Origin of the sequence: Ferruginibacter sp. (genome assembly GCF_028288465.1) — a bacterium.
Classification (GTDB): domain Bacteria; phylum Bacteroidota; class Bacteroidia; order Chitinophagales; family Chitinophagaceae; genus Ferruginibacter.
Map to the genome: position 1 here is coordinate 1 of NZ_JAQBNR010000028.1, position 51,705 is coordinate 51,705.

Genomic DNA, 51,705 nt, shown 5'->3' on the forward strand with positions numbered 1-51,705 from the left:
GAAGTAAGCATCGCTAACACCTCATCTGTAAAACTTTCATTGAAAGAAAGAACGAGTGCCCTGAATGAGGTAGTTGTAACCGGCTATAGTGCCCAAAGAAAAAAGGACATTACAGGATCTGTAACTGTGGTAAATGCTAAAGAACTGGTTGCTAATCCAGGATCAAACGTTGAAAGTTTGCTTCAGGGTAAAGCATCTGGTGTAACTGTTGGTACATCCGGTGTTCCGGGCGCTGGTGCGTCTATCAGGATCAGGGGGTTTACTACCTTTAATCAGAATGAACCATTGTATGTGGTGGATGGTGCCAGGGTAGGTTCTATCAGTGATCTTAACCCCAATGACATCGAATCTTTGCAGGTGTTAAAAGACGGTTCTTCGGCTGCTGCCTATGGTGCAGCTGCCGCCAATGGTGTAATTATTGTTACCACAAAAAAAGGTAAAGGAAAATCTAAAGTTACCTATGATGCCTATTATGGATCACAGTCTCTGATTAAGAAATTTGATCTTTTAAATACGCAGGAATATGGTCAGTATCTGTTGAAATTGCAACAGGGAATCCCAGGTCAAACTGCTACTACATTTAATCTTGGCCAATATAACGGCGGGCAAACAACAACATCCACTCCAGTAATTCCCGAATATATTTTAGCAGGAACAGCAAGTGGTGTACAGGCTGGGGATCCTGCTGCCGATCCATCTAAATACAAATTAGATTTGAATGATGTAAATGGAGACGGTACTTATTTAATTGTAGCAGCTAATAAAACAGGTACGGACTGGTTGGGTGCCGTTACGCAGGCCGCTCCCATGCAAAGTCACAACGTGTCTGTTTCCGGCGGTAGTGAAACGGGTAATTACCTTTTAGGCCTAAACTATTACAATCAGGATGGTATTGTTGATTTCACAGGGTACAAAAGATATTCGGTTAGGGCTAATACCAATTTTATTATAAAAAATAAAGTTCGTGTAGGGGAAAATCTCCAGGTTAGTTACATAGATAAGCATGGCTTTAATAATCAGGATGAAGGCAATGCGATCTCAATGGCCTATCGTATGCAACCAATTGTACCTGTATTCGATATCAAGGGAAATTTTGCAGGTACACGGGGATCAAACCTCGGGAATGCTGAAAATCCCTACGCAAGTCTTTACCGCGGTCAAAATAATAAGGATAGAAAAGTCGGTATTATAGGATCTGCTTATGCTGAGTTCGATTTCTTAAAATATTTTACCGCGAGATCAGTAATTGGTATGGATTACGGAACAAGTTACTATTATAATTTTGGTGTTCCTTCCTACGAAAACGCTGAAGGTCGCGGTGGTGTTGGTACGTTTAACGAAGGTCAAAACTTCGGCTACCAGATGACCTGGTTTAATACAGTAAGTTTTAAAAAGTCGTTTGGTAAACACGATATCAAGGCCCTGGTAGGTACTGAAATGGTTGAAGGCGCAGGTCGTGTGCTGGATAATTCCAATAACACCTATTTTTCTTTTGACAGAAATTTCTGGCAGATCAATTCAGGGTTAAGTACGACTCCTGCGGGACATAGTTACGAATATCGTTACAGGAAGTCCTCCCCTGTAATTGCTAAACTGGATTATAACTACCAGGATAAATATCTTTTGAGCGGAAGTTTCAGAAGAGATGGATCTTCAAACGTTTTTGGTCCAAACAATAAGTATGGTAACTTTAGTTCGTTGAGTGCGGGCTGGCGTATTTCTGAAGAAGCATTTCTTCACAATAAATTCAACTGGTTGAATGATCTTAAGTTACGGGTTGGTTATGGTATTCTTGGAAACGATAATACCAAGGATTTCGGTTTTATCACGGCTTATAAATTTGACAATAATGCAGGTTACCCTATAGACGGAAGCAATACTGGTTTTACGCAGGGCTTAAGGTTATTTGCGATAGGAAATCCGAGCATTAAATGGGAGCAGTCTGCTACTACCAACGTTGGTATAGATGCAACGATGTTTAACAACAAACTGAATATTGTTCTCGATTTATATACCCGCAAAACAACTGATTTATTGTATGAGAAGCAACTTGATCCGATTTTATTTGGTAGCGTTGATCGTCAACCAACCAATATTGGTGAAATGACCAATAAAGGAATTGATCTTGCTGTTAACTATCGCACAACGTTAGGAAGAGAATTTAAGATTGATGCGGGATTGAGTTTTTCTTTGTATAGAAACAAAGTAGGATCCATAGGTGATCCATTCCTGGAAGGTAACAGATCCCGTATTGATCCCTTCAACCGATCTGTTACAGGCAGACCAATGTCTAGCTTCTTTGGCTATATCATTGATGGATTCTTCCAAAACCAGGCAGAGGTGGATGCATCTCAACAATCAGATAAAGGTATTGGCAAATGGAGATACAAGGACCTCAGCGGTCCGGGTGGTAAACCAGACGGGTTGATTACTCCAGATGACAGAACTTTTATGGGTAGTCCGCATCCAAATTTTACAGCAGGAATTAACCTGAATGCTGCTTATAAAAACTTTGATATCGCTACATTCCTTTACTGGAAAAATGGTGGACAGTTAATAAATTATGTTCGCTACTGGACTGATTTTAATACTTTCCAGGGTAACAGAGATAGGAGAGTATTATACGACAGCTGGACACCGGAGCACAGAGATGCCAAACTACCAGTGTTGGACGGTGCTGACGGAAGTAGTGGACAGGTTCCGGTGAGTTATTATGTTGAACCAGGAGGCTATTTAAGACTTAAGAATTTATCAATAGGGTATACATTACCTGCAGAATTATTGCGGAAAATTGGCGTCGACAAATTGCGTTTTTATCTACAGGCTCAAAATCTCTTTACAGTTACAAAGTACACTGGCTTGGACCCTGAACTTACAACTCAGCAGGTGGGAAAGGCTGATTATAGACAAGCCAAGTCTGACGCCAACAGTTTAGGTGTTGATTATGGTAACTTTCCAACCCCAAGAATTGTATCTCTTGGCTTAAACCTGACATTTTAATTAAAAGATTTAAATCATTAAGTATATGAAAAGAAGTAAAATGCGTGTGCTGGTGTTAGGCTGTACCGTAATAGCGGGCACACTAATACTACAGGCATGTAAAAAAAGTTTTTTGGATGCCCAACCGTACGGACAGTATAGCTCCGACCTGGTAAATAACAAAAAGGGATTGGAAGCTAAACTGGTGGGTGTATATGGCGTTTTAGATGGCCAGGGGGTAACCAGTACGTGGGCGCCATCTGCAAGTAACTGGGCGACAGCCGGAGTATGCGCAGATGATGCGTATAAAGGTACAGATGCCAATGACCAACCGCAGATGACGGAAGTTGAGCAATATAAATCTCAGCCGGCAAACCCATATTTTTATGATAAATGGATTGCAGTATATGAGGGTATTGCAAGGGCAAACGTTGTTATCAAAGATGCGAATGACCCCAACCTGGTTTTGGCTGATGCTGATAAAAAGAACATCGTTGCGCAGGCTCGTTTTTTAAGAGGGCACTACCATTTTGAAGCCAAAAAGATGTGGAATAAGGTTCCGTATATTGACGAAACCACTACCAGTTATACCAATGCCGACCAAATATGGTCAAAAATTGAAGACGATTTTAAGTCGGCATACGATAATCTTCCTGAAGTACAGGATGCAGCTGCAAAAGCTAACAAATGGGCAGCAGCATGTTATCTCGCCAAAACTTACATGTACGAAAAGAAATTTACTGAAGCAAAGGCTTTGTACGATGTGATTACTGTAAGTGGCAAAACATCAAATGGCAAAACTTATGGTTTACAGGATGCATACTGGAAATGTTTTGATGCCAATTATGATAACAATGAAGAAGAAGTATTTGGAGTAGCCATGGCAGCTTCCGGTTCAGTAGATCAGAGTGGTGAAAGCTCCTTAGGGCTTGCATTTCCCTATGGCGGCGACTTTGGATGTTGCGGTTTTTTTCAGCCGTCTCAAAATTTAGTAAATGCTTATAAAACAAGCCCTGCTGGTTTACCTTTATTTACAACATTTAACGACGCTGATCTTAAAAATGATCAAGGCCTTAAAGATGCAGATCCATATACAAACGACATTACAACTCCGCTCGATCCAAGGTTAGACTGGTCAGTGGGTAGAAGAGGTGTTCCTTATTGGGATTGGGGTCCTCACCCCGGTTATTCCTGGATAAGGGATCAGAACTATGCAGGTCCTTTCAGCCCTAAAAAGCACGTTTTTTCTAAAAAAGATGAAAATACACTTACATCTTCCGGCTGGAAAAACATTACAGCAAAAGACATATACCTCATTCGTTATGCAGACGTATTACTAATGGCTGCAGAGGCTGAAATTGAAGTAGGTTCTTTGGCAAAAGCGCAGACTTATATCAACCAGGTACGTGCAAGGGCTAAAAACCCTGCAAGCTGGGTACAAGGAGCGCCTGCTAACTATGTAATTAATGAATATAGTACTCCGTTTGCTTCACAGGCTGAAGCGAGAACAGCTGTGCGTTTTGAAAGAAGATTGGAATTGGCTGAGGAAGGCCATCGTTTCTTTGACCTGGTGCGCTGGGGTATTGCAGCGGAAACATTGAACGCTTATTTAGCAAAGGAAAAACTGAAAAGAACTTACAAGTCAACAGCCAGTTTCACTGCTGGAAAAAATGAATATTTCCCAATTCCGGCAAGTATCATTGATGTAGCTGCCAAGTATGGTAATACGCTTACACAGAATCCCGGCTATTAACCGATCGTGATCTGGAATTATTAAAGAATATTTAGACTAAAAAGGCAGAGTTAATTCTCTGCCTTTTTTATATACCAGAATTTACTACATTTCCATAAAATTGCCATATGCGATCGCTTACTTTTTTACTTGTCATTTGCGGTATTTGTATGCTTCTTTCATGCCATAACAGGACTCTTTTCGTGGAAGTATCCCCGGGGCATTCGAATATTCACTTCAATAATTTAATACAAGAAAATGATTCTATTAATCCGATAGATGTTACTAACATTTACAACGGCGGCGGTGTGGCGATAGGCGACTTTAATAACGATGGTTTGCAGGACATTTACTTTAGTGGCAATCTTGTTTCAAATAAACTCTACGTTAACCACGGAAATTTAAAGTTTGAGGACGTTACAGAAAAGGCGAATGTTACCGGTGAAGGTCGCTGGTGCCGGGGCGTTGCGACGATTGACATAAATAATGACGGGCTGCTTGACATGTATGTCTGTGTGTCTATGGAAAAAGATCCGTCTAAAAGACAAAACATATTGTATATAAATAAAGGTATTGATAAAGACGGGGTTCCTCACTTTACTGACATGGCTGAAGCATATGGCCTCAATGATACTACGCATTCCACTATGGCCAGTTTTTTTGACTACGATAACGATGGCGACCTCGACATGTACCTGGTGGTGAATGAAATTTTAAAAAATGATAACCCGGGTTCCTTCCGCCCAATCATTACCGATGGGTCCCATCCAAGCACAGGTAGATTATATCGAAATGACTGGGATCCAAACCTGAAACATCCGGTGTTTACAAATGTGTCAAAACAGGCAGGAATAACCATTGAAGGCTATGGCCACAGCGTAAATATTGCTGATTTTAACAAAGACGGATGGAAGGATATTTTCGTCACAAACGATTTTAATTCCAGTGATATTTTATACATCAATAACCATGATGGAACGTTCAGCGATAAAGCCAGTGTTTATTTTAAACATACATCTGCCAATGGAATGGGACAGGATGTGATTGATATCAATAACGACGGACTTTCAGATGTGGTAGAGTTGGATATGAATCCCCAGGACAATCTCCGGAAGAAAATGATGATGTCTGCCAACAGTTATCAAAACTATCAAAACAGTGATCGTTACGGTTACGAATATCAATATGTACGCAATACGTTACAACTTAACCAGGGGCCAAGGATTAATCAACAAGATTCAATAGGGGACCCTGTTTTTAGCGATATTGGTTTTTTTGCGGGCATAGCCGAAACAGACTGGAGCTGGACGCCGCTGGTGCAGGATTTTGACAATGATGGCCTCCGGGATATTGTTATTACAAATGGTTTTCCAAGGGATGTTACCGATCATGATTTCATTGCCTTCCGGCAACGATCATTTAAAATTGCCAGTACCGAGTACACATTATCCCAGGTGCCAATGGTTAAAATTCACAATTATGCCTATCACAATAATGGCAACACCAACTTTACCGATGAAACCAGTAACTGGGGTCTTGAAAAGCCAACTTTTTCCAACGGAGCCGCCTGTGCAGATCTTGATAATGATGGTGACATGGATATGATTATAAACAATATCGATGATGAGGCACTTGTGTATGAAAATACATCAATGAACAGGAAGGAAAACAACAATCATTACCTGGCTGTAAAGCTTGTGGGAGATTCACTTAACCGCAATGGAATAGGCGCCTGGATTGAGTTGCACTACGTTGGTAAACAACAGGTTGTTGAGCAAACTCCTTACAGAGGGTATTTATCGTCTCACCAGTTAGAGGCTCACTTTGGCTTAGGCAATATTGCCAAGATTGATTCAGTGATTGTTAAATGGCAGAATGGTACAATGCAGGTTTTAAAAAATGTAGCGGTCGACAAAACCATCACCATTAATAAAAAAGATGCCATTGAAAAATTTGATTGGGCCCGGCCTGTTATTGCCCAACATACTTTTTTTACGGAAATTTCAGATGCTGTCAATGTACATTACCAGCATAAGCAAAATGATTTTATCGATTTTAATGTGCAAAAATTATTACCTCATAAGTTCAGTGAATATGGACCTGCACTTGCATGTGGCGATGTGAACGGGGACGGATTGGACGATATTGTAATCGGAGGTACTGACCAACAAGCGACCACGCTGTTACTGCAACAGCGGAACGGCTCCTTTTTGCAAAATAAATTATCTGATAAAGCCGACAGTACCGGTACACGATCAATGGATATGGGGATTGTTTTATTTGATGCAGATGGTGATGGTGATCTGGATTTATTTGCAGGCAGCGGCGGTTACGCAGACCAGGCCGAAACCTATCCTTACCAGGATAAATTTTTCATTAATAATGGCAAAGGCAAATTCACTGCCGACTCAATGGCTATTCCCAGGAACTTTACAAGCAAGTCGTGTGTAAGGGTTGCTGATTATGACAACGACGGCGACCTTGATTTATTTATTGCCGGCAGGGTTGAACCCTGGAAGTACCCAATGCCGGTATCCAGTTTTATTTACCGCAATGACTCTGAAAAAGGTGTTGTGAAATTTACTGATGTAACCTCCACTGTTGCGAAATCTTTAATTAAAGCGGGACTTATTTGCGATGCAGTTTGGACCGATTTTGATAATGATGGCTGGCAGGATCTGATATTGACCGGAGAGTGGATGCCGGTGACATTTTTAAAAAATACCAGGGGGATATTCACAGATGTTACTTCCTTCTCCGGGGTTCAAAATAAAAAAGGCTGGTGGACGAGTATCGTGCCGGGGGATTTTGATAATGACGGCAAGATGGATTATATAGTAGGTAACCTGGGATTAAATTCCTTTTATCGTGCCAGTGAAAATTATCCCGTAAAAATTTATGCAAAAGACTTTGATAACAATGGAAGTTTTGATGCAGTACCGACCTTGTTTTTACCATCTTCCCAACTGGATACTACTAAACGGGAATTTCCGGCACACACCAGGGACGATATGGTAAAGCAAATGATTATGTTCAGATCGAAATTTCAAAATTATAAATCATATGCAACAGCAACTATTGATTCGATGTTTTCAAAAGCTGAGCTCAAAGACGCATTAATATTAACTGCTGATTATTTTGCCAGCAGCTATTTAAAAAATATGGGTAATGGCAGGTTTCAATTAATTCCATTGCCAGCCCAGGCCCAGTATTCGTGCATTAATGGAATGCTTGTGGATGATTTTAACGGAGATGGTAATCTGGACGTGCTGATGAATCAAAATGATTACAGTACCGAAGTTTCGGTTGGCAGGTACGATGCCGGTAACGGACTTTTATTAACGGGTGATGGTAAAGGAGATTTTTTGCCGGTATCCATTTTAAAAAGTGGCTGGTTCATTCCCGGTAATGGTAAAGCTCTTGTAAAATTAAAAACCGCTTCAGGTAAAACTATCATAGCTGCCAGCCAGAATAAGGGTAAGCTGAAAGTTTTTGAGTGGAAGTCAAACCAAAAAGTGATCGCCCTGAAACCGCTGGATGTCAGTGCTGTTATCACGTATAAAAATGGAAAAAAGCAAAAGATGGAAACCAATTATGGTGCTTCCTTTTTGTCTCAGTCCGCAAGGTTTTTGAACATCAGTGATAATGTATTGTCTGTTCAAATTACCGATTCCAGGGGGAAAGTTTATACTCCTTAATTTGTAATCCTTATAAATTTATTAACAAGAGATCAATACTATGCTTACATAAAGTTATTGGGATTTATTAGGCATTCATTACTGAAGCTGCCCTGATTCGAATCAATAACATGATGCCTACTATGGGTGTTTAATTTTATATTAACATACGGCAGTAGTCAATAGCCCGATGCTCCAGCCCCAGGTAAACTCATCACCACGTCTGGAGAAGTCTGTATAGGTTGATGGTAAAATAGTGTTAGTAGGAACGGCTACATATAAATGAAAATATGGCTGGCCTCGTTAGTAAGCATACTGCTTATAACTTTTAAAATTTCAGGACGTCAGGTCTGCTATTTAGAATCAGCGGCGTTTTACTACCGACGACCATCAAGAAATTTTATAACAATAGTTAATCATGCTATTGGGCTTACTATAATTCGCATTATTGACAGTTAATAGGATTTCTATAATTATCGGATAAAATAATACCAGTAATGTGCATTTTTATTTTTGAAATTGTTAAAAAAAACACCCACATTTGCCTCATCATTAACCAAATATGCTGCTATATGTTAAAAAGACTTCTCCCGGGAATATATGCGCTGATGTGCCTTATATTTCTCTCCTCACAAATTAGTGCACAGCAAAAAACAATTACAGGGACGGTCACCAATTCAAAGGATAATACTCCTGTTGCGCTGGCTACTGTAAGTGTAAAAGGATCTAAAGTTGCCGTGAGTTCTGACGCCAACGGGCAATTTTCTATCAGTGTGCCAGACGGTAAATCAACCCTGGTTATTTCTTCAGTAGGTTATGGCACCGAGGAAGTGAGTATTTCCGGTAAATCTAATGTGCTTGTCACATTGAAGGAAAATACATCATCCCTCAATGAAATAGTAGTAACAGGTTATACTGCTCAAAAAAAGAAAGAAATTACAGGAGCCGTATCAGTAGTTAATATTAAAGACCTGAAACAAACGCCTGTGGGTACTGGCGAAGAAGCGTTGCAGGGAAGAGCTTCTGGTGTTACAATCATTTCCTCTGGCCAGCCTGGTGCAGCAAGTGATATCCGGATCAGGGGTATTACCGCTTTCGGTAATAACTCTCCATTGGTTATTGTAGATGGCGTACGCGGTGATTTGCATAATATTAATATACCTGACATTGAGTCAATGCAGGTACTAAAAGATGCCTCTGCAGCGATTTATGGTGTTGCCGGTTCAAATGGTGTTATTATTATTACTACAAAGCGTGGTAAATCAGGAAAGGCAAAAGTTAGTTACGATGCATACTACGGTCGTACAACGCAAGGTAAAGGATACCAGATGGCAAACAGCCAGGAAGAAGCAAATGCCATCTGGCTGCAGCAGCGTAATTCAGGTATTGCCAATCCCAGTAGTAACCAATTCGGTAAGGGCCCCAACCCAGTTATTCCGGATTACATAACGCCTACTGCTGGAATGACTGGTGATCCCAAAACTGATCCGGCGACCTACGATATCAATTCCAATCAAATTACAAAGGCAAATAAAATAGGGACAAACTGGTATAATGAAATAACCAGGAATGCTCCTGTTCAAAACCACAATATCTCTGTCAGTTCTGGTTCAGAAAGGAGTTCTTACTTCTTTTCACTGGGGTATCTTGACCAACAAGGTATTGCCAAGTTTCAATACAATAAACGATATTCTTTAAGAGCGAATACACAATTTAATATAAAGGATAAGGTTCGCATTGGTGAAAACGCGTATATTTTTTATAAACAAAATCCCACTTACGGCAACCAGGGAGAAGGAAGTCCGTTTACTACGGTCTATCGTGAGTCTGCTGTTATCCCGGTGTATGACATCATGGGTAATTTCGCCGGCACCAAATCCAATGATTTCGGTAACGCCCGTAACCCATACGCAGATATCTATAGAACGAAAGACAATAAAGGTTCAGAGGTATCCATACAAGGAAATGTTTATGCAGAAGCCGACATCTTAAAACATTTTACAGCACGTAGCAGCTTTGGAGGCACGCTATCTAACGGGTACAACTATAGCTTTGGTTATGTAGGGTATGAAAATGCCGAAGGAAATACCGGATCTAATTCTTTTAGTGAAGGAGCTAACTACGATAACCAATGGACTTTTACCAATACGTTGGCGTATAACAACACCTTCGGGGATCATAGTGTTAAAGTGCTGTTGGGCACTGAAGCGGTAAGTTATTTTGGACGCGGGGTAGGTGCAGGAAGAAGTAATTATTTTTCTGAAAATCCTAACTATTGGACAATCGGAACAGGAACAGGAGCTCAGTCAAACTCTGGTTATGCCTATCAAAGTTCTCTTTGGTCGCAGTTTGCACGTCTTGAGTATGGTTATAAAGGAAAATACCTCATCAACGGAAGTCTTAGAAGAGACGCATCGTCAGTATTTGTAGACAGTGTTAGAACAGGATATTTCCCTGCAGTATCAGCAGCCTGGAGAATTTCCGAAGAGAATTTTTTCAAAGGCATTACATTTATTAATGATCTTAAAATCAGGTATAGCTGGGGTAAACTCGGGTCTATCAGTAACGTAAATGGTACCAATCCGTTTAATTTGTATGGAACAAGGTTTGGCCGTTCTTTCTATTCTGTAAATGGTAGCAGTACTTCACCAAATGGTGGTTTTTACAGAAGTAATATTGGTAACCCCGCAACAACCTGGGAAGGTGATATCATCTCTAACATTGGATTTGATGCGGTATTCCTGAATAATAAATTCGATTTAACCATCGACTATTATAAAAAGAAAGTAAGTGGCTTGCTGTTTACAGCATCAGGTATTCCTTACGACAGGGTATTTGTGGGTGATGCAGATCTTCCAAAAGTAAATATCGGCGATATGCAAAATACCGGTATCGACGGTAGTTTAACTTACCATGGTGCGGTGGCCAAAGATTTCCATTTTGATATCACAGCTACATTTACATCTTATAACAATAAGATTGTAGACATACCGGGTTTACCTTACTTTAACGGCCCTGGCATTAGAAATATAACACCAACACGTAACCAGGAAGGTCATCCTGTAGGTGCATTTTATGGATACCAGGTACTGGGATTATTCCAGAGCGCAGATGAGGTTGCAAAGGCACCAACACAAATTGATGCAGCGCCGGGTTTGTTTAGATACAAGGACGTTGATGGAAACGGCAAAATAGATGATAACGACCGCACTTTCATAGGTAATCCAAATCCTGATTTTACCTATGGTTTAAATATTGGCTTCAATTATAAGAATTTTGATTTTTCTACCTTCTTTTTCGGAATGAAAGGAAATGATATTTTTGACAATACAAAAACTTTTACGGATTTTCCTGATTTCTTTAAAGGCGGTATGAGAAGAGAAGCAGCTGTCAATTCCTGGACACCTACCAACCCCGGTGCCACTGTGCCTAAATTGCGTACTACGGGTGGATTCAGCTCTGACGCAGTTGCAAACAGCTATTTTATCAGTAAGGGGTCTTACCTGCGTAATAAGCAAATGCAGATAGGCTATGTATTGCCTGGCAGGTTGCTGTCAAAATTTGGAGTTGAGCGTCTGAGGATTTATATCCAATCTGCTAATATGTTCACCATTACCAAGTACAAAGGACTGGATCCGGAATTACAAAGTACTTCTTCAAATAATGGAAAAACAATCGATAATACAACTCAGTTTGGTATCGATCAGGGGAACTATCCACATACGCCATCTTACCTGATTGGTATAAATCTTAATTTCTAAAATTGATTCAATTATTTTTTTATGAAAAGTATCAAATATAAATTTTTAATTTCCACGGCTATCGTTGTAATAGTACTGGTGGCGTGTAGTAAGGAGTTTTTAAATAAGCCTCCGTTAGGAACGCTCAACCCTTCGATTGTAGCCACAGAAGCTGGTGTTCAAGGCCTGCTGATCGGTGCGTATTCGCTGGTGGATGGAAATGGATCCTCTGGTGATGGTAACTATGGGTCGGCTGCATCTAACTGGGGGTATGGTGGCGTAGCAAGTGACGATGCATACAAAGGTTCTGATCCGACGGATGTAAACGACTTTGCACCCTTCGAAAAATTCATCTCATTAACACCAACCAATGGAGCTGTTCCACAAAAATGGAACCTGTGTTACAATGGTGCACAGCGTTGCAATGATGTGATTAATACATTGGCAATTGCCCCGGGTATATCAGCAGCTACCCAAACCACTATCACAGCACAGGCCCGTTTTTTAAGAGCCTTCTTTCACATGGAGTTAAAGAAGGTGTTCAACAACATTATCTATGCTGATGAAACGGTGTCTCCCGCCAACACTGACGTTACCAATGAAACTGATGTTTGGCCAAGGATTGAAGAGGATTTAAAATATGCGATAACAAATTTGCCTGAAACATGGAGTGAGGTTGGAAGAGTTAATAAATCTGCGGCGAAGGCGTTTTTAGCGAAAGCATACATGTTCCAGAAGAAATTTACAGATGCTTATCCTATTTTGCAGGATCTTATAGCTAATGGAAAAACTTCTGGCGGAACGAAATATGCTTTACTTCCACATTTCTATTCGAACTTTAACCCTGCCCAGAAGAATAGTTCTGAATCAGTGTTTGCTGCGCAAACCTCTGTTCAGGATGGCTCTTCAGTTGATTGGGGCGGTTCTCCTAATGGTAACTACGGTGATATCTTAAACTTTCCTTACAATGGTGGTCCGGGTGCATGCTGCGGTTTTTATAACCCTTCACAGGATCTTGCTAATGCATTCAAGACAGATGCTAACGGACTTCCACTACTTGATGAGTCATACGCAACTGGTGCAAAAGTAGGAGACCCTACTGCTCCTTACACAGGTACATTAGATCCCCGTATTGACTGGACAATCGGCAGGAAAGGTATTCCTTACCTGGATTGGGGCAACCATCCGGGAGATGCATGGATAAGAAACGTTTTGAATGACGGGCATTTTAGTCCTATGAAAAATGTTTATGCGGCCTCTCAGAAAGGTGCATTCACAGACGTGGGAAGTTCTTATTGGGGACCAACCGAATTGGTAGCCAATAATGTTAACCTGATACGATATGCAGACATATTGTTGTGGGCTGCCGAATGTGCCGTGACTGCCGGCGATATTCCTACTGCGATGGGATATGTAAACCAGGTTAGATCAAGGGCAGCAAACCCAACCGGATGGGTGTATAAATATCCTGTAGTGAATGGCGTTGCTGACGTTACTTCTTATGATGCTCCTACAGCTACTTTTAAAGATCAGACTACTCCGGCTTCTAATTACAAAATTGGTTTATACACTGCAGCAACTTTCACTCCGGCGAATGCAATCAAAGCGATCCAGTTTGAAAGACGCCTGGAGCTGGCTATGGAAGGTCATCGTTTCTTTGACCTGGTAAGATGGGGAATTGCAGCGCCAACAATTAATACTTATATCGCAAGAGAAAAAGATGCCAGACCGTTAAAACAGGACGCGAATTTTGTTGCAGGTAAAAATGAATACTTCCCAATACCATTGGGCACGATTGACAACTTAAATTCAGACGGCAAAATCAGGGTTAAACAAAATCCTGGTTATTAATACTTATTGTGCATTTTAAATAATAGAAAAGAGACAGGCCAACCCCTGTCTCTTTTTTTGTAATTTTAACAACTTATATTAACCTTGCTGAAAAGTAATTGTATGAAACCGAACTGTGGAATTGCTTTTTTATTATCTGTCGCCTCTTTCTGTTTTTCCTGCAAACAAAAAACTACCCTTTTTCATTTAGTTTCAGCGGATAAATCGGGGATATACTTTAATAACAAAATAGTTGAAAACGATTCCATAAATCCAATTGACATAACCAATATTTATAACGGTGGTGGCGTGGGAATAGGCGACTTTAATAATGATGGTTTGCAGGATATTTATTTCACAGGAAACCTGGTATCAAATAAATTGTACCTGAACAAAGGCAAAATGCATTTTGAAGATGTTACAGATGCGGCTGGCGTAAATGGAAAGGGTAAATGGTGCAGGGGAGTGTCCGTAATAGATATTAATAATGATGGGCTGCAAGACATGTATATATGTGCCTCCATGGATAAAGATCCGGAAAAACGAAAAAATCTGCTTTACATAAACCAGGGACCGGATAAAAATGGGATTCCGGCATTTAAAGAAATGGCTGCAGCATATGGCTTAGATGATACTACCCATTCTACCATGGCAGCTTTTTTTGATTATGATAACGACGGCGACCTGGATATGTACCTGGCAGTTAACCAGATTTTAAAAACAGTCAATCCTGCTATTTACAGGCCTAAGATAACAGATGGTACATTCGCCAGTACCGGCAGGCTGTATAGAAATGACATGAATGCTACCTTAAAACATCCTGTATTTACAAATGTGACCAAAGAAGCCGGGCTTACAATTGAAGGATACGGGCATGGGGTTTCCATCGCTGATATCAATAAGGATGGGTGGAAAGATATTTTTGTAACAAATGATTTTAATTCTAATGACCTGTTATATATAAACAATCATGACGGAACTTTTACAGATAAAGCATCATCCTATTTTAAACACACCTCGGCAAATGGTATGGGGCAGGATATTATCGACATCAATAATGATGGTTTACCTGATCTGGTAGAACTGGACATGAATCCTGAAGATAATTATCGGAAAAAAATGATGTTGAGCGCCGGCGGTTATCAAAATTACCAGAATAGCGATTATTTTAATTATCAGTATCAATACGTAAGAAATACCCTGCAGGTGAACCAGGGCCCAAGGATAAACAGAAACGATTCAATTGGCGACCCTGTTTTTAGTGACGTTGGCTATTTTGCCGGCATAGCAGAAACAGATTGGAGCTGGTGCCCTTTGGTGGCCGATTTTAACAATGATGGCTATCGTGACCTGGTAGTTACCAATGGATATCCCAAAGACATTACAGATCATGATTTCATCGCTTTTCGTCAACAGTCATCTGCAATAGCTTCCAAGGAATTTACCCTGCAGCAAATTCCCCAGGTTAAACTGCATAAATATGCATTTCAAAATAGCGGAAATCTCACTTTCAGTAATGTGTCATCCAGCTGGGGTCTTACTAACGTATCTTTTTCAAATGGGGCTGCATACGCAGACCTGGATAATGATGGCGATTTAGATATGGTTATTAACAATATCAATGATGAGGCTTCTGTTTATGAGAATACACTCAGGGATTCAAAACCAGCAGAAAGCCACTATTTAGGTGTACAACTCACAGGTGATTCGTTGAACAAAAACGGATTAGGGGCGTGGATAGAAGTTTATTATGGAGGTGGTATGCAGCAGGTTTATGAAGAAACACCGTACCGTGGATATTTATCATCTGTACAAACAAATGCTCATTTCGGCCTGGGTAATTACATGGCCATTGATTCAATTGTTATTAAATGGCCGGGTAACAAAAAACAAGTATTGAAAAATGTAAAGACCGATCAAACAATTACAATAGACATAAAAAACGCAACAGATACCTACTCGTGGACTCAAGACATATTTGCACGAAACAATTCATTCAAAGACATAACTGATAACCTCGGTATTCATTTCGTTCATCAGCAAAAAGATTATGTTGATTTTAATATTCAGAAATTATTGCCTCATAAACTTTCAGAGTATGGTCCCTCACTCGCTGCCGGAGATTTAAATGGCGATGGCCTGGATGATATTGTTGTTGGCGGTAATTCTATGGCTGGTGCAACTATTTTACTGCAAAAAAGCAATGGCGCATTTTCGCGGGATACTTTGCCCAAACCCATTCAAGATATAGCTATGCAGTTTCAGGACATGGGAACTACATTGTTTGACGCCGACGGCGACGGTGACCTGGACCTTTATTTATCTCATGGTGGTTTTGAAAGCAAAGCTAATACAGCAGCCTACCAGGATAAATTGTATATCAATAACGGTAAAGCGGGCTTCACTCTTGATTCTCTTGCATTGCCTCAAAACTTCACCAGCAAATCCTGTGTAAGGGCAATTGATTATGATAAAGATGGTGATCTGGACCTTTTCATTGCAGGAAGAGTTGACCCGTGGAATTACCCCAAACCGGTTTCTAGTTTTATTTACAGAAATGATTCCAAAGACGGGCACGTAAAATTTACCGATGTGACTTCGCTGGTGGCTAAAGATTTAAATAATATCGGCCTTGTATGCGATGCAGTTTTTACAGATTTTGACAATGATGGGTGGTTTGATTTAATACTGGCGGGAGAATGGATGCCGGTAACTTTTTTAAAAAATGACAAAGGAACTTTTAAAAACATAACTACAACTACTGGTATTGCAAACCAAATAGGGTGGTGGAACAGCATCGTTGCGGGTGATTTTGACAATGACGGTGATATAGATTATGTAATTGGAAACTTAGGAAAGAACTCATTTTATAAAGCAACGGACCAAACACCCGTTTCAATTTATGCCAAAGACTTTGATAACAATAATAGTTATGACGCATTTCCATCGATATACCTTCCGGTAAGCCAGCAAGATACCACCAAAAAAGAGTTTCCGGCACAAACCAGGGATGACGCTGTAAAGCAAATGATAGGGATGCGATCCAAATTTCAAAATTATAAATCATATGCTGTTGCCACCATGCAACAACTGTTTTCGAAAGACCAATTGAAAGATGCTTTAATTTTAAGGGCAAATAATTTTAATTCTTCCTTTGTACGGAATGATGGCGGAGGCAAATTTACACTTGTGCCATTGCCAGTTCAGGCGCAGCTATCAGCCTTAAATGGCATGGTAGCAGAAGATTTTGATGATGATGGAAACCTTGACCTGGTTATTAATACTAATGATTACTCAACTGATGTAACTGTTGGCCGTTATGATGCATTGAATGGATTACTCCTGAAGGGTGATGGCCAGGGAAATTTTAAACCACAGTCTATTCTGGAAAGTGGTATATATATTCCGGGCAATGGAAAGGCATTGGTAGAATTGAGAAGTGTAAATGGAAAATACCTGCTTGCTGCTGGCCAAAACCGGGGCCCGCTAAAAGTATTTGAACTAAAGAAGGATGCTCGCTTTATTTCTTTGGAGCCGGGCGATGAAAGTGCAGCGATCTTACTCAAGAATGGTAAGAAACAGAAAAAAGAATTGTATTATGGCTCGTCTTTTCTTTCTCAATCTGCAAGGTTTTTAAAAGTGAATGCCAATATGACCAATGTAACAATTACAGGCAGAAACGGGAAAACGAGGGTGGTAGCCACCATGCCATGAACAATCTTATGTACACCCGTTGCCGTTTTGATAATCACCTGATACTATAGATACCAATACGGCGTGGATTTGCTGGTATTTAAAAGCTGGTAATTTAAGAATTTTAATTGTCGAAAATGATTTCATTATATCAGGATATTTTTAAAATCAGGTGTTTTTTAGGGGTGTTAACTTTCCTTGTTATGCTTTCCTGTACTGATTTTAAAAAGAACCACGCACACAAAAACACACCGGATGCTGATATCGCCAAAGGAAAAGTTTTAGCCGGCACCTATTGTAAATCATGCCATCTGTTACCAGATCCTTCATTGCTTAATTCCAATAGTTGGGCAAATGGGGTGTTACCGCAAATGGGGCCCCGGCTGGGAATTTTTTATTATGGAAATAAAACATACCCTTCCAGCAAAAATGATCCCGCGGTACCGAAAAATTTTTATCCGGAGAAGCCATTAATCAGCACACAGGAATGGCAGTATATTGTTGGCTATTATACCGCATTGGCACCCGATACGTTAACTCAGCAAAAAAGCAATGCTGTTGTAAAAGATGGAGCTCAGTTATTTACGGTTGCAATGCCTGAATACAGGCGGTACATACCCACTACCACTTTCGTTCAGATAGATACTGTATTTAACCCACATCGGATAATGATGGCGGATATGGCCACAAAAAAAGTGTATAGTTTCAACAATCAATTGAAGCTTACTGATTCCATACCGGCCTTAAGCCCGGTTGTTGATTTAGAAAGAAATGAAAAAGGTTTTATAAGCTGTAACATAGGTATAATGAATCCAAATAATGGTAAGTTTGGAAGCGCTGCATTTATAGTTACCGATGTAAAAGGAAAGTTGAAAACCGACACCAGCATCAGCTTTAGCAACCTGGCAAGACCTGTACAAGTTACCGCTGCTGATTTTAACAACGATGGCCACAAAGATTACCTGGTTTGCGAATATGGAAATTTGGTTGGCGCTTTATCATGGATGGAAAATAAGGGAAGTGGTAAATTTGAGAGGCATGTAATAAGGGAAGTTCCCGGAGCCATAAAAGCGTATGTACGGGATGTAAACCAGGATGGATTGCCTGATATTTGGGCATTGTTTGCACAGGGTGATGAAGGCGTTTTTCTGTTTACCAATAAAGGTAAGGGCAAATTTGATCAGGAGCAGGTATTGCGCTTTCCGCCCATATATGGTTCGTCTTATTTTGAAATGGCAGACTTTAATAAGGATGGTAAACCAGATATCGTTTACACCTGTGGGGACAACGCGGATTACTCCATCGTATTAAAGCCATATCACGGAATCTATATTTTTTTAAATGATGGCACCAATCACTTTAAACAAACCTGGTTTTACCCAATGCATGGGTGTTTTAAAGCCATTGCGAGAGATTTTGACGGAGATGGAAACCTGGATATTGCAGCAATTTCTTTTTTTGCCGATTATGTAAAGCAACCGGAAGAAACTTTTATTTACCTTGCAAATAAAGGTAACCTCGATTTTCAACCATACAAAATACCCGGCACATCTGCCGGAAGATGGCTAACGATGGATGCAGGAGATTTAGACGGTGACGGAAAAACAGACCTGGTGTTGGGAAATTTTTCTATTGCACCATCTTCCATTAAGTCAGCTGCCAATTGGAAGGAAGGTCCTTCATTCGTTATATTAAAAAATACAATTAAAAAATAGCAAGATCTACTAATTACATTTTTGTCCAAAATATACAAATTAAATGAAAAGCTTATTCAAAAAATCCGGTTGCTATATATTGCTCTTTATTTTGATTACCGGTTGCCATCAAAAGAAAGTAGTACCAAAAATTTCCGATGCTGAAATACTGCATCAGAACGAGGATCTCCTTACGCAGATTATAATCTACGATGTATTTACGCCACCGGTAGCCAGCAGGATATATGTGTATTCTTCGCTTGCTTCTTACGAAGCTATAAAATACAGTAAGGAAGGAACTCCTTCGATAACTGAAAAATTAAAGGGCTTTGGTAAAATACCTGCACCTGAAAAAGGTAAAAAGTACGACTTTACGCTTGCTGCTACCAAGGCCTTTTTTACGGTGGTCAGAAATGTAAAAGTGTTTTCGGTGGATTCGTTAAAAAGCTATGAAGAAAACGTATACACGAATTTTAAAGAAAGCCTGGATGATTCAGTTTATGAACGTTCTGTTGCACTGGGGGATACAATTGGCAAAGTAATACTGGCCAGGGCAAAAACTGATGGCTATTTGCAGTCGAGGGGAAAGCCTAAACATCTTGGCAGCGAAGAGGCCGGCAAATGGAGACCCACACCGCCGGATTATTCGGATGGAATAGAGTGGTGCTGGAATACAATGAAGCCCATGATGTTGGATTCTGCGTCTCAGTTTATGCCGCCAAGGCCGCCTGCATTCAGCACCGATACCAACAGCGTTTTTTATAAAAATACCCGGGAGGTTTACAATATCGCAATAAATTTAACTGAAGAGCAGAAGGCAACGGCCCGTTACTGGGACGATAATCCGTTTGTAATTGAACACTCCGGACACATGATGTTTGGTAATAAAAAAATTACACCGGGCGGCCACTGGATGGGGATTACTGCAATTGCCTGTAAACAAACTCACGCGGATCAGGTAAAAACGGCACAGGCCTATGCGCTTACTGCCATTGCCATGTACGATGCCTTCATATCCTGCTGGGATGAGAAATATCGCAGCAATGTTATCCGGCCAGTCACTGTAATAAATGAATCAATAGACCAGGGATGGACACCTTATCTGCAAACACCCCCATTTCCTGAATATACCAGCGGGCATAGTACCATCACCCGTTCGGCTGCTGTTGTTTTGACAAAATTATTTGGTGATAATTTTGCTTTCCAGGATACAAGTGATCTTCGTTATATCGGCATGCAACGTCACTTTAATTCATTTGTACAGGCAGCGGATGAAGCTTCCATCAGCCGTGTGTATGGGGGCATTCATTATCGTAATAGTGTGGATGAAGGCGCTAATGCCGGAAGAAAAGTAGGAGAATATATAGTGGAGAAAATTATAAAATAAAGAGCAGTGTTTTTTACAGGGTCTGTATCAACGTGATTCAGGCCTTTTTTTTACGCGGATAAAGGATTGTAAATATTGTTGCATGAAAACTATTCTGCAGAACATCGTTTTCACTATATGCGTTTTTTATCTTAACAACATAACAGTTCCTTTGCGGATTATTTTTTTATTGGATGCAGTACGTATTTCAACATAGTAAACATAAGCTCCCGTGGCCTGAAGCTCAGATTTGTATCTGCCATCCCAGTAGCTGTTAATATTGGCACTTGAGTAAAGCAGCTTACCCCATTTGTTAAAGATGAGTAACTTAAATTGTTTGTAATTATTTGCAGCTGTTACCTGGAACTTATCATTTCTGCCGTCATCATTAGGGGTGAACGCGTTGGGTATAAAAATATCTCTAAATACTTTTATTTTGGCAGATGAGGTACCAGAACCACATCCAACCGTTGAATTTGCGTTCAATGTGTATACGGCATCTTCTGTAGGGTACACTGTGGGAGTTACCAAATGACTGTCATTAATGAATGTAGCTGGTGACCAAAAAAAATCAACCAGCGTTCCTGTAACGGTTGCATTCAATATTACAGAATCGCCCAGGTTTATGTTATGATCGGGCCCTGCATTAACATACAGGTTTTGGAGCACACTTACTTTAACCCAGGCAGAATCCCTGCACCCAAAAACATTGCTGATGGCAACGTTATATATAGTGGTGTTATTAGGGGATGCTACTGGATTTGCAATAGTGGGGCTGGATAAGTCGTTGGACGGTGTCCATTGATATTGTTCGCCACCTGCAGCGGAAAGAACCACAGACTTTCCCTGGCAAATTGATGCTTCGGGCTTGTTGATGGAAATGGTAACCCCCGGGAAAACCCCCAGGTAGAAACTATCTAATGTGCTGCAGCCAGAATTATAGGATTGTGCCAGCTGGTATAATCCAGTGTCGGAAAATTGCACATTTGGAACAATGGACAAACTGTTATCAGACAGGTATCCATTTGGCCCGGTCCATAAAGCCGAGGTAGCAATGTCTGACCGATAGGGGAGGATCACATCTTTTCCAAGGCATCCGCGAATACTTTTTGGAGCTAAATGCGCAGGCAGGGGATGAACATTGGTCACGATAAAGTTAGAAGTTATCCAACATTTTGCAGAACCCATATTGGATCTTTCTGCCAGCAATATCCTGTACAGCACCATACCTGAATCCCTTCTTGGAATCGAATAAGTTGAAGAGGTAGCCCCGGTGATATTTTTCCATGTTTTACCGCTATCGACACTATTTTGCCATTGCGTTACAGGGTCAGTAAATCCGGGCTCAAAAGACGCCCCTAATATGAATGGATTTGAATAGCCTGCACATACATTTACAGGCTCAGCACTGGTATCCAGCGTAGCCTTTATCGCCGGACCACACATGGCAAATGTTATGTCATCTATTGCAAAGGCGCTTCCACAGCCATATCCAGGAGTTGTTTGCACGATAATTTTTACATCATTGATATTGGGCGGCATTACAAAGGATACCCCATATTGTTTCCATACTTTATCGGCTGTAACGGGTATATTACCAGTACTGTTACTGGCTAAAATAGTTCCCGACAGCGTTTCGACGGTAAAATTTATATTAGGCAATACTGGGGTACCCCCGCATGTAATTGGCTGCATTACGTTTGTAATCCATGCGGCAAACTGGTAATTGGTATTACCACACAATTCATGAACAGTATCGGTGTAAATTACTCCTGGTGTACTTTCTGCATTTACTATCATATAGGCACCCCCCTCATCCTGGGTGTGGTCGCCTGCTAATAAAAACCATGTATGGTCACCACAGCCCAGCAAAAAATTGGTAACACTGTACGTTCCTTTACCAGGGCAACCGCCGGAATAATCAAAGGATGTGGCTGAAGCAGGCAATTTTGAGCTCTTTACACCAAATGTAACATTTACAACGGGGTCACCCAGGTTACCGTTGCAAAGTTGCGCTTGTAAACCAAATGGGACAAAAAGCAGACAACAAATAGCAAAGCAAATTTTGTCAGTCATGTATGCTCCCCGGTGGCATGTCAATATTATTTTCAATACCTGAGTGTTTAACAATATGGAGCTAATTCGTTTTTGATAATAACGTTCTTCAAAAAGACGAGACCGTAAAATGGTCCCTCCTGAACATGCTATGAAATTAGGTACTTATTTTTTATTCTCTCGCTTTACCCAGTACTAATTTCCTGCAACTTACTGCCTGTATTTATTGATTTTTATGCATTGCGATGAAGGTTAGATTTACAAGAATGATGCTAAGCAGGTCCGGAGAAGATTGCACCAGGAAACATGTAACCAAGGCTCTTTTTAGCCGGAGTGTTTATCTGCAGTTTTCTATGGGGTATAAAGAAGAGTAAGATTATTTTTCTTCATTTAATTATGGGGGAAACCTGGCAGCAAGACAAAATATTACTGAAAAAAAATAGTCCTTCCGTAGAAACGGAAGGACATTAACGATTGCTTGCCATATGAAAATCTTAAAAAAGTAGAATTGATCTCCTCAACATCTCACTGCACATTAGGGATTGTTATCTTTTTACTTCTCCCGGCTTTTTGTATGTGCCCTTATTTCTTTTGTAAAAGTAGTCTGTACACCTGTGTGTAAAAAACTATCTTATAAGATGTTTAATGACCGTTAAGTATATCCATATCAAGGAAAAGGCCTGTTGCGTTTGATTCACACCATGTTATTTTAATGATGGCCAACATAAATGTGGTGCCTGAATTTGTCCTGCGAAAAAATTCTACCGACCGTTTACAGACAGTATTCCCAATAAACGGCATGGAGCAATTGCAGCAATCGGTTCGCAAGGCAAATACTATTATTGCTTAATTGCATGCAAATCATCTTATATAAATCGAAAATAGTAGCCGGAAAATTTGCAAAAAATGAGGTTAGGGTTCTCGAGATAATACCATGGCAGTCTGCGTGAACTGGTGTTTATCCTCACAAACGGCACTGAAATTATTGAGAAATACTAAGATGATGAACAGGATGCCCGGTCTTCACAAAAAAATAGGTATTCCTATTATTTTCCGGTATAAGTTTATATTGTATATATACATTTAAGCAAAGCCAATCATACAGAAAAAACGAGTGACCACAAAAAAATAGTCCTTCCGTAGAAACGGAAGGACTTTAACGATTGCTTGCCATATGAAAATCTTACAAAACTGTTAAAATTATTTTATTATTAAATTGTTACGCTTTATATTTGCGCAGTACTAACGATTGATTGCCTTTTTCTCGAAATTACCGCTTAACAACAACGCCCATATTTCTTTTGTAAAAGTAGTATGGGCGTTTGTATATAAAAAATTAAATTGACGGCAATTTAATGATGGTTAAACTCCTTTTAAATTTATAAAGTATTGTTGTACAGAGTTTAGCACCTGCTTTTATCATGATATCCAAAAGTTTTTCTTTCTTATTATAAAAAATTTTATTTTAGTTTAATTTACTAAAATAAGAAGGATATTTCCACTTTATAGGTAAAATAAATATATTATATATTATTTAATATAAAAGTCGGAAGCGGTACTGACTAATAAAGAATAAAAAAGCAGGCTGTGGAATAAGGTATAAGCAGCGATATAAATGAAATTACTCTTCCATATTATCTTTTAATTCTTCCGATATCTTCACCAATAACTTGTCAATTCGCTGGCCATCCATGTCAACAATTTCAAATTCAAAACCCCGCCAATCGAATGTATCGCCGGTTTTAGGAATTCGTTCCAGTTCATGCAATACAAAACCCGCCACGGTATCAAATTCATGTTCACCTTCATTCATCCATTCTGTCTTTTCAAAATGGCTTAAAAAATCGTAAAACGTAATCTGGGCGTCAACCAGGTAGCTTCCGTCAGCACGCTCAGTAATTTCATACTCTTCCTGGCCGGTCTGCGGTACGTCTCCTACAATAGCTTCCAGTATATCATTCAGCGTAATCATGCCTTCCAGTGTGCCATATTCATTTACTATAAAGCAACTATGAATTTTTGTTTGCTTTATCTTTTCAAGCAATTGATAAGGGCTGTTATTTTCGGGTACAAACAGTGCCGGTTTGATAAGTGCTTTCAATGGGGTTGCCGGTGCGGCTTTCAACAGGTCTTTAATATAAATAAGCCCCTTGATATCGTCCACCGTTTTCTCGCAAACAGGGTAAGTCGAATAAGTAATCTGGTCAAATTTTTCAGTAACTGTTTGTACCGTGTCATCAATATCAAACCAGGCAATTTCAGTACGGTGCGTCATTAAAGAAGTAATATTACGGTCACCCAAATGAAATACCCTTTCAATAATTTCTTTCTCCTCTGTTTCAATGGTGCCGTGTTCGCTCCCCTCGCTTATCATAGCTTTAATTTCATCTTCCGTTACCGCATTATCGCTGGCTACTTTAACGTTGAAAATTTTAAAGATGATGTTGGTGATGGTATTCAGTAACCATACAATGGGGTAAACTATGGTGGAAAGGATGTTCATTGGTCCCGCTACCAGCCGGGCAATTTTTTCCGCCCTTAGCATTCCCATTCTTTTAGGTACCAGCTCTCCTAAAATAATTGACAAAAATGTCACCAGCATTACTATCAATACCGTAGAAATAGTAGTAGCATAGGGCTTAAGCAAATCAAATTTTTCCACAAAAGGCTTCAGGTGCATGCTGAATTTCTCGCCCGAGTATACACCCGTCAAAATGGATATTAATGTAATGCCAATTTGAGCGGTAGATAAAAATTTCTCCGGATTAGCTGCCAGGTCCAATGCGGCTTTTGCCTTCTGATCTCCTTTATTGCCAAGGCTTTCCAGTCTTCCCTTACGGGCACTCACCAGGGCAATTTCACTCATTACAAAAAGCCCGTTTACAATAATAAGGGCCAGTAAAATAAATATTTCTGTCATAAAATTTAACTAAAACCGCCGTTTGAGAACAGCGGTAGTTGATGCAAATATCTACAATCTAATCTAAAACACGGATTTAAACGTTAGGCAAACTGTTTATGGTGTTGGAATACAGCATTATTTTTTTGATAGCTGCTTAGCATTTACATTTGCCCGGTCGTTATGAATAAACAGAAAATTGCCATTATTGGTGCCGGCCCTGCTGGACTTACAGCAGCCTACCAGTTAGCCAAAGCGGGTCAGGAGGTAACTGTTTTTGAAGCTGATGCGCAGTATGTGGGAGGCATATCAAGAACCGAAAATTACAAGGGGTATTTATTTGATATCGGTGGTCACCGTTTTTTTTCCAAAAACAAAGAAGTGGAAGATCTATGGACAGAAATTTTGCCCAACGATATGCTGGAAAGACCAAGAAGCTCCAGCATTTTTTATAAACACCTTTTTTTTTCTTACCCGCTAAATGCCATTGAAGCATTGCGTAAACTCGGGGTAGCTGAATCGATACACTGTGTATTGAGTTATCTAAAAGCAAAAATGTTCCCGGTAAAAAAGCCACTCAATTTTGAAGACTGGGTCAGCAATCATTTTGGCAGGCGGTTGTACAGCATTTTTTTTAAAACCTATACAGAAAAAGTTTGGGGCATACCCTGCAGGGAGATATCTGCAGATTGGGCTGTTCAACGCATTAAAGGATTGTCGTTGAGCAGAGCCATTATAAATGCCGTTATAAAGCCGCCCGCTGGAAGTAAGAGGCCCATCATTAAAACGTTGATTGATACCTTCCGCTATCCCAGGCTTGGGCCGGGAATGATGTGGACTGCCTGTGCTGAAAAAAGTAAAGCGATGGGAGCAAGCATCCTGATGAATGCAACAGTTAATGCAATTTCGTTACAGCAAAACAAATGGCAACTTACAACTTCAACAGGTGCTACTTTCGGAGGTTTTGATTATGTTTTATCCTCTGCTGCAATTGCACAATTGCTGCCGGCAGTTGCGCCGGCGTTACCAGCTGCCGCATTACAGGCAGCCAAGCAATTAAAGTACCGCGACTTCATCACCGTTATTTTAATTTTAAAAGATGAACATACATTTAAAGAGAACTGGATTTATGTGCATGATCCTGCAGTAAAAGCAGGCAGGGTACAAAATTTTAAATCCTGGAGCCCGGATATGGTACCAGATAAAAGCATGGCTTGTTATGGCCTGGAATATTTTTGTTTTCAAGGAGACGGGATGTGGCAAAGCAGTGATGCCGAATTAATTATGCTGGGCAAAAATGAAATTGAAAAAATTGGACTTGCGCAGGCATCGGCGGTGAAAGACGGATATGTGGTGAGGCAAAAAAGGGCTTACCCTGTATACGATCACAGCTATAAAGAAAACATAGCGCTGGTAAAGGAAGCATTGCGCCAATACCCGGGTTTATATTTAATGGGCCGCAACGGAATGCATAAATATAATAACCAGGACCATAGCATGATGACGGCGATGCTTGCAGTAAAAAATATTCTTGCCGGAGAAGAACTATATGATTTATGGAAAGTAAACCAGGATGCGGAATACCACGAAGAGGGCGAAAGTGCAGCCCACAAAGGAGGCAGAATGATACCTGAAAAATTATAATTGTATGTTTAGGATTTTACCCCAATCCAAATTTTTGATTAAATATTCTGCCTGCTAAATAACCAACCCCAAGACCAATAAGCGTACCACCTAAAATATCTGTCGGATAATGAACCCCGATGTACAACTGGGCATACGCAACTCCAAATGCCCAAACAAAAAACAACCATGGCCAGGTTTTGAACTCCCTGGATAAAGTGATGTAAAAAAACATCGCCATACCAAAATGATTGGCAGCATGCGACGAGACAAAGCCACTGCTTTGTGGCAGGTAAATGCCTTTAAATAACCGGATCCATCCCCCTACTGCGGGGTCATTGCAGGGCCTTAACCGCACAATGTGTTCCTTTAACAAATCACTGCTGATGTAGTTGCAAACAACAACGGTAGCCAGGGCAAGCAGTATCCATTGCCACCAGGTTTTTTTATAATTGATGATTATAAATAAAAACAAAAAAAGATACAGTGGCAGCCAGGTATTGGGATTGCGCATGGCTGGAAGCAAGCCATCTAAAAAGCTGTTGTGCCACTGCGCATTGATGTGATGTAATACCATCCGGTCCCACTGCTGTATTGATTGCATTTGTTAATTAATTATAGCCAAAAATAATTAATCTATTTTTGCAGGCAGTTTAATTTTATTACAATGAGTTTTTATAAAAAGTTACCCGGGCTGGTTAGATGGATTATTGCCGTGCTGCTCGTTTTTTTATTTGTAATGACTGCTTACCGTTTTTTCTTTTTCTTTAAATATAACCCGCCGGGAAAACCTTTTTCGGGCTCTGCTTTTTTAATGGGGCTAAGGTTTGATATAAAGTTCGTTTCTATTTTAGGAGTGGTAATGCTGGTACTGTGCGGCCTGCCTTTTGTAAATCCATTGCGGAATAAAATCGCAAAAAAAATATGGATGGTCTTGTTGTCTGTGATATTGATAGTAGTGCTGTTGTTTTATGTGGTGGACTATTTTTATTATGATTACCTGCAGCAACGCTTAAACGCTTCTATACTCAACTATTCCAGTGATGCCAGCATATCAACACACATGGTGATGGAATCTTATCCTGTGTTCAAGACACTGTTTGTTGTGTTACTCATTGCCTTGTATGCTTTTTATATATTTAACCGGATGCTAAAAAATCATCCGGCGACGGAATTGCCTAAACGAAAATTTTCTATCTTTTATATTCTTTTTTTCTTGTTGCTCGCATTGGGTGTATTTGGTAAACTGGGGCAGTTTAACCTGCGCTGGAGCGATGCGTTTTCACTAAGTGATAATTTTAAAGCCAACCTCTCGCTCAATCCGTTTCAGAGTTTTTTTAGTACGCTTAATTTTAAAGATACAAGGCCTGATATAAAAAAAGTACGTGCTGCTTACCCCGAAATAGCCAGGTACCTGAACGTGCAGCAACCAGACAGTGTTCATTTAAATTATGAAAGAAATATTGTCTCCAATAATTTGACTGGTACTCATCCCAACGTGGTAATTGTTATTTGCGAAAGCTTTAGTATGTATCGCAGCAGCATGAGCGGTAATCCATTAAACACAACCCCTTATTTTAATTCGCTTTGTAAAAATGGTGTTTTTTTCGACCGCTGTTTTACACCTTCTTATCCTACTGCCCGTGGCGTATGGGCCACGGTTACGAGTCTTCCGGATGTACTGGGCGATAATAACCGTTCTGCAAGCCGCAACCCTGAAGTTGTCAACCAGCAGCTTATCATCAACGATTTTAAAGGGTATGATAAATTTTATTTTTTAGGCGGCGATCCTTCCTGGGCCAATATTAAAGGCGTGCTACTGAACAATATTGACAGCCTGCATTTATACAGCCAGGAAAATTTTAAAGCAAAGAAGTTGAATGTATGGGGCATTGATGATAAGAATTTGTTTTTAGAAGCCAACAACACATTGGCGAAGCAACAACGTCCGTTTTTCGCCATAATTCAAACAGCCGATAATCACCGGCCTTATTCAATACCAGCGGGCGACCTTGGCGAGTTTAAAAAAGTGAATTATCCCGATGACAGTATTCATAAATATGGCTTTGAAAATATTGATCAACTGAACGCTTTCCGCTATACTGATTTTTGTTACCAGCAATTTTTTGAAGCGGCTAAAAGGGAAAAATATTTTGACAACACCATTTTTGTTTTTGTAGGCGATCATGGCATCGCCGGTAACGCAAGTGCGCTTTATCCTTCCAGCTGGACGGAGCAGCGGCTTACACAGGAACATGTACCCTTGCTTTTCTATGCCCCCAAATTATTGCAACCCAAACTGGTACATACTGTGTGTTCTCAGGTAGATATCGTTCCTTCTGTTGCTTCTTTATCTAACCTTTCTTACCACAACAATTCCATGGGCAAAAATTTATTTGATACAATTGACAATGCAGCGAAATATGCATTCATCATTGATCATGACACAAAAAACATAGGCGTGGTAAACGACCGCTATTTCTATTCAAAAAATTTAAGTACTAAAAAGGAAACGATTGTTTCTGTAACAGATAATAACCCGGTGCCGGTTACGGCGACTACAGACAGCATTAAAAATAATATGGCGAAACTAACAACGGCATATTACGAAACTGCACGGTACCTATTATTCAACAATAAAAGAAAATATTAGCATATTCAATCTGGTTTCGGTATCTGTCCAATAAATAACAACTGTAATTATGTTCACCCGGTGGCGCTTTCCCAAAACAATCCAATGGATAATAAACTTGTTTATTATCTACTTGTCCATATTTACGGGCTTTCGCGTCATTACATTAATTTGCTTTAAACCTGCTGCCACAAAGGTTGCAGACCTGTTACCCTCTTTTTGGCTGGGCTTACAATACGATTTGCGCTGGATTGGTATTGTGCTGCTGCCAATAGCATTTATATCCTTGTTTCCCAAATTTTCTCCTTTCTATTCTGAGCGGTGTAAAACCGGCTGGGCCATTTACCTGGCAGTAGTAACCTTGTTCGTGTTGTTTTTTTTCGGTGCCGATTTTGGGCATTTTGCCTACGTAAATACCCGCTTAAATGCAAGCGCTCTAAACTTTGCAGAAGATGCTAAAATATCTTTTGAAATGTTATGGCAAAGTTACCCGATGGTTTGGATTTTTGCCGCCTTGGTAGGCGCCGTGGGCATGATGGGCTGGATGTTTTCCAGAACACATGTAAGCGTGGAGGAACGCAATATCAACATACATAAATTTAGTTATAACCGCCGCTGGCATGGCGCAGCCATTATTTTATTGCTTTGGTTTTTGTTTGGCTTTTTAGCTTTTAAACCACTGCGCTGGCGGGATGCGTTTACGCTGAATGATAATTTTAAAAGCTACCTGGCATTAAATCCTTTGCAGAATTTTTTTACCACGCTGCAGTTTCGTAAACCCGCCCTGGATGAGGGAAAAGCAAAACAGTATTATCCTGTCATCAGCGATTTTTTACAGCTGAATAAAACCGGCGGACCTGCCACTGGTTACGAGCGCACCATTAACCCTGGTAGCCGCTCGCTCGAAAGTCAGCCGAATATTGTGCTGGTAATTTGCGAAAGCTTCAGCATGTATAAAAGCAGTATGAGCGGCAACCCTTTAAACAGTACGCCCTTTTTTAATGAGCTAACGCAGCAGGGTATTTTTTTCGACCGTTGTTTTTCGCCCACATTTGGAACGGCACGTGGCGTGTTTGCTACCCTGACCGGCATACCGGATGTACAGCTCTCCAAGTTTAGCAGCCGCAACCCCCAATCGCTCAATCAGTACAGCATCATCAATAATTTTGAGGGGTATGATAAATTTTATTTTCTAGGTGGCAGCAGCGACTTTAATAATTTTCGTGGGCTTGTTTCCACCATTAATGATGTGCATATTTACGAGGAAGGAAAATTTAGTGCGCCCAAGTTAAATGTGTGGGGCATCAGCGATAAAAATTTATTTTTAGAGGCCGACAAAGTGATGAAGCAACAAAAGAAGCCCTTCTTCACCATCATACAAACCTCCGACAATCACCGCCCTTATTCTATACCGGAAGAGGATAAAGATTTTGTGAAACGCACTGTAGCTGTGGAAGAGTTGCATAAATATGGCTTTGAGTCACTGGCAGAATTCAACGCATTTTGTTATACCGATTATTGCTACAGTAAATTTATAGAAGCCGCAAAGCTGTCGCCCTATTTTGACAATACCATTTTTATTTTTATGGGCGATCATGGCGTGGAGGGCGATGCCGACGCCATGTATCCCAAAGCCTGGACTGATCAGCGGTTGAATGATGAACACATTCCTTTGCTGTTTTATGCACCTGCTTTACTGGTGCCGCAAAAAATTACTACCACGGCTTCGCAAATTGATGTATTGCCTACGCTTGCGGGAATGATACACCAACCCTATACCAATAAAACACTTGGAAGGGATTTACTGCATTCATCAACAAAAGAAAACGCTGCCTTTATTATTCACCATGACGAGGGGAAAATTGGTATTGTAAATGACGATTTTTTTTACATCAAAAACTTGTGGATCAGCCAGGAAGAACTGGTTCCCGTTCGCAATGACGCACCGTTGCTTTCGCCCCAACAAACAGATTCTGTCAAGCGGCATTTGTCTCAATTAACCAGTGCCATGTATGAAACCGCAAGATGGATGCTGGTGAACAATCATGCGAAACAGTGACCTTGCTTTTATTTAAGTTACAAATAGCAACAGTGTATGCAACCTGGAAGTGCTGACCGAAGAACAAAGCGTACAAGAGGGCGATGCAAGGATGTTGAACAATGGTTTGTTGACTGGACAAAGAGTTTTTGGTTTTGTCCGAACAGCTTGCCCTGATTGCACTTCAGTGGCGTCGCACACTTATACAACATATTTTTATGGCAGCTTTATTGAAGCGTAGGTATGATTGCGGTGCTTACACTTTTTTTGCAATCATAATTAAGCGGGGTGATTTTTTTACGTCGTATTTACCAAAGTTATAATCACCATACACTTCCTGTATTTGCAAACCCTGGTAGGCAAACATGTCTGTAAAATCACCAAGCGAAAATTTGGCTACTTTTTCCTGGTAAACCAATGGTTCAGGGAGGGCCTCATCTTCTACCGTTATTTTTTTATAGAAATGTGTTTCATCAAACCACTTGGTAATGAAATAATTTACGCCGTCAATTTCCTTGTCAAACTGGTGCACCAAATGGTCTTCTGCATAATGAACATTTAAATAATCCAGCACAAAACGACCTTCTTTTTTTATTGCCTGGGCAATGGTTCGGATGGCATTGTCATGTTCCCGCTGTGTGGCAAAATAGCCAAAGCTGGTAAAAAAATTAAAGGCATAATCAAAGTAGTTGATGCGGAAAGGGAGGCGCATATCATGCAAATAAAAATGCAGGTTACCGGCCTCGTGCTGCAAAGCTTCTTTAATACTGTCTTCGCTTAAATCAATGCCAATTACTTCAAAACCTTTTTCAGCAAGGTGTATAGAATGCCTGCCCTTACCACAGGCTACATCCAGCATATAGGCACGGGCAGTTGGTTTCAGGTGATCAATTAAAGCATCAATAAACCTGGCGGCTTCCTGTTCGTCCCTGTTAAAGTAGAGCTGGTGATAATAAGGCGAGTTAAACCAATCTTTAAACCAGGGGTGCGATTGCATAGTAGTGATTTGTTAACCGAAAAATTTAATGAGCAATGCGGTGATAGCGTAGATGACCGTTACCAAAAAAATTCCTTTGGCAGTTTTATCTATTCTTGCGTTTACATACAATGTAAAAAGCAACGCATTGGCAAACAGTGATACACTTATCCAGGCGGTTATCAGGTTATGGTTAAGGGTCATCCACTGGTACATTTCCTTCAGCGAAAACATGCGGTACTTCAGCAGCTTGAAAATGCCAAAGCCTGCAACGGGACCAAGGAGGCCGAGCACAATGCCAAGGCCATAATTATCTTTTTTAAATATCATTTTATTTTCCAGGTTTTTTCAAGCTGTGCTTTTAAAGGATAGTTGGTAAGGTCGAAAATAACAGGTACAACACTGATGTAATTATTTTCCAGCGCCCATACATCGGTGTCTTTTCCTTTATCAAAATTTACAAAGGCGCCCGTTAGCCAGTAATAGTTTTTGCCATGCGGATCTTTGCGTTGTTTAAAGTCTTCTTCGTATTTGGCATACGCTTGTCTGCATACTTTTACACCTTTTATCAGTTCCATCGGTATATCAGGAATATTCACATTCAGCAGTAAATGCTTGTCCATTTTTTTCTTTAGTAACGACTCTACAATTTGTCTTACATAATGCCTTGCCGGTGCAAAATCGGCCTCGTAGTTATAACTCATCAGCGAAAAACCAATACTTGGAATACTCTCAATACAAGCTTCCATGGCCGCACTCATGGTACCGCTATAAATTACATTGATAGAATGATTGGCGCCATGGTTAATGCCACTCAGGCAAAGGTCAGGCTTGCCATGCAGTATTTTATCTACGGCAAGTTTAACACAGTCTACAGGCGTGCCGCTGGTATGCCAGGCTTCCACCCCTTCAAATAAATCGCTCTTGCTCATTCTTAACGGCTGACCAATGGTGATAGCGTGCCCCATGCCGCTTTGGGGTTTGTCGGGTGCCACCACTACAATTTTGCCAAGGCCTTTTACCGCCTCTACCAAATTGCGTATACCCGGCGATGTTATACCATCATCGTTGGTGATAAGTATAGTTGGAAGTTTAGTTTTTTTAGCAGCAGCCATCGTTTGTTTCTTAATTGATAATTTATAAATGGATAATGGATATTTTTTCAATTCAGAATTATTTAATGGATAATTATTGTTTTCATTATCAAATATCCATTCAATAATTATCCATAAAACTAGCTTGTTCTAAACAGCGGCCTTGCAATCGCTTCGCGGAAGGGCCATGGAATAGAGGCAAGAATCAATATAATAGCCAGGCCAAAAAAGATCAGCATTTTTTTGTGTTTTGCCACATCTGTGCCGGCTTTTTTAACGGTTGCCCTGCCCACATGTACCAACACCCATGCTACCAACATCATGGTTAAATGTTCCATGGTAAAAAAACGGGTATAAGGATCTTTCATGTTATTGCCCAAATCTTTCAGCCTGGCAAACCAGCCATTATTGAAATACAAAATCAACCCTACCAATAACTGTATATCACAGCTGATCATAAAAAACAAGTTGCTGCGGTTATCATTGGCAGTAAAAGAGCGCTTGCCAAAATAACCTGTCAGGCCGTTGATTAAAGTCCAAACCCCAAATAGTACCACTGCCCAGCGCAGTAAATTATGAATTACCAGTATTGCTTGCATAATATTCGTTTTTTTACAAAAGTAAGGGCAAACCCCTTCATCTATAAAAATTTGTTCAATAGTTTAAAGAAGATAAAAGCGGGCAGGAGCAGTGCAAAAATTGCGGACTGATTGCAATGCGATTTTTAAACGATGGAGCAAGTGTTTTGTTGTTTGCAGTAAAATTTTTCAGTAAGTGACTGCCGTATTAGTGGGGCTTATAAACGCAATGTATTTGCCTGCGGCAGGGTGGGTGCCTTCTATTCTTAAATTTTGCTGTGGAATGTATTCGAAGGTCTCCCTGTTAGCATCAAACATGGTCGGCAATTCGTTCACGGTAATTTCGCGGGTTAACAAATATACAATACCCCTTTTACCTGGATAACTGGTAACAATATGTACCTCACTCTCTATTTTTATATTACTACCTCCAACAATAAAGTCAACGGTGGCTTCAAAACAATCTGCACCTAAAGGGTTGGTAAGTTTAAAATCCTGTATAAAATCACGCAGTGGCGGGCAGGCATACTTCATAAGCCGAATGTAGAGACATATTTTTAAAAAGCAAAATATTTTCACGCAACGCCATTTCACACAGCGGACACAACTAAAACAAAGTAACAAAGTAATTATGCGTTGTTTTCTTTGATCCTCTGTTCGCTTTGTGTGAAATGGCTTCGTGTGAAACAAAATCGGTTTATCTTTAGCTCCTATTAAATACGTTGCAATGACTAAGCCTGCTATATTTTTTTTCTCTTTATTATTCCTGGCGCTATCGATAACAGCACAACCAACATCGCGGCCTGTTACCAGCGGCAACCCCTTATTTCCGGGCTGGTATGCCGATCCGGAAGGGGTGATTTTCGGGAAGCAATACTGGATTTATCCCACCACTTCAGATAAGTATGACAAGCAGGTTTTCTTCGATTGTTTTTCATCCCCCGATTTAATTACCTGGAAAAAGCATGACCATATTTTAGATACTTCGGCTGTACACTGGGCCAGGCGTGCCATGTGGGCACCAGCGATTGTAGAAAAGGGCGGCAAATACTATTTATTTTTCGGGGCCAACGATATTCAAAACAACAATGAAAAAGGCGGTATCGGCGTGGCAGTGGCCGACAAGCCCGAAGGCCCGTTTAAAGATTACCTGGGCAAACCGCTGATAGACCAGTTTTATAACGGAGCTCAACCAATTGACCAGTTCGTATTTAAAGATGTTACCGGACAGTATTATATTATTTACGGGGGCTGGCAGCATTGTAACATTGCCCGGTTAAAAAGCGATTTTACTGGCCTGGAAACTTTTGAAGATGGTACCACCTTTAAGGAAATTACTCCCGGTGGCTACGTAGAAGGGCCCCTGATGTTTATCCGTAAAGGGCAGTATTATTTGATGTGGTCGGAGGGCGGATGGACAGGCCCGGACTACAGCGTGGCCTATGCTGTAGCCAAATCTCCTTTTGGTCCGTTTAAACGCATTGGTAAAATATTACAGCAGGATCCCGCTATCGCTACCGGCGCCGGGCATCATTCTGTGATACAGGTTCCCGGTCAGGATAAATGGTACATTATTTACCACCGGCGGCCGTTGACGGAAACTGACGGCAATTCAAGGGAAACCTGTATTGAGCGAATGTATTTTGATACACAGGGACTGATCAAAAAAGTGACAATTACCAAAACCGGCGTTGAAAAAAACAAGCTGAAATAAAAGCAATTCCATAGGCATTTAAATAGCCATTTCCTCCAAAAATAAGCCGCCCTGATGCGGTACCGCAGCCCGTATGTTTTAAAGCATATCAAAATATGATTATCATCACAGAATAATTTTTTGATAGCGGCTAAATTGCAGCCGTTCTGACTTGCCCTGGCAAGGAGAGTTGTGTATTGTTGCAGGTATCCGTTAATCAAATACCACTCAGCAAAACACAGATCAAACATATTCAGTTGTCTAAGACGTTATACCATGAGCAATTCAATACTTCCTTTATTAAAAAAATATGATGTACCGACGCCAAGGTACACAAGCTACCCCACCGTACCCTACTGGGATTTTTCTACCATCAATGAAGCAAGCTGGAAACAGGCTGTGCTGGAAACATTCGCTGAAGAAGGTGGGGAATTGTGCGTTTATGTGCATCTTCCTTTTTGCGAAAACCTTTGTACTTTTTGCGCCTGCACCAAGCGCATAACGGTAAATCATTCGGTTGAAGATCCTTATATAGCAGCCGTTTTAAAGGAATGGCAAATTTACCGCTCGCTGCTGCCTGCCGCACCCATCATTAAAGAGATTCATCTCGGTGGTGGTACACCTACTTTTTTTAGTCCGGAAAACCTGGTGCAGCTGATTAATGGCATCACAAAAGATGCGGTGGTAAATGCAGATCACGAATTTAGTGTTGAGGTGCATCCCAACTATACAACAGAGGAACATTTGAAAAAGCTGGCAGAAGTGGGCTTTAACCGCATCAGCCTCGGCGTACAGGATTTTGACCCCATTGTGCAATTTGCCATTAACAGGGTACAATCTTTTGAGCGTACAAAAGAAGTGGTTGACTGGGCAAGAAAATACAATTACAACAGCATCAATATCGATTTGATTTATGGCCTGCCGCATCAAACAGTACAAAGCGTGCAGTTTTCGGTTGAGAAAATTACAAGCTTAATGCCAGACAGGATCGCTTTTTATTCCTATGCGCATGTGCCCTGGAAAAGCAAGGGTCAAAGAAGATACACAGAGGCCGACTTACCCGCAGCCGGGCAAAAGTGGGAGATGTATAATACCGGTAAAGAATTACTGGAAGCCGTAGGTTTTATAAGTATCGGTATGGACCATTTTGCTTTAAAGGATGATAAATTATTTACCGCTGCGGCGAGCGGGCAACTGCACCGCAATTTTATGGGTTATACCACCACCAAATCAAAACTCATCATTGGCTTGGGCGTTTCCAGCATAAGCGATTCATGGACTGCTTTTGCACAAAATGAAAAAGAAGTGGAAGCCTATGAAGAAAAAATCAACAAGGGAATATTACCGTTGGTAAATGGTCATTTGTTAAACGAAGAAGACCTGGTTATCCGTAAAAAAATACTGGAGCTGATGTGTGAAAGTAAAACCAGTCTGCACAAAGAATTGGCGAATGCAGATTTTAAATTGCATGTTTTTTCGGCATTGAATGCACTGGAAGCCGACGGCCTGGTAAAGATCACTGGCGATGATATACAGGTTACACCGAAAGGAAACTCATTTATCAGGAACATCAGTGCAGCGTTGGATATAAAACTATGGAAAAATGAAAGCACGGCAAAGACGTTTAGCAAAGCGATTTAACAAGTAAAAAATAAAAAATCAAAAGTAAAAATAAATGGGTCGGGGAGTTGATAGAATGAACTGATTTAACCCGGCGAAATAAAAGCTTTATCAGCATCAAAAAAAGGTAGCGCAAAGAAATAAATCAGACATAAAAATATATCGGTCATAAAAAAATCACATCATCCATAATGACAAACCTTCAACCACACAAATTTCACATCCCGGTAATGGGCCTTGCTTTTACTGTTGACTCACCAATAAAAGTTGCCCGTTTTGGTATCTCGTCTGTTATATCAATTGTAGAAGACCGCTTGATGGAAATGATGCGTAAACAATATTATCCTCTCATCAACCAACCCTACTTTGAGATCAGTAATCATGAAACAGATTTTCGTGCAAAGCGGGTTACCGATTACCTGAACCTGGTAAATACAATTGTACACAACCAGTTGGAAGCGCTAAAAAAACTGCCTCTTGAAAAAGGGTCAGAAATAGTGCAGTATTTTGAAATGTTGCCCGAAGACAACAAGCTGAAAGAACAATACCTGCAGATGCTCGCTTGTGAAAATGCAGAAGAAAAAGTAAAACTCGAAAATTACCTGAGAAGCCATATTGTGGCCGGCAGTATTGATGTAAACATCATGACGAAACTAGACCGGGAAAATGCCGGCAATCCCGGTGCTGCAGCGGAAGACAGTTCAGATGCAGTAGCAGCGCTAAGGGGTTATGCCAACAGTAATCTTAAAAATTCATCCATTGTTTTTTCCGCAGGCTTAAATCCGCGGTTATACAATTACCTGGAAAAATGTTCCGCCTTTGAAGTAAATGAAGACGGTGGATTTAATAAAAAAGTAACCATCAAAGTAAGTGATTACAGGTCGGCGCTGATACAGGGAAAATACCTGGCGAAGAAAGGAATATGGGTAAGCGAGTTCAGGATTGAATCAGGCCTGAATTGTGGCGGGCATGCATTTGCTACGGATGGATTTTTGCTCGGCCCGATACTGGAAGAATTTAAAACAAAAAAGCAGGAGCTGATTGATACACTCCTTGAAATTTTTAATGCCGCAGTACAAAAGAAAACAGGAAAAATATTTGTGTATCCACCTAATCAAATTATCAGTGTGCAGGGTGGCATTGGAACGGCAGGTGAAGATCATTTTTTACATAACTATTACGGCGTAGAAAGTACCGGTTGGGGCACCCCTTTTTTACTGGTGCCCGAAGCAACTACCGTGGATGAACATACCATAGAGTTGTTATGCAAAGCAAAAAAGGAAGATGTTGTATTAAGTCATAACTCTCCGCTGGGTGTGCGTTTTCATTACCTGAAAGGCACTACCAGTGATATCGAAAAACAGCAACGAATTCAAAAAAATAAACCGGGCAGTCCCTGTACAGAAAAACACCTGGCATTTAATACCGAGTTTGGCCCTGAACCCATTTGTACCGCCAGCCGTAAATACCAAAAGCTGAAAATCGCCGAGCTGCAATCCATGGCGCTGCCCGAAAAGGAGTACCAGCAACAACTCACAGGTGTATTAGCTAAAGAATGTTTATGTGTTGGATTGAGCAACGCCGCAACCATTAAATACGAACAGTTGTTTGTAAAAAATTTGGATGCGGTTACTATTTGCCCCGGTCCGAATATCGCTTACTTCAACAAGGTGGTAACGTTGCAAACCATGACGGATCATATTTACGGTCGCACCAATATTATGGATGTTGCAGACAGGCCCAACCTGTTTGTAGCAGAACTGGGTCTTTACCTCAACTTTATAAAAGAGCAACTGGAAAATGAAAATGGAAAAGAGCCAGACGTCAAGAGAAAAAAATACTACACTGAATTTTTTAAGAACCTCCATGACGGAATCAGTTATTATAAGCAATTACCAGCCACACCTGAGCTGAATTATACAGCCTTTATGAAGGCCATGCATGCGGCAGAGCAAAGTGTAGGCTTGCTGGAAAATGAGCTGCAGGAACTTGCTGCGGAGAAAGTATTGGCGCAGGCCTGAGCGGGGAAATTTGAGTGCTGTAACAATTAGACAAATAGTACGAGCCTTTTGTGCGATTGCATGTCAATGTTATTTAAGTTGTTTAATTATGCTTAGGAACCCAGAAGCCTGCAACAATTTGAGATTTGCCGGGAGAGAACGTATACGTGTTGATAAACAAAACAAAAATGAGAGTTGATCTTATTGAAAGCTACTTCTGCAACCAGGCTAGTTCTGTATATTTCAAATTCAGCCTTATTAAAATACTTCCCCCAAATTTAAAAACACCCCTCTCGAACCATTCGTGCCAAAGCCATAATCAATACAAAGATTGGTGTTGGAAAATTTGTTGAGCTTTACCCGCAGACCGGCACCAAAGCCCGGGGCGAGTACTGCCAATTGGGTAGCAAGGTTTTTTGAAAAGGATTGCACGTTGCCAAATACCACACCACCCAGCAGTCCGTTACCTGCTATGCCAAAACGATATTCTGCTTCTGCATAAATCATGTCTTTCGCCCGGAAACGGCTCTGGATATAGCCGCGGCCGGTATTGTAAAAATCATCCCAGCCGGTGCTGGGCAGCAACAGATAGGGAGGCTTTGATTTAGCCAGAGTGAGCCAGTTAAAGCTCCACAGGGCAAGAATATTTTTTGTCGCTGCCAAATAATTTAAAATATTTGCGAACGTCCATTTGCAACGACTGCCAGTTGTTGTCGCTGCCCATAAATGTAAAATTGGGCCGGTATACAATATTGGCATAAGCGCCATTGCCCGGGTTGATCTGGTTGATGCGGGAATCGTACAATAATTTAAGTGCAATACCCGAAGCAGTTTCTGTCTGGCTAACGCCATATTTTTGAAAAGAAGTTCTTACACCAGGCGGCGGATTCACTTCTGATATGTTCCAGATATGGTCATAATAAATACCGGCACCAGCATACAGGTTCCGGTAAATTTTTGCCTGGATGGTTTGGTGCAGCTTGACATAATTATAATTTAAGGTATAGGCATCCTCGTCTGTTGTTCTTGCGCCAAGTCCATGCGTTGTGGATGGATATTTGATGAAGCGGTAATCCAGCACGATGTTTAGTTGATTGTGCTTCGTCCAGAAATTAGCCAGCATGGGAAAAAGTATCTGGTGGTATTGGGTATAAGCAACGCTGGTAAGTATGCTGGAAATTTTTTGGTCGCGGCTGGTATGGGTATAAAAAGCGAGTCCTTCGCTTACAATAACTGCAAAACCGGTTTGCAGCGTATAGCCCGCCATGGGGAAAAAGCTGTTGTATATTTTATTTTTTTGCTGCCCTGTTTCACCGTTAACTGCCGGTTTACTTTTTAATATTTTTTTGATTACATCTTTAATATCCTGTTGCGCCGCTGTGGCAGGTAAAATATTGTTTACCGTATAGGCTGAACGCTGGTCCGCACTGTCTTGTAACTGTTGCGCAGTAAGCAGCGTGCAACCTGCCAGGCAAAGAAAAATTATTGGTATGCTTTTTTTTAGAAACATTCTTTTTATTTCAATCCGGCAATTTTTGAAGTTGATGATAATAACGTAAATAGGACGTCAAGGTGTTAACAAATACTACCTGTTTCTCAGCAACGCTGCTACCAAACTACTCCATCCTGTTTGGTGCGAAGCGCCAACACCTCTTGCCGTATCGCCATGATAGTATTCATAAAATAAAATAAGGTCTTTATTTTCAGGTCGCTGATAAAACCAGCTTTCATCACCATTTACGGGGCGCATACCATTGCTGTTTACCTGGAATATAGAAATGATTCTTTCCGCCAGCCCGTCGGCTATTTGCTGCAAAGATGCCATATTGCCCGAGCCGGCTGGGTAGGGTAATTGTAAATTTTCCCCATAAAAAAAGTGCCGCTGTCTTAATGTTTGTACCAGTAGAAAATTAAGTGGCATCCATACCGGTCCACGCCAGTTGCTGTTGCCGCCAAACATGCCATTATCACTTTCACCGGGTACGTAGCCGATGGAAAAATCAGTGTGATTGAATTGTAAATGAAAGGGATGTTGCTGATGATATTTTGACAAAGCCCTGATACCGCCTGGTGACAAAAATTCGTTCTCATCCAGCATTACGCCAAGCAGTTGTGCTAACCTTTCCTTGTGTGATAATGACAGCAGGATATCACCCTTTTCGCTTACCTGTTCGCTGGGTAAAAAAAGGTTGTTTTGCAGCCGGTACTGCTTAATGTAATTCATTCGTTTTTTAAAATCGGGTAACTTTTGCAACGCCTCGTTAGTAATGATACCGGCGCCAAACAAAACACTCAGGCCAACAAGTGACCTTACTTTCAGTTTAATGCTGCTGCCTTTTTCTGTATGCAGACTGTCGTAAAAAAACTGCTCATCTTCATCCCACAATGCTTCGTTCAGCGACCCAGCAATCAATACAAAATGTTCATAAAATTTGGTCACTACATCTTCGTAAGTAATATCCGTCTGCGCTATCTCCAGCGCCATTTCCATCATGTTCAAAGCATACATACCCATCCAGGCAGTTGCATCTACCTGCTCCAGAAAAGTACCGGGGGGCAGACTGTTACGGTCTATCACACCAATATTATCCAGGCCTAAAAAACCGCCTGTAAAAACATTGTTATTATTAGCATCTTCCCTGTTAGCCCACCAGGTAAAATTCAGCATCAGCTTTTGAAAGATGCGTTTTAAAAAGGCGATATCAGTGGTACCGTGAATTTCTTTTTCAAGCCGGTAAACCTGCAACGCAGCCCAGGCTTGTATCGGCGGGTTCACATCACTGAAATTCCATTCGTAAGCCGGTACCTGGGCGGTGGGGCTCATGTACCATTCCCTGCACAATAATATCAGCTGGTTTTTTGCAAACACTGGATCTACCATGGCCATGGGAATGCAATGAAAGCAAAGATCCCAGGCTGCAAACCAGGGATACTCCCACTTGTCGGGCATAGATAAAACATCGGCTATTTTCAAATGCTCCCAGCCTGCATTGCGCCCGCGTTTTCTTTCTTCAGGCGGATGAATATTATGGGCATCACCGTTTAACCAGCGTTCAATATCGTATTGATAAAACTGCTTGCTCCACAATAACCCCGCGAAGGCCTGTCGCTGTATAATTGCATCATCTGTTGAAGCGTTTTTGGACAACAGCTTACCGTAAAATTCATCTGCTTCTTTTTTCCTTTCGGGAAAAGTCGTATGAAAGCCGGCGTCAAAAGGTTGCTGTAATGCATCTTTACTCAGTCTTAAAACAACTGTTTGTGATTCACCTGCCGGAATATTCAAACGATATACCGGTGAGTATTTTGTACCCCTTTCTTTATCCTGTAACAGTTGTTGTAAATCACTTTGCTCATAAACAATGGCGTCATGAAAAGCATCTTTTACAAAGGGAGAAGTGTTGGCGTAACCAAATACTTTTTGCGTATTGGTTTCATTTTCTGTCATCAGCGTTTCGGCAGTAAGCTGGTGGTATAAAAAATAGCTGCCCAATCTTTCGTGCGTAGCTTTTACAACACCAGCTGTTGGCAGCGGAGACTGTTTTTCCAGGATTGGCTTTTCATCCGTATCTCCAAACAACCAGCGGTTGCGAAACCACAAAGTGGGCAATACAACGATAGGTGATGTGTTGTTACTATAGTTGGTGATTGTTATTTCAATGCAGATATCTTCTGAATTATTTTTTGCATATCGGATGTTAACATCAAAATAATCATTGTCATTAAATAGACCGGTATTAAGGAGCTCAAATTCCGGTGCTGTTTTGGGCAGACTTCCGTTTACCTGCACCAGCTGTTCGTAAGGAAAAGCCGCCTGCGGGTATTTGTATAAATAATGCATGTAGGAGTGCGTGGGCGTATTGTCCAGGTAATAATACAATTCTTTTACATCCTCCCCATGATTACCTTCGGTGTTGGTCAGTCCAAATAAACGTTCTTTTAATATCGCATCTTTTCCATTCCACAAGGCTACTGAAAAACATAAATTCTGGTGCATGTCACAAATGCCCGCGATGCCATCTTCGCCCCAGCGGTACACCCTGCTCCGGGATTGATCATGCGTAAAATAATTCCAGGCATCCCCGTTGGAACTGTAATCTTCCCTAACGGTTCCCCATTGCCGTTCACCCAGGTAAGGCCCCCATTTTTCCAGCGGCACTTCTTTTAATGCATTTGCATTTAACCGCTGCTGCTCCGCAGTAATATTTTTTTCTGACATTTTTATTTTGTTTACCAGCAGTTGTTTTTCATGGCATCCCCGTTGCGTCGCACTCTTGTACTGCAAACCATTTTTGAAATTTATCGGCATTATTTAAACTGTGCTTTATTTTCCAACTTCTTCACACAGTTCCACCCTCAGTGCGTGGAAGGGGCGTTAGCCGCCTGTTGAGAATCCTTCAAATACCGTCATACCCCCATCAATAAATATACTTGCCCCGGTGATATAGTCACTGTCGTCACTTGCTAAAAATACCGCCAGTTTGCCAATGTCTTCCGGCACACCGATGCGGTTGTATGGAATCAGTGTCATCAGGCTGTTGTAAGCTTCTGGTGTGTCCCAGGCTGATTTGTTGATGGGCGTTTTAATGGCGCCGGGGCAAATGCTGTTTACACGAATTTTTTGTCCGCCATATTCCTGCGCCAGGCTTTGCATCAGCATTTTAATACCACCTTTACTGGTAGCATAATTCGCATGGCCACCCCAGGGGATGAGTTCGTGCACGCTGCTCATGCAAATAATTTTGCCGAGCGCAACAGAGCGATCGGGCACCATACCCCTGCGCAAAAATTCTCTTACAGCTTCCCGTGCACATAAAAATTGCCCGGTTAAATTAATGTCTATTACCAGTTGCCATTGTGCCAGCGTCATCTCATGAAATTTGGCATCCCGCTGCAAGCCTGCATTGTTTACCAAAATATCAATGGTGCCAAACTGTTGCACGGCCTGCTTAAACATGCTGATCACCTGGTCTTCTTTACTAACATCGGCCTGTATTGCAACGGCATTGCCACCAGCTGCTTTTATCTGGTCCACCACAGCATTGGCTGCCTCAGGGTTAACCACGTAATTGACTATCACATTAGCACCTGCATCACCCAGTGAAATGGCCACGCCTTCGCCAATGCCTGAATTGGCACCCGTTACAAGAGCTGTTTGTCCGCTAAGTTTTTTTTCTGCCATAAAAATTATTATTTTTTTTAGAAGGATTATTTGTACTTTATTTTATACACCAGGATGATGCTTGCAAAAATGAGCGTGACAGTATTGGCCACAAGAATGGGCATATTGCCACTGAACAGTCCAAAGAGCAACCACAACAAAGTACCCAGCGCAAAGAGCGAATACATGAACAATGAAATGCCGCTGGTATCTTTTGTTTGAATGGTTTTAATCGCCTGCGGTAAAAAAGAACCGGTGGTGAGCGCCGCGGCAATAAAGCCTGTAATGGTTATAATATCCATTTGTGAAATAATTTTTTGCTGATATACGAAAGGGGTATAAGCCGCTTTCAATGTACAGCAGAATTAGGTTAATGACTAGTTATTGCAAAAATATAACAGATGAAGAAGTGGCTGACACGAGTGCACACGATTAGCATAAACGTAATATTGATTAAAAGAGTGGTGATGAATAGCTTCTTATATCTTTGAGTCAACAAATAGCAAGCCATGAAAAAATTTTTGCTGCCAGGCATTTTATGTGTACTCTCTGCAATCGCTTACGGTCAGTTGGGAGTTCAGTACGATCCAACTATTCAGGCCACTAAAAACCTGCAGTACTTTAAGCCAAAAGGCGATTTGTTTGTAGGTGACTGCATCCCGTTTTCAAAAGATGGTACTTACTATTATTATTGGTTGCTCGACTCGGCCCATCATAAAAGTTTAAATGGATTGGGTGGTCATCAATGGGTATTGAGTACCACCAGAGATTTAAAAAACTGGAAGCAATATCCCATTGTACTGGGGATTGATGAACCCTGGGAAAAGTCGATCTGTACCGGTTCAGTAGTATTTTATAAAAATACTTATTATGCGTTTTATGCTACCAGGCTCATCAACAGTGAGGGTAAGGTGAACGAACAATTAAGTTACGCCACCAGTGCTGATGGTATTCATTTTCAAAAGCAACAACCCAATCCATTTTACACCTCAGCGCCAGGTTACAGCAAAAGAGAGTTCAGGGATCCAAAAGTTTTTGTAGATGAAAAAACGGGTGAGTTTCATTTGTTTGTTTCCAGCTGGCAGCAGAACACGGTGATGCAAAATGCGGGAGGTTGCCTGGTACATCTTACCTCAAAAGATTTAAAAACCTGGAACGTGCTCCAACCCGTGTTAACGGGGCAATCCTCCGTGCCGGAATGCCCGGATTATTTTTTGTGGAATGGCTGGTATTACCTGGTATACAGCCATGATAGCAACACCGATTATGTAAAGTCACGAAGTCCATATGGCCCCTGGATTGAACCGCCTTACCAGGCTTTGAATGAGTCGTGGGCCAACGTGGTAAAGACTGCTTCGTTTAAAAGCGGCCGTCGTATTGCAGCCGCCTGGGTACCTTCCCGCAAGGACAACCTGGATGACAACGATGAAATCTTTGGGGGCAATTCCATATTCCGCGAAGTGATGCAATTGCCGGACGGTACATTGACTACCAGATTTCCGGCAGAGATGATACCGGTAACAGCACCGGCAATGCCCTTTAAAATTGAAGCGGCATTGAATGCAACGAATGCAGGTAAAGACGCCGTGCAAGTCAACGCACCCAATGGTGTTGGCTCTGCCAGTATAAAAGATATTCCTGCCAAATGCCGCATAACACTGGAGATAACTCCGCAGGGACCTACTGAAGAATATGGCTTGTATTTGCGCTCGGACGATAAAGCCGATATTGGCTACCGGCTTAATTTTAGTGCCAATAATGCAATGGTCGAGTTGGGTAACACCAACATAAAGGCGGTGAGCGGGTTAAGTAAAACAATTAAAGTGGACATCATTTTAAACGATGATATCATAGATGTTTGTATTGATAACCGTCGTTGCATTGTAAATCGTATGCCCGAACAAAAAGGCAGTGTTGTTTGGTTATATGCCAAACATGGTGCGGTTCAATTTAAATCAATCAAAATAAATCCTATTGTAGACAACAATTAAAAAATTGATATGCTTTTAGGTTTCGATATTGGCGGTACCAAGTGCGCCGTTGTGTTGGGTACACTCGACGCAACAGGGCAATTGATGGTGACAGCTACTACAACAGTTGCAACCGATAAACCGGCTTATGAAATGATCCGTTATTTATTTGCAGTGGCAGAAGAGCTGCTTGCCAAAAAACAGCTAGCAATTGATGTTGTTGAAGGCATCGGTATCAGTTGTGGTGGCCCGCTGAGCAGTAAGAAGGGGCTCATTTTATCGCCGCCTAACCTGCCGGGCTGGGATAATATACCCATCGTTCAAATGGCAGAAGAACGGTTTAATAAAAAGGCATTCTTACAAAATGATGCCAACGCCTGTGCAGTGGCTGAATGGAAATATGGAGCAGGGAAGGGTTATAACAACCTCATCTTTTTAACCTTTGGTACAGGCATGGGTGCCGGGTTAATATTAGATGGAAAATTATATTCGGGCATTTCCGACCTGGCAGGTGAAGTAGGTCATTTACGCCTGTCGGATACAGGCCCGGTCGGATTCGGCAAATCAGGTTCTTTTGAGGGCTATTGCAGTGGTGGTGGCATTGCACAACTTGGCCAGATGAAAGCAAGGGAAAAAATACAGATGGGCGAACCTGTAAGTTTTTGCAGTGGCATAGCAGACCTGGTAAACATTACCGCTAAGTCAGTCGCGGAAGCTGCCATGGCAGGCGATCCTGTGGCGATTGAAGTGTATACAATATGCGCAAAACAATTGGGCAGAGGGTTAGCATTGTTAATTGATATTCTAAACCCGGAACTCATCATACTAGGCAGCATTTATGGAAGATCAAAGTCGCTGCTGGAGCCGGTTATGATGGAAGTAATACAAGGGGAAGCCATCCGGGATTCTGTGAAAGTCTGTAAAATCGTGCCTGCCGGACTTGCGGAAAATATTGGTAATATGGCAGCACTTTCTTTAGCATTAATGAGTAAAGAAAAATAGCCTGTTAATATAGCATTAAGGTAATGGTGAATTTTCAATAGTGAATCAATGTCGTTTACTTAAAGAAATTCAGTGCAGGCGAAAAGGTGGTCGACCTTATTAAAAACTGATGACTATAAAAATGTCGACCACCTTCATTCGCTGAGTAAACGACATGGGATAGTGAATGGAAAAGGCCTGACTTCTGTCTTTTAAATGTCATAATTACTATTATTAATTTTGTTTGTCTTACCTTTCTTTTTTATCCTGAAATACAAATAACGATAAGCCATATTTTAAACTACTGATCATGATAAATTCCCGTTTAATACGGAAATAAATGGCAGGTGTTTAACTCATCAAAACCGGAACATTTTTTATGATTCTTGCATATTCCCGCCAGGGCTTTATACTGTTTTTCGCAATGCTTTTGCAAACGCTGCAAATCAATGCGCAACAAAAAGCATCCAAAACAAATTTTAATCAGGGCCCCACCTGGACTTCAGATAACGGTAACGGAACGTTTACCAACCCGCTCTTTTACGACGAATTTTCTGACCCTGATTTAATAAGGGTAGGAGACGACTATTACCTCACCGGTACAACCATGCATGCCATGCCTGGTCTCCCCGTATTGCACTCAAAAGATCTGGTAAACTGGGACTTTGTTTGTTATGTAGTAGATAAACTCGATTTTGGCCCGGCGTACCGGCTGGAAAACGGACTGGATATTTATGGCCAGGGTATATGGGCACCCTGCCTGCGTTATCACAACGGGCAATTTTATATTTTCACTAATGTAAATGGTCAAACAACTCAACTCTTTACGGCAACCAACCCTGCCGGTCCCTGGACACAAACTAAAATGAAAAAATCATTTCATGACTTGTCTGTTTTATTTGATGATGACGGTAAGGCATATGTTGTATGGGGATATGATGAAGTGCATTTGGCAGAGTTTACAGCAGACCTGACCGACACCAAACCCGGTACAGAGCAAGTGATTGTTCCCAAAGGAAGCGGCGCCGGCGAAGGTTGTCATTTCTATAAAATCAATGGCAGGTATTATATCACCAATACCAATTACGATCCGCTATGTTACCAGGTTTGCCTGCGTGCTGATAAGCCAACAGGGCCTTACGAAATAAATGTGATGAGTGCCAAAGAAAACCTGGGTGTAGGCACGGGCTGGCAACACAAAAATATCCGCAAGGGACCTCCTTTTGAATTGAACCCACCTGTTAAAAATTTCGTCGGCAGCATCCCGATGCACCAGGGCGGCATTGTACAAATTCAATCCGGAGAATGGTGGGGATGGTCTATGCTGGATCATAATTCAGTAGGTCGGGTTACGGCATTATCTCCTGTTACCTGGAAAGATGACTGGCCGTATTTTGGGTTACCAGGCAATTTAACACGTTCACCCCGAACCTGGATAAAACCCAATACCGGATTTTCATCACCGCCGCATGCACCCTATCAACGCTCTGATGATTTCTCCGCGGTTAAGTTGCAACCTATATGGCAATGGAACCATGTGCCGGTTGATAAAAAATGGTCGCTCATCAAACGCAAAGGATACCTGCGCTTGCAATCGCTGCCGGCAAAAGATTTTTGGTCCGCCCGCAATTCGCTAACGCAACGGGCTGTGGGGCCAGAATCTGTTGCAACAACAGCGATTGAAACCGGCGGTTTAAAGGCCGGCGATGTAGCAGGGCTGGCATTGTTAAACCTGCCTTATGCGTGGATAGGCATTAGCAAAGAAGGCGGTACAACTAACATAAAAACGTTTGATCAGCAAACCGGGAAAGTTACTATTGAAAAGGCAACAACCTCCAGGTTATGGCTTCGTGTGCACTGCAATTTTGATACGGAAAAAGCTGTGTTTAGTTATAGCAGTGACGGAACTATTTTTCATGATTTAGGCGATACAATGATCATGGTATTCCAGCTCAGAACATTCCAGGGTGTTCGGTTTTCTCTTTTCAATTTCAACACAAGCAATGCAGAAGGTGGTTACGCCGACTTCGATAATTTTATTGTACAGGAGCCCCGGCCGCATGGACTAACCCGGCCCATACCTTATGGAAAAGTCATCGCATTAACCAGTCTTGCAGATAGTACTCTTTTGGTAAACTGGAAAGATTTTGTGCGGCCTGTACCAGGTAATGATCGTTTTGCAGAAGGCGAACATACCCATTTCCGGGTGCTTGACCGGGGCAATGGGCGCATCGCATTGCAGTCGGTGGTTGACAGTGGTTTTGTTACAGTGAAAGGCCTGGGTGGTATGGCAGAAGTAAGGATTGAAAAGGAAGAGAAAGGCGATGCATCCCTGTTTCAATGGCAGGATATGTTACGTGGCGACCTGATGCTGATGTCAATAGCTACACACAGGTATCTTTTTGCTGATCCCAATGCCAAAAGTCTTACTTCGGCAGATGCAGCAGGCACAAGACCTGACAGGAAGGACGGCAGTTGTTTTACATGGCAGATTATTGAATAATAAATATGGAATAAAAACATGAGAAAGTTGAACACAACGGTTGTCGGATTGCTGATTTTACTGGCAACGCAGTTAACAATGCAGGCACAGGTACAAAAAAAGATAAGCAATAAAAATTACAGTGCTTACCTGTTCGCCTATTTTACAGGCAATCAAAAAAGCGAAGAGGCTATCCATTTTGCATTGAGCAATGATGGGTATAATTTCAGGGCATTAAATAATGATCACCCGGTGATTGCTTCGGAAAAAATCAGTTCGACTGGTGGCGTGCGTGACCCACATATTTTACGTGGTGAGGATGGAAAAACTTTTTATATGGTGGCAACGGATATGGTGTCTGATAAAGGCTGGAATTCAAACCGGGCCATGGTTTTATTAAAATCAACCGACCTTGTCAACTGGACGTCCAGTGTGGTGAATATTCAAAGCCGCTTCCCCGGAAATGACAGCCTGCTTAGGGTATGGGCGCCGCAAACCATTTATGATGCCAAAGCCGGCAAGTATATGATCTACTGGTCGATGAAACATGGCAGTGGCCCGGATAAAATTTATTATGCCTATGCCAATACTGATTTTACAAATCTTGATACAACGCCTGAACAATTGTTTTACAGCCCCACCAACAGTTCGTGCATTGACGGCGAAATAATTTTAAAAGATGGCAAATATCACTTGTTCTTTAAAACCGAAGGCAATGGTGATGGCATTAAAATCGCCGTATCGGATCAGCTGACAAAGGGATATACATTACAGGATAAATATGTGCAGCAAACCAAAGACCAGGTGGAAGGAGCAGGTGTTTTTAAACTGAACAACGGCGAGGGATACATCCTTATGTATGATGTGTATGTAAAAGGAAAATACCAGTTTACAAAAACAAAAGACCTGGAACACTTCACCGTGGTAGACCAGGCAATAACGATGAACTTTCATCCCCGCCACGGAACGGTGATGCCCATTACAACACTGGAGGCAGAAAGATTAGTTAGTAAAGGGGGACCTGCAGCGGATATCATCGGTTCAGCAAATGCAAGCCAAATTAAAAAGATCAAAATAAAAGTCGACACTGCAAAAAGCACTTTATACCTCTCGGAAAAACCGGGAACAAAATTAAATTAGTTAAACCCATCTTTTATTTCGTTTCCTGCCGTGAAGATAACACAAGCCGGTC

31 protein-coding genes are annotated in these 51,705 nt (G+C 41.2%); 18 read left to right on the forward strand and 13 right to left on the reverse strand.

The genetic code is table 11. The features are described 5' to 3' along the window. The 8 genes from JWR61_RS13425 to JWR61_RS13460 form a co-directional block, all read left to right on the forward strand. The coding region (locus tag JWR61_RS13425; protein WP_301928286.1) for a SusC/RagA family TonB-linked outer membrane protein at positions 1 to 3,000 on the forward strand (3,000 nt) is incomplete at its 5' end. A gap of 25 nt (positions 3,001 to 3,025) precedes the next feature. Next, positions 3,026 to 4,732 (forward strand): RagB/SusD family nutrient uptake outer membrane protein, encoded by a 1,707-nt coding sequence (locus tag JWR61_RS13430; RefSeq protein ID WP_290339398.1) that lies wholly within the window; start codon positions 3,026 to 3,028, stop codon positions 4,730 to 4,732. Positions 4,733 to 4,914: 182 nt separating this feature from the next. Then, positions 4,915 to 8,409 (forward strand): VCBS repeat-containing protein, encoded by a 3,495-nt coding sequence (locus tag JWR61_RS13435; protein ID WP_301928287.1) that lies wholly within the window; start codon positions 4,915 to 4,917, stop codon positions 8,407 to 8,409. Positions 8,410 to 8,960: 551 nt separating this feature from the next. Beyond that, positions 8,961 to 12,149 (forward strand): TonB-dependent receptor, encoded by a 3,189-nt coding sequence (locus tag JWR61_RS13440; protein ID WP_301928288.1) that lies wholly within the window; start codon positions 8,961 to 8,963, stop codon positions 12,147 to 12,149. A 21-nt stretch (positions 12,150 to 12,170) separates the two neighbouring features. Beyond that, positions 12,171 to 13,979 (forward strand): RagB/SusD family nutrient uptake outer membrane protein, encoded by a 1,809-nt coding sequence (locus JWR61_RS13445; protein ID WP_301928289.1) that lies wholly within the window; start codon positions 12,171 to 12,173, stop codon positions 13,977 to 13,979. 102 nt (positions 13,980 to 14,081) lie between these two features. Next, positions 14,082 to 17,672 carry an FG-GAP-like repeat-containing protein gene (locus JWR61_RS13450; protein ID WP_301928290.1) on the forward strand — a complete coding sequence of 1,197 codons (3,591 nt, stop codon included), beginning with the start codon at positions 14,082 to 14,084 and terminating at the stop codon, positions 17,670 to 17,672. Positions 17,673 to 17,788: 116 nt separating this feature from the next. After that, positions 17,789 to 19,366, forward strand: coding sequence for a VCBS repeat-containing protein (locus tag JWR61_RS13455; protein WP_301928291.1), 1,578 nt, complete (start codon positions 17,789 to 17,791; stop codon positions 19,364 to 19,366). A gap of 43 nt (positions 19,367 to 19,409) precedes the next feature. Continuing rightward, positions 19,410 to 20,732, forward strand: coding sequence for a vanadium-dependent haloperoxidase (locus tag JWR61_RS13460; protein WP_301928292.1), 1,323 nt, complete (start codon positions 19,410 to 19,412; stop codon positions 20,730 to 20,732). 126 nt (positions 20,733 to 20,858) lie between these two features. Here JWR61_RS13460 and JWR61_RS13465 read toward each other — a convergent pair whose 3' ends face one another. Both JWR61_RS13465 and JWR61_RS13470 read right to left on the reverse strand, forming a co-directional pair. Beyond that, positions 20,859 to 22,823, reverse strand: coding sequence for a gliding motility-associated C-terminal domain-containing protein (locus tag JWR61_RS13465; RefSeq protein WP_301928293.1), 1,965 nt, complete (start codon positions 22,821 to 22,823; stop codon positions 20,859 to 20,861). A 1,564-nt stretch (positions 22,824 to 24,387) separates the two neighbouring features. After that, positions 24,388 to 25,686 carry a hemolysin family protein gene (locus tag JWR61_RS13470; RefSeq protein WP_301928294.1) on the reverse strand — a complete coding sequence of 433 codons (1,299 nt, stop codon included), beginning with the start codon at positions 25,684 to 25,686 and terminating at the stop codon, positions 24,388 to 24,390. 162 nt (positions 25,687 to 25,848) lie between these two features. Between JWR61_RS13470 and JWR61_RS13475 the strand changes: the two genes are divergently transcribed. Next, entirely contained in the window at positions 25,849 to 27,309 is a 1,461-nt protein-coding gene (locus JWR61_RS13475) for an NAD(P)/FAD-dependent oxidoreductase (RefSeq protein ID WP_301928295.1), read from the forward strand. Positions 27,310 to 27,325: 16 nt separating this feature from the next. Here JWR61_RS13475 and JWR61_RS13480 read toward each other — a convergent pair whose 3' ends face one another. Then, positions 27,326 to 27,892, reverse strand: a complete 567-nt coding sequence (locus JWR61_RS13480) for a phosphatase PAP2 family protein (protein ID WP_301928296.1) — start codon at positions 27,890 to 27,892, stop codon at positions 27,326 to 27,328. A 63-nt stretch (positions 27,893 to 27,955) separates the two neighbouring features. Here JWR61_RS13480 and JWR61_RS13485 point away from each other — a divergent pair, with 63 nt between their 5' ends. Together JWR61_RS13485 and JWR61_RS13490 are read left to right on the forward strand one after the other, a co-directional pair. After that, positions 27,956 to 29,941 carry an LTA synthase family protein gene (locus JWR61_RS13485; protein WP_301928297.1) on the forward strand — a complete coding sequence of 662 codons (1,986 nt, stop codon included), beginning with the start codon at positions 27,956 to 27,958 and terminating at the stop codon, positions 29,939 to 29,941. Between the two features lie 112 nt (positions 29,942 to 30,053). Next, positions 30,054 to 31,979, forward strand: coding sequence for an LTA synthase family protein (locus JWR61_RS13490; protein ID WP_301928298.1), 1,926 nt, complete (start codon positions 30,054 to 30,056; stop codon positions 31,977 to 31,979). A gap of 235 nt (positions 31,980 to 32,214) precedes the next feature. On the opposite strand, the gene JWR61_RS13495 is transcribed toward JWR61_RS13490, so the two are convergent. From JWR61_RS13495 to JWR61_RS13515, 5 genes are all read right to left on the reverse strand, one after another. Next, a complete protein-coding gene (locus tag JWR61_RS13495) occupies positions 32,215 to 32,955 on the reverse strand; it encodes a bifunctional 2-polyprenyl-6-hydroxyphenol methylase/3-demethylubiquinol 3-O-methyltransferase UbiG (RefSeq protein ID WP_290339385.1) in 741 nt (246 codons plus the stop codon). Between the two features lie 12 nt (positions 32,956 to 32,967). After that, positions 32,968 to 33,264, reverse strand: a complete 297-nt coding sequence (locus JWR61_RS13500; protein WP_290339384.1) for a hypothetical protein — start codon at positions 33,262 to 33,264, stop codon at positions 32,968 to 32,970. Further along, positions 33,261 to 34,100 (reverse strand): 5'/3'-nucleotidase SurE, encoded by an 840-nt coding sequence (gene surE, locus JWR61_RS13505; RefSeq protein WP_301928299.1) that lies wholly within the window; start codon positions 34,098 to 34,100, stop codon positions 33,261 to 33,263. Before surE ends, JWR61_RS13500 begins: the two co-directional genes overlap by 4 nt. A gap of 68 nt (positions 34,101 to 34,168) precedes the next feature. Further along, positions 34,169 to 34,627: a hypothetical protein gene (locus tag JWR61_RS13510; protein WP_290339382.1), complete on the reverse strand. Its 459-nt coding sequence runs from the start codon at positions 34,625 to 34,627 to the stop codon at positions 34,169 to 34,171. Positions 34,628 to 34,795: 168 nt separating this feature from the next. Continuing rightward, positions 34,796 to 35,140, reverse strand: coding sequence for a hypothetical protein (locus JWR61_RS13515; RefSeq protein WP_301928300.1), 345 nt, complete (start codon positions 35,138 to 35,140; stop codon positions 34,796 to 34,798). A gap of 193 nt (positions 35,141 to 35,333) precedes the next feature. Between JWR61_RS13515 and JWR61_RS13520 the strand changes: the two genes are divergently transcribed. From JWR61_RS13520 to JWR61_RS13530, 3 genes are all read left to right on the forward strand, one after another. Further along, positions 35,334 to 36,320 (forward strand): glycoside hydrolase family 43 protein, encoded by a 987-nt coding sequence (locus tag JWR61_RS13520; RefSeq protein WP_301928301.1) that lies wholly within the window; start codon positions 35,334 to 35,336, stop codon positions 36,318 to 36,320. A gap of 255 nt (positions 36,321 to 36,575) precedes the next feature. Beyond that, positions 36,576 to 37,940, forward strand: coding sequence for an oxygen-independent coproporphyrinogen III oxidase (hemN, locus tag JWR61_RS13525; protein WP_301928302.1), 1,365 nt, complete (start codon positions 36,576 to 36,578; stop codon positions 37,938 to 37,940). Between the two features lie 170 nt (positions 37,941 to 38,110). Then, a complete protein-coding gene (locus JWR61_RS13530; RefSeq protein ID WP_301928303.1) occupies positions 38,111 to 39,940 on the forward strand; it encodes a hypothetical protein in 1,830 nt (609 codons plus the stop codon). A gap of 237 nt (positions 39,941 to 40,177) precedes the next feature. Here JWR61_RS13530 and JWR61_RS13535 read toward each other — a convergent pair whose 3' ends face one another. The 5 genes from JWR61_RS13535 to JWR61_RS13555 all read right to left on the reverse strand — a co-directional run bounded on the left by JWR61_RS13535 (position 40,178) and on the right by JWR61_RS13555 (position 45,382). Further along, positions 40,178 to 40,582 (reverse strand): hypothetical protein, encoded by a 405-nt coding sequence (locus JWR61_RS13535; protein ID WP_301928304.1) that lies wholly within the window; start codon positions 40,580 to 40,582, stop codon positions 40,178 to 40,180. After that, positions 40,542 to 41,429: a BamA/TamA family outer membrane protein gene (locus tag JWR61_RS13540; protein ID WP_301928305.1), complete on the reverse strand. Its 888-nt coding sequence runs from the start codon at positions 41,427 to 41,429 to the stop codon at positions 40,542 to 40,544. Before JWR61_RS13540 ends, JWR61_RS13535 begins: the two co-directional genes overlap by 41 nt. A gap of 75 nt (positions 41,430 to 41,504) precedes the next feature. Beyond that, positions 41,505 to 44,138, reverse strand: a complete 2,634-nt coding sequence (locus JWR61_RS13545) for a glucosidase (RefSeq protein ID WP_301928306.1) — start codon at positions 44,136 to 44,138, stop codon at positions 41,505 to 41,507. A 156-nt stretch (positions 44,139 to 44,294) separates the two neighbouring features. Beyond that, positions 44,295 to 45,101 (reverse strand): SDR family oxidoreductase, encoded by an 807-nt coding sequence (locus JWR61_RS13550; RefSeq protein WP_301928307.1) that lies wholly within the window; start codon positions 45,099 to 45,101, stop codon positions 44,295 to 44,297. Between the two features lie 26 nt (positions 45,102 to 45,127). After that, entirely contained in the window at positions 45,128 to 45,382 is a 255-nt protein-coding gene (locus JWR61_RS13555) for a SemiSWEET transporter (protein ID WP_301928308.1), read from the reverse strand. Positions 45,383 to 45,589: 207 nt separating this feature from the next. Here JWR61_RS13555 and JWR61_RS13560 point away from each other — a divergent pair, with 207 nt between their 5' ends. The 4 genes from JWR61_RS13560 (at position 45,590) to JWR61_RS13575 (ending at position 51,653) form a co-directional block, all read left to right on the forward strand. Continuing rightward, complete coding sequence (locus tag JWR61_RS13560) at positions 45,590 to 47,071, forward strand: family 43 glycosylhydrolase (protein WP_301928309.1); 1,482 nt, start codon at positions 45,590 to 45,592, stop codon at positions 47,069 to 47,071. A gap of 9 nt (positions 47,072 to 47,080) precedes the next feature. Then, complete coding sequence (locus tag JWR61_RS13565; RefSeq protein WP_301928310.1) at positions 47,081 to 48,052, forward strand: ROK family protein; 972 nt, start codon at positions 47,081 to 47,083, stop codon at positions 48,050 to 48,052. A gap of 358 nt (positions 48,053 to 48,410) precedes the next feature. Continuing rightward, a complete protein-coding gene (locus JWR61_RS13570) occupies positions 48,411 to 50,534 on the forward strand; it encodes a glycoside hydrolase 43 family protein (RefSeq protein ID WP_301928311.1) in 2,124 nt (707 codons plus the stop codon). Positions 50,535 to 50,552: 18 nt separating this feature from the next. After that, positions 50,553 to 51,653 carry a glycoside hydrolase family 43 protein gene (locus JWR61_RS13575; protein ID WP_301928312.1) on the forward strand — a complete coding sequence of 367 codons (1,101 nt, stop codon included), beginning with the start codon at positions 50,553 to 50,555 and terminating at the stop codon, positions 51,651 to 51,653. Positions 51,654 to 51,705: the final 52 nt, after the last annotated feature.

Bases quoted from the DNA above. Each gene is read 5' to 3' on its own strand.
- JWR61_RS13430 (WP_290339398.1), top strand. From the start codon at position 3,026: ATGAAAAGAAGTAAAATGCGTGTGCTGGTGTTAGGCTGTACCGTAATA.
- JWR61_RS13440 (WP_301928288.1), top strand. From the start codon at position 8,961: ATGTTAAAAAGACTTCTCCCGGGAATATATGCGCTGATGTGCCTTATA.
- JWR61_RS13445 (WP_301928289.1), top strand. From the start codon at position 12,171: ATGAAAAGTATCAAATATAAATTTTTAATTTCCACGGCTATCGTTGTA.
- JWR61_RS13450 (WP_301928290.1), top strand. From the start codon at position 14,082: ATGAAACCGAACTGTGGAATTGCTTTTTTATTATCTGTCGCCTCTTTC.
- JWR61_RS13455 (WP_301928291.1), top strand. From the start codon at position 17,789: ATGATTTCATTATATCAGGATATTTTTAAAATCAGGTGTTTTTTAGGG.
- JWR61_RS13460 (WP_301928292.1), top strand. From the start codon at position 19,410: ATGAAAAGCTTATTCAAAAAATCCGGTTGCTATATATTGCTCTTTATT.
- JWR61_RS13470 (WP_301928294.1), bottom strand. From the start codon at position 25,686: ATGACAGAAATATTTATTTTACTGGCCCTTATTATTGTAAACGGGCTT.
- JWR61_RS13475 (WP_301928295.1), top strand. From the start codon at position 25,849: ATGAATAAACAGAAAATTGCCATTATTGGTGCCGGCCCTGCTGGACTT.
- JWR61_RS13480 (WP_301928296.1), bottom strand. From the start codon at position 27,892: ATGCAATCAATACAGCAGTGGGACCGGATGGTATTACATCACATCAAT.
- JWR61_RS13485 (WP_301928297.1), top strand. From the start codon at position 27,956: ATGAGTTTTTATAAAAAGTTACCCGGGCTGGTTAGATGGATTATTGCC.
- JWR61_RS13495 (WP_290339385.1), bottom strand. From the start codon at position 32,955: ATGCAATCGCACCCCTGGTTTAAAGATTGGTTTAACTCGCCTTATTAT.
- JWR61_RS13500 (WP_290339384.1), bottom strand. From the start codon at position 33,264: ATGATATTTAAAAAAGATAATTATGGCCTTGGCATTGTGCTCGGCCTC.
- JWR61_RS13510 (WP_290339382.1), bottom strand. From the start codon at position 34,627: ATGCAAGCAATACTGGTAATTCATAATTTACTGCGCTGGGCAGTGGTA.
- JWR61_RS13515 (WP_301928300.1), bottom strand. From the start codon at position 35,140: ATGAAGTATGCCTGCCCGCCACTGCGTGATTTTATACAGGATTTTAAA.
- JWR61_RS13520 (WP_301928301.1), top strand. From the start codon at position 35,334: ATGACTAAGCCTGCTATATTTTTTTTCTCTTTATTATTCCTGGCGCTA.
- hemN (WP_301928302.1), top strand. From the start codon at position 36,576: ATGAGCAATTCAATACTTCCTTTATTAAAAAAATATGATGTACCGACG.
- JWR61_RS13530 (WP_301928303.1), top strand. From the start codon at position 38,111: ATGACAAACCTTCAACCACACAAATTTCACATCCCGGTAATGGGCCTT.
- JWR61_RS13540 (WP_301928305.1), bottom strand. From the start codon at position 41,429: ATGTTTCTAAAAAAAAGCATACCAATAATTTTTCTTTGCCTGGCAGGT.
- JWR61_RS13545 (WP_301928306.1), bottom strand. From the start codon at position 44,138: ATGTCAGAAAAAAATATTACTGCGGAGCAGCAGCGGTTAAATGCAAAT.
- JWR61_RS13550 (WP_301928307.1), bottom strand. From the start codon at position 45,101: ATGGCAGAAAAAAAACTTAGCGGACAAACAGCTCTTGTAACGGGTGCC.
- JWR61_RS13555 (WP_301928308.1), bottom strand. From the start codon at position 45,382: ATGGATATTATAACCATTACAGGCTTTATTGCCGCGGCGCTCACCACC.
- JWR61_RS13560 (WP_301928309.1), top strand. From the start codon at position 45,590: ATGAAAAAATTTTTGCTGCCAGGCATTTTATGTGTACTCTCTGCAATC.
- JWR61_RS13565 (WP_301928310.1), top strand. From the start codon at position 47,081: ATGCTTTTAGGTTTCGATATTGGCGGTACCAAGTGCGCCGTTGTGTTG.
- JWR61_RS13570 (WP_301928311.1), top strand. From the start codon at position 48,411: ATGATTCTTGCATATTCCCGCCAGGGCTTTATACTGTTTTTCGCAATG.
- JWR61_RS13575 (WP_301928312.1), top strand. From the start codon at position 50,553: ATGAGAAAGTTGAACACAACGGTTGTCGGATTGCTGATTTTACTGGCA.